At 37.4% G+C, this 57,671-nt stretch carries 56 protein-coding genes (1 of these 56 running past the window's edge); 23 read left to right on the top strand and 33 right to left on the bottom strand.

Translation table 11 applies throughout. The features are described from left to right. Positions 1-4, top strand: the end of a protein-coding gene (locus tag E2R67_RS07610) for a CPXCG motif-containing cysteine-rich protein (protein WP_134290332.1). Its footprint begins 191 nt before the window's first position; 4 of the gene's 195 nt are visible here — the last part of the coding sequence; the start codon falls outside the window, past its left edge; it ends in the stop codon at positions 2-4. 128 nt (positions 5-132) lie between these two features. On the opposite strand, the gene map is transcribed toward E2R67_RS07610, so the two are convergent. The 3 genes from map to E2R67_RS07595 all read right to left on the bottom strand — a co-directional run bounded on the left by map (position 133) and on the right by E2R67_RS07595 (position 2,071). Then, positions 133-909 carry a type I methionyl aminopeptidase gene (map, locus tag E2R67_RS07605; protein ID WP_134290331.1) on the bottom strand — a complete coding sequence of 259 codons (777 nt, stop codon included), beginning with the start codon at positions 907-909 and terminating at the stop codon, positions 133-135. Then, complete coding sequence (locus E2R67_RS07600; protein ID WP_134290330.1) at positions 902-1,108, bottom strand: ParD-like family protein; 207 nt, start codon at positions 1,106-1,108, stop codon at positions 902-904. Before E2R67_RS07600 ends, map begins: the two co-directional genes overlap by 8 nt. A 273-nt stretch (positions 1,109-1,381) precedes the next feature. Then, positions 1,382-2,071 carry a type 1 glutamine amidotransferase domain-containing protein gene (locus E2R67_RS07595; RefSeq protein WP_134290329.1) on the bottom strand — a complete coding sequence of 230 codons (690 nt, stop codon included), beginning with the start codon at positions 2,069-2,071 and terminating at the stop codon, positions 1,382-1,384. 162 nt (positions 2,072-2,233) lie between these two features. Between E2R67_RS07595 and E2R67_RS07590 the strand changes: the two genes are divergently transcribed. Together E2R67_RS07590 and E2R67_RS07585 are read left to right on the top strand one after the other, a co-directional pair. Further along, on the top strand, positions 2,234-3,142 hold the full coding sequence (locus tag E2R67_RS07590) for a LysR family transcriptional regulator (protein WP_134290328.1): 909 nt from the start codon (positions 2,234-2,236) through the stop codon (positions 3,140-3,142). 110 nt (positions 3,143-3,252) lie between these two features. Beyond that, on the top strand, positions 3,253-4,938 hold the full coding sequence (locus tag E2R67_RS07585; RefSeq protein WP_208379495.1) for an NAD-dependent malic enzyme: 1,686 nt from the start codon (positions 3,253-3,255) through the stop codon (positions 4,936-4,938). Positions 4,939-5,032: 94 nt separating this feature from the next. Here the strand turns inward: E2R67_RS07585 and E2R67_RS07580 are convergent, their stop codons facing one another. After that, positions 5,033-6,193: an FAD-dependent monooxygenase gene (locus E2R67_RS07580; RefSeq protein ID WP_134290325.1), complete on the bottom strand. Its 1,161-nt coding sequence runs from the start codon at positions 6,191-6,193 to the stop codon at positions 5,033-5,035. A 271-nt stretch (positions 6,194-6,464) separates the two neighbouring features. Here E2R67_RS07580 and miaB point away from each other — a divergent pair, with 271 nt between their 5' ends. The 5 genes from miaB to lnt all read left to right on the top strand — a co-directional run bounded on the left by miaB (position 6,465) and on the right by lnt (position 11,928). Beyond that, positions 6,465-7,886 (top strand): tRNA (N6-isopentenyl adenosine(37)-C2)-methylthiotransferase MiaB, encoded by a 1,422-nt coding sequence (gene miaB / locus E2R67_RS07575; protein ID WP_134290323.1) that lies wholly within the window; start codon positions 6,465-6,467, stop codon positions 7,884-7,886. A gap of 64 nt (positions 7,887-7,950) precedes the next feature. Then, positions 7,951-8,985: a PhoH family protein gene (locus E2R67_RS07570; protein WP_134290322.1), complete on the top strand. Its 1,035-nt coding sequence runs from the start codon at positions 7,951-7,953 to the stop codon at positions 8,983-8,985. Next, a complete protein-coding gene (gene ybeY / locus E2R67_RS07565) occupies positions 8,985-9,461 on the top strand; it encodes an rRNA maturation RNase YbeY (protein WP_134290321.1) in 477 nt (158 codons plus the stop codon). Before E2R67_RS07570 ends, ybeY begins: the two co-directional genes overlap by 1 nt. Positions 9,462-9,470: 9 nt before the next feature. Continuing rightward, complete coding sequence (gene corC / locus E2R67_RS07560; RefSeq protein WP_134290320.1) at positions 9,471-10,343, top strand: CNNM family magnesium/cobalt transport protein CorC; 873 nt, start codon at positions 9,471-9,473, stop codon at positions 10,341-10,343. 28 nt (positions 10,344-10,371) lie between these two features. Then, complete coding sequence (gene lnt / locus E2R67_RS07555; protein ID WP_134290389.1) at positions 10,372-11,928, top strand: apolipoprotein N-acyltransferase; 1,557 nt, start codon at positions 10,372-10,374, stop codon at positions 11,926-11,928. A 97-nt stretch (positions 11,929-12,025) separates the two neighbouring features. Here the strand turns inward: lnt and E2R67_RS07550 are convergent, their stop codons facing one another. The 9 genes from E2R67_RS07550 to zapE all read right to left on the bottom strand — a co-directional run bounded on the left by E2R67_RS07550 (position 12,026) and on the right by zapE (position 18,858). Further along, the gene (locus E2R67_RS07550) at positions 12,026-12,430 is read right to left on the bottom strand and encodes a ClpXP protease specificity-enhancing factor (RefSeq protein WP_208379494.1); all 405 of its coding nucleotides are present in this window, start codon (positions 12,428-12,430) and stop codon (positions 12,026-12,028) included. Between the two features lie 23 nt (positions 12,431-12,453). Beyond that, the gene (sspA, locus tag E2R67_RS07545; RefSeq protein ID WP_134290317.1) at positions 12,454-13,092 is read right to left on the bottom strand and encodes a stringent starvation protein SspA; all 639 of its coding nucleotides are present in this window, start codon (positions 13,090-13,092) and stop codon (positions 12,454-12,456) included. 104 nt (positions 13,093-13,196) lie between these two features. After that, entirely contained in the window at positions 13,197-13,934 is a 738-nt protein-coding gene (locus E2R67_RS07540) for a cytochrome c1 (RefSeq protein WP_134290316.1), read from the bottom strand. Further along, the gene (locus tag E2R67_RS07535; protein ID WP_208379489.1) at positions 13,934-15,211 is read right to left on the bottom strand and encodes a cytochrome b; all 1,278 of its coding nucleotides are present in this window, start codon (positions 15,209-15,211) and stop codon (positions 13,934-13,936) included. The genes E2R67_RS07540 and E2R67_RS07535 overlap by 1 nt, the downstream gene beginning before the upstream one ends. Further along, positions 15,211-15,801, bottom strand: coding sequence for a ubiquinol-cytochrome c reductase iron-sulfur subunit (petA, locus tag E2R67_RS07530; protein WP_134290315.1), 591 nt, complete (start codon positions 15,799-15,801; stop codon positions 15,211-15,213). The genes E2R67_RS07535 and petA overlap by 1 nt, the downstream gene beginning before the upstream one ends. 247 nt (positions 15,802-16,048) lie before the next feature. Further along, positions 16,049-16,573: a non-heme ferritin gene (gene ftnA, locus E2R67_RS07525; protein ID WP_134290314.1), complete on the bottom strand. Its 525-nt coding sequence runs from the start codon at positions 16,571-16,573 to the stop codon at positions 16,049-16,051. 114 nt (positions 16,574-16,687) lie between these two features. Then, positions 16,688-17,077, bottom strand: coding sequence for a 30S ribosomal protein S9 (rpsI, locus tag E2R67_RS07520; protein ID WP_134275642.1), 390 nt, complete (start codon positions 17,075-17,077; stop codon positions 16,688-16,690). A gap of 15 nt (positions 17,078-17,092) precedes the next feature. Further along, on the bottom strand, positions 17,093-17,521 hold the full coding sequence (rplM, locus tag E2R67_RS07515; protein WP_028867510.1) for a 50S ribosomal protein L13: 429 nt from the start codon (positions 17,519-17,521) through the stop codon (positions 17,093-17,095). A gap of 221 nt (positions 17,522-17,742) precedes the next feature. Further along, positions 17,743-18,858, bottom strand: coding sequence for a cell division protein ZapE (zapE, locus tag E2R67_RS07510; RefSeq protein WP_445177033.1), 1,116 nt, complete (start codon positions 18,856-18,858; stop codon positions 17,743-17,745). A gap of 279 nt (positions 18,859-19,137) precedes the next feature. Between zapE and E2R67_RS07505 the strand changes: the two genes are divergently transcribed. The 3 genes from E2R67_RS07505 to degS all read left to right on the top strand — a co-directional run bounded on the left by E2R67_RS07505 (position 19,138) and on the right by degS (position 23,244). Continuing rightward, entirely contained in the window at positions 19,138-20,430 is a 1,293-nt protein-coding gene (locus E2R67_RS07505) for a DegQ family serine endoprotease (protein WP_134290312.1), read from the top strand. Positions 20,431-20,604: 174 nt separating this feature from the next. Then, positions 20,605-22,014: a pyruvate kinase PykF gene (gene pykF / locus E2R67_RS07500; protein WP_134290310.1), complete on the top strand. Its 1,410-nt coding sequence runs from the start codon at positions 20,605-20,607 to the stop codon at positions 22,012-22,014. Positions 22,015-22,179: 165 nt separating this feature from the next. Further along, on the top strand, positions 22,180-23,244 hold the full coding sequence (degS, locus tag E2R67_RS07495) for an outer membrane-stress sensor serine endopeptidase DegS (protein WP_134290309.1): 1,065 nt from the start codon (positions 22,180-22,182) through the stop codon (positions 23,242-23,244). A 114-nt stretch (positions 23,245-23,358) separates the two neighbouring features. On the opposite strand, the gene murA is transcribed toward degS, so the two are convergent. Genes murA through E2R67_RS07460 form a run of 7 tightly spaced genes read right to left on the bottom strand, consistent with a single transcriptional unit; the run spans position 23,359 to position 27,826 of the window. After that, positions 23,359-24,618, bottom strand: a complete 1,260-nt coding sequence (gene murA / locus E2R67_RS07490; RefSeq protein ID WP_134290307.1) for a UDP-N-acetylglucosamine 1-carboxyvinyltransferase — start codon at positions 24,616-24,618, stop codon at positions 23,359-23,361. 19 nt (positions 24,619-24,637) lie between these two features. Further along, entirely contained in the window at positions 24,638-24,886 is a 249-nt protein-coding gene (locus E2R67_RS07485) for a BolA family protein (RefSeq protein ID WP_134290306.1), read from the bottom strand. Positions 24,887-24,888: 2 nt separating this feature from the next. Continuing rightward, on the bottom strand, positions 24,889-25,146 hold the full coding sequence (locus E2R67_RS07480) for an STAS domain-containing protein (protein ID WP_166739341.1): 258 nt from the start codon (positions 25,144-25,146) through the stop codon (positions 24,889-24,891). After that, positions 25,143-25,763 carry an MlaC/ttg2D family ABC transporter substrate-binding protein gene (locus E2R67_RS07475; protein ID WP_134290304.1) on the bottom strand — a complete coding sequence of 207 codons (621 nt, stop codon included), beginning with the start codon at positions 25,761-25,763 and terminating at the stop codon, positions 25,143-25,145. The genes E2R67_RS07480 and E2R67_RS07475 overlap by 4 nt, the downstream gene beginning before the upstream one ends. Then, positions 25,763-26,233: an outer membrane lipid asymmetry maintenance protein MlaD gene (gene mlaD, locus E2R67_RS07470; protein ID WP_134290303.1), complete on the bottom strand. Its 471-nt coding sequence runs from the start codon at positions 26,231-26,233 to the stop codon at positions 25,763-25,765. The genes E2R67_RS07475 and mlaD overlap by 1 nt, the downstream gene beginning before the upstream one ends. Before the next feature lies 1 nt (position 26,234). Further along, complete coding sequence (gene mlaE / locus E2R67_RS07465) at positions 26,235-27,020, bottom strand: lipid asymmetry maintenance ABC transporter permease subunit MlaE (RefSeq protein ID WP_134290302.1); 786 nt, start codon at positions 27,018-27,020, stop codon at positions 26,235-26,237. Further along, positions 27,020-27,826 (bottom strand): ATP-binding cassette domain-containing protein, encoded by an 807-nt coding sequence (locus tag E2R67_RS07460; protein ID WP_134290301.1) that lies wholly within the window; start codon positions 27,824-27,826, stop codon positions 27,020-27,022. The genes mlaE and E2R67_RS07460 overlap by 1 nt, the downstream gene beginning before the upstream one ends. 331 nt (positions 27,827-28,157) lie before the next feature. On the opposite strand from E2R67_RS07460, the gene kdsC reads away from it, so the two are divergent. The 9 genes from kdsC to mgtE all read left to right on the top strand — a co-directional run bounded on the left by kdsC (position 28,158) and on the right by mgtE (position 35,104). Beyond that, entirely contained in the window at positions 28,158-28,706 is a 549-nt protein-coding gene (kdsC, locus tag E2R67_RS07455; RefSeq protein WP_134290300.1) for a 3-deoxy-manno-octulosonate-8-phosphatase KdsC, read from the top strand. Next, entirely contained in the window at positions 28,707-29,270 is a 564-nt protein-coding gene (lptC, locus tag E2R67_RS07450) for an LPS export ABC transporter periplasmic protein LptC (protein WP_134290299.1), read from the top strand. Beyond that, complete coding sequence (lptA, locus tag E2R67_RS07445; RefSeq protein ID WP_134290298.1) at positions 29,257-29,832, top strand: lipopolysaccharide transport periplasmic protein LptA; 576 nt, start codon at positions 29,257-29,259, stop codon at positions 29,830-29,832. Before lptC ends, lptA begins: the two co-directional genes overlap by 14 nt. A gap of 2 nt (positions 29,833-29,834) precedes the next feature. Then, positions 29,835-30,560, top strand: a complete 726-nt coding sequence (gene lptB / locus E2R67_RS07440; RefSeq protein ID WP_134290297.1) for an LPS export ABC transporter ATP-binding protein — start codon at positions 29,835-29,837, stop codon at positions 30,558-30,560. A 53-nt stretch (positions 30,561-30,613) separates the two neighbouring features. Next, a complete protein-coding gene (locus E2R67_RS07435) occupies positions 30,614-32,059 on the top strand; it encodes an RNA polymerase factor sigma-54 (protein ID WP_134290296.1) in 1,446 nt (481 codons plus the stop codon). A gap of 94 nt (positions 32,060-32,153) precedes the next feature. After that, positions 32,154-32,597, top strand: a complete 444-nt coding sequence (ptsN, locus tag E2R67_RS07430; protein WP_134290295.1) for a PTS IIA-like nitrogen regulatory protein PtsN — start codon at positions 32,154-32,156, stop codon at positions 32,595-32,597. A 16-nt stretch (positions 32,598-32,613) separates the two neighbouring features. Further along, positions 32,614-33,456, top strand: coding sequence for an RNase adapter RapZ (gene rapZ / locus E2R67_RS07425; RefSeq protein ID WP_134290294.1), 843 nt, complete (start codon positions 32,614-32,616; stop codon positions 33,454-33,456). A gap of 5 nt (positions 33,457-33,461) precedes the next feature. Next, positions 33,462-33,737: an HPr family phosphocarrier protein gene (locus E2R67_RS07420; protein ID WP_134290293.1), complete on the top strand. Its 276-nt coding sequence runs from the start codon at positions 33,462-33,464 to the stop codon at positions 33,735-33,737. An 8-nt stretch (positions 33,738-33,745) separates the two neighbouring features. Next, positions 33,746-35,104 carry a magnesium transporter gene (mgtE, locus tag E2R67_RS07415; RefSeq protein ID WP_134290292.1) on the top strand — a complete coding sequence of 453 codons (1,359 nt, stop codon included), beginning with the start codon at positions 33,746-33,748 and terminating at the stop codon, positions 35,102-35,104. A gap of 47 nt (positions 35,105-35,151) precedes the next feature. Here mgtE and E2R67_RS07410 read toward each other — a convergent pair whose 3' ends face one another. Together E2R67_RS07410 and E2R67_RS07405 are read right to left on the bottom strand one after the other, a co-directional pair. Then, the gene (locus E2R67_RS07410) at positions 35,152-35,514 is read right to left on the bottom strand and encodes a YacL family protein (RefSeq protein WP_134290291.1); all 363 of its coding nucleotides are present in this window, start codon (positions 35,512-35,514) and stop codon (positions 35,152-35,154) included. Between the two features lie 160 nt (positions 35,515-35,674). Continuing rightward, entirely contained in the window at positions 35,675-36,508 is an 834-nt protein-coding gene (locus E2R67_RS07405) for a winged helix-turn-helix domain-containing protein (protein WP_134290290.1), read from the bottom strand. A gap of 1,106 nt (positions 36,509-37,614) precedes the next feature. On the opposite strand from E2R67_RS07405, the gene E2R67_RS07400 reads away from it, so the two are divergent. After that, positions 37,615-40,419, top strand: coding sequence for a bifunctional aconitate hydratase 2/2-methylisocitrate dehydratase (locus E2R67_RS07400; protein WP_134290289.1), 2,805 nt, complete (start codon positions 37,615-37,617; stop codon positions 40,417-40,419). 448 nt (positions 40,420-40,867) lie between these two features. On the opposite strand, the gene lpdA is transcribed toward E2R67_RS07400, so the two are convergent. The 4 genes from lpdA to pdhR form a co-directional block, all read right to left on the bottom strand. Continuing rightward, a complete protein-coding gene (gene lpdA, locus E2R67_RS07395; RefSeq protein WP_134290288.1) occupies positions 40,868-42,298 on the bottom strand; it encodes a dihydrolipoyl dehydrogenase in 1,431 nt (476 codons plus the stop codon). 104 nt (positions 42,299-42,402) lie between these two features. After that, positions 42,403-43,968, bottom strand: coding sequence for a dihydrolipoyllysine-residue acetyltransferase (gene aceF, locus E2R67_RS07390; RefSeq protein ID WP_134290287.1), 1,566 nt, complete (start codon positions 43,966-43,968; stop codon positions 42,403-42,405). 57 nt (positions 43,969-44,025) lie between these two features. Then, positions 44,026-46,686, bottom strand: coding sequence for a pyruvate dehydrogenase (acetyl-transferring), homodimeric type (gene aceE / locus E2R67_RS07385; protein WP_134290286.1), 2,661 nt, complete (start codon positions 46,684-46,686; stop codon positions 44,026-44,028). 196 nt (positions 46,687-46,882) lie between these two features. Further along, the gene (gene pdhR, locus E2R67_RS07380; protein ID WP_134290285.1) at positions 46,883-47,632 is read right to left on the bottom strand and encodes a pyruvate dehydrogenase complex transcriptional repressor PdhR; all 750 of its coding nucleotides are present in this window, start codon (positions 47,630-47,632) and stop codon (positions 46,883-46,885) included. Positions 47,633-47,989: 357 nt separating this feature from the next. On the opposite strand from pdhR, the gene E2R67_RS07375 reads away from it, so the two are divergent. Continuing rightward, positions 47,990-49,876 carry a methyl-accepting chemotaxis protein gene (locus tag E2R67_RS07375; protein WP_166739338.1) on the top strand — a complete coding sequence of 629 codons (1,887 nt, stop codon included), beginning with the start codon at positions 47,990-47,992 and terminating at the stop codon, positions 49,874-49,876. Between the two features lie 71 nt (positions 49,877-49,947). On the opposite strand, the gene ampD is transcribed toward E2R67_RS07375, so the two are convergent. The 3 genes from ampD to guaB all read right to left on the bottom strand — a co-directional run bounded on the left by ampD (position 49,948) and on the right by guaB (position 53,802). Further along, on the bottom strand, positions 49,948-50,490 hold the full coding sequence (gene ampD / locus E2R67_RS07370; RefSeq protein WP_134290283.1) for a 1,6-anhydro-N-acetylmuramyl-L-alanine amidase AmpD: 543 nt from the start codon (positions 50,488-50,490) through the stop codon (positions 49,948-49,950). A 94-nt stretch (positions 50,491-50,584) separates the two neighbouring features. Further along, the gene (gene guaA, locus E2R67_RS07365) at positions 50,585-52,165 is read right to left on the bottom strand and encodes a glutamine-hydrolyzing GMP synthase (RefSeq protein ID WP_134290282.1); all 1,581 of its coding nucleotides are present in this window, start codon (positions 52,163-52,165) and stop codon (positions 50,585-50,587) included. 170 nt (positions 52,166-52,335) lie between these two features. Next, the gene (guaB, locus tag E2R67_RS07360; RefSeq protein ID WP_134290281.1) at positions 52,336-53,802 is read right to left on the bottom strand and encodes an IMP dehydrogenase; all 1,467 of its coding nucleotides are present in this window, start codon (positions 53,800-53,802) and stop codon (positions 52,336-52,338) included. Positions 53,803-53,979: 177 nt separating this feature from the next. Between guaB and xseA the strand changes: the two genes are divergently transcribed. Further along, positions 53,980-55,308, top strand: coding sequence for an exodeoxyribonuclease VII large subunit (gene xseA, locus E2R67_RS07355; RefSeq protein WP_134290280.1), 1,329 nt, complete (start codon positions 53,980-53,982; stop codon positions 55,306-55,308). A gap of 35 nt (positions 55,309-55,343) precedes the next feature. Here xseA and E2R67_RS07350 read toward each other — a convergent pair whose 3' ends face one another. Genes E2R67_RS07350 through E2R67_RS07335 form a run of 4 tightly spaced genes read right to left on the bottom strand, consistent with a single transcriptional unit; the run spans position 55,344 to position 57,445 of the window. Continuing rightward, positions 55,344-55,808 carry a hypothetical protein gene (locus E2R67_RS07350; protein ID WP_134290279.1) on the bottom strand — a complete coding sequence of 155 codons (465 nt, stop codon included), beginning with the start codon at positions 55,806-55,808 and terminating at the stop codon, positions 55,344-55,346. Then, positions 55,774-56,487 carry a PulJ/GspJ family protein gene (locus E2R67_RS07345; RefSeq protein ID WP_134290278.1) on the bottom strand — a complete coding sequence of 238 codons (714 nt, stop codon included), beginning with the start codon at positions 56,485-56,487 and terminating at the stop codon, positions 55,774-55,776. The genes E2R67_RS07350 and E2R67_RS07345 overlap by 35 nt, the downstream gene beginning before the upstream one ends. Continuing rightward, positions 56,488-56,934: a type IV pilus modification PilV family protein gene (locus E2R67_RS07340; protein WP_134290277.1), complete on the bottom strand. Its 447-nt coding sequence runs from the start codon at positions 56,932-56,934 to the stop codon at positions 56,488-56,490. After that, positions 56,915-57,445, bottom strand: a complete 531-nt coding sequence (locus E2R67_RS07335; protein ID WP_134290276.1) for a pilus assembly FimT family protein — start codon at positions 57,443-57,445, stop codon at positions 56,915-56,917. Before E2R67_RS07335 ends, E2R67_RS07340 begins: the two co-directional genes overlap by 20 nt. Positions 57,446-57,671 lie beyond the last annotated feature (226 nt).

Genomic DNA, 57,671 nt, shown 5'->3' with positions numbered 1-57,671 from the left:
TTAACCATTATTAAAAGAGCAATGATTAAATAACAGCTATTAGATAACTGTCATTAAATGACTATGATTAAAAATCGCTACACATGCATAAAAAGAAGCATTAAAACTTAAGGAACGTAAACGCCCTACTCTTTAAGCTACCTTTTCTTCTTCACGAAGCGTTAACACTTCATAGCCGGTTTCGGTGACTAAAATAGTGTGCTCCCATTGAGCTGATAACTTTTTATCGCGCGTTACCACTGTCCAACCATCTTTTTTCGTCTTTATTTTCTTTGTACCTTGGTTGATCATCGGCTCGATGGTGAATGTCATCCCCTCTTCTAGCGTTAAACCTGAATGCGCTTTTCCGTAATGAAGGACTTCAGGTGCTTCGTGCATTTCTCTGCCAATACCATGCCCGCAATATTCACGCACGATGCTATAACCTGCTGATTCTGCATGTTTTTGGATTGCATTACCGACATCACCCAATGTTGCTTTAGGCTTAACGACTTTAATGCCTTCCCACATGGCTTCATAAGTGGTTTTAACTAAACGTTTTGCTTCCGCACTTGTGTTAGAAAAGGTATACATTTTACTTGAATCACTAATAAAACCATTTTTCTCTAAGGTGATATCAAGATTTAAAATGTCTTTTGCTTTTAGTTGGTACTTATCACTAGGGACGCCATGACAAACAACATCATTAACTGATGAATTAAGCGAATACTGATAACCATATTGCCCTTTGCTGGCAGGTCGTGCATTTAATTCATTAACAATAAAATCTTCTACTTTAGTGTCGATTTCTAATGTTGTTAGCCCTTCACAAACAAAGCCATCAAGCATTTTAAAAACTTGAGCTAACAGTTTGCCTGCTTCTCTCATGAATTCGATTTCATCTGCCGTTTTAATTGTTACTTTACTCATGCAAAATCTCCGCAATCGTTAGGTTTTCTTTTAATAATTGTTGTTTGATAATTTCATGAAAAGTCAGTGTTGGATTTAACTCAGCTAACATGCCCATTTTTATCCAAAATTCTGCCTGTGAATTAATTGATCTCGACATAACGTTACTCGATTTTCTTATTTCATCATGTAACTCGTCAGTTATTTTAACGATCCCCATTATATGCTCCGTATATGTTTAATATACGGATCGTATACTCATGAATTTAGATGTCAATTGAGAATGATAATAAAAAGAATACGACCATTAATTTCAAGTTAGCAGTGCGATAAATGTCATTGAGATAAACAATAAAAGGAACAAAAAAACAAAGAAAAAAGCCGTTATCAAGTTTAATCAATAACGGCCTTTAGTTTGTTAACTTGAGCGGGGGAGCCAAGCTAACAAATTTGATAAACGAAATACTAACCTAAAACTGTGCGCCTATTAAAACTATGCGCCTAAATGTGCAATTAGTTTTTCAGCCACCAGCTCAGAACTTGCTGGGTTTTGACCAGAAATAACCAAACCATCTTGTACGGCAAAGGCATTGAAATCATCTACTTTTTGGTAATCTGCACCGCGTTTGATTAACTCGTCTTCCACTAAGAAAGGGACGATATCAGTTAATTGTACGGCTGCTTCTTCACTGTTAGTGAAACCAGCTACCGCTTTACCTTTAATAACATATTCGCCGTTGCTATCTTTAATGTCTAATAATACTGCGCTTGCATGACATACTGCACCAACGGGTTTGTTAGCCGCTAAGAAGTTCTCAATTAATTTAATTGAATCGGCATTGTATGCAAGATCCCATAATGGGCCGTGACCACCTGGGTAGAAAACTGCATCGTAATCGCTTTCATTTACAGATGATAAAACAACTGTGTTAGCAAGTTCTGCTTTTACTGCATCATCTTGGTCGTAACGTTTAGTTGCGTCCGTTTCGAAATCTGCTAATTGGCTTGTTGGATCAACAGGAGGTTGGCCGCCTAGTGGCGATGCTAATGTGATATCAAAACCTGCATCTTTAAATACGTAATACGGTGCAGCAAACTCTTCAACCCAAAAACCTGTTTTATGGTCTGTATCACCTAATTTATCGTGTGAAGTTAAAACGATTAATACTTTTTTGTTGCTCATAGTGTGACCCTTATTTTGCAATTATTATTGTTAGTGTTATCTGTATTTAGATAATGAACAACAGTATAGGCTTAATATAATTTTGAACAATGCAGACTTTACTGACATCATTGTTATAATAATTGATACAAACTATCCCGATATAAACAAAAAGAGTCACTAATGGAACTTTCCTTTGAACAATTAAAAAGCATGGTGGTATTTGCACAGGTAATTGAGCAAGGCAGTTTAAGTGCAGCGGCCAAGCATGTTGGATTGTCGCGTGCAGTGGTGAGTTATCACATTAAAAAACTAGAAACACAATTAGGCATAAAATTACTTAACCGCTCGACTCGTAGCATTGCCCTCACAGAAGCAGGCAGTCAATATTATGAACGCTGTAAAGTGATTGTTGAGCAAGCTTTGGCGGCAAACCAACAAATCGAAAACCTTAAAAATGACCCAACTGGGGTCATTAAAATAAGTTGCCCCGTGAGTGTTGGGTTAAATATTATTGTGCCTGCGTTAAATGAATTTCGTCAGTTTTATCCTAATATTCAATTAGATGTGAACTTGAGTGATGAAGTGGTCAATATTATTAAAGAAGGGTTTGATGTCGCGATACGTGGCGCTGTTTTACCTGACTCTGGTTTACAAGCCGTGAAACTCTCAACCTTGCATACTTGTTTATGTGCTTCGCCCCACTATTTATTAAAACACGGTCGCCCTACGACGCCTGCGCAATTAAGCTCGCATCAATGGGTGCTTTATAAGTTATCGGCTAGTACCTTGGATATTCAAAAAGGCAACCGCTCTTATAAGGTTAAATTATCAGGTAATGTCAGTACCAATAACGCAGCTGCTCGAACTGCTTTTGTAGAAGGTGGACACGGTTTAGGGCGCATTCCAACCTATGATGCGTTACCTAAAATAAAGTCAGGGACGCTTACTCAGATTTTAACAGACTATCAACTGAACGATATTGAACTCTATGCGGTATTTCCTCCGGGGAGTGCAGACTCTAAAAAGTTACGTTTATTGCTCGATTATCTAAAAGATTATTTTAAAAAACATAAAATAGAACTCAGCTAACACACATTAGGTTGTAAATGGTTTAGCTATCATTTAGATTGGGCTATTGTTTATACACTATAATTAATTCAGGCATGATTTAAAGCATGCTTTACTCAATAAGAGATATGATTATGCCATCAAAACGCCCCTTATATATCCCCTTCGCTGGCCCTGCATTATTAGAAACGTCACTACTTAACAAAGGCAGTGCATTTTCATTAGAAGAGCGAGACAGTTTTAATTTAACTGGATTATTACCGCATACCATTGAAACCATTGAAGAACAGTCTTTACGTGCTTATCAGCAACTTTGTTCTTTTAATAGTGATTTGGATAAACATATCTACTTACGTAACATTCAAGATACTAACGAAACGCTTTATCACCATTTAATTGAAGATCATATTGAAGAAGTGATGCCGCTGATTTACACGCCAACGGTTGGCCAAGCCTGTGAAAAGTTTTCTAAAATATATCGTCGTAAGCGTGGATTATTTATTTCTTATCCTGAGCGTCATAAAATTGATGATATGTTACAGAATGCGACTAAGCAGAATGTAAAAGTTATAGTCGTAACAGATGGTGAGCGAATTTTAGGATTGGGCGACCAAGGTATCGGTGGCATGGGGATCCCAATTGGTAAGTTAGCTTTATATACTGCCTGTGGTGGTATCAGTCCTGCGCACTGTTTACCTATTTTATTAGATGTAGGTACTAACAATAGCCAATTATTAAATGATCCTATGTATATGGGATGGCGTAACCCACGTATTACTGGCGAAGAATACAATGAATTTGTCGATTTATTTATTCAAGCTGTTAAGCGTCGTTGGCCTGAAGTGTTATTACAATTTGAAGATTTTGCGCAAACTAATGCAACACCACTATTAAACAAGTATCGTGATCAACTTTGTTGTTTTAATGATGATATTCAAGGTACAGCAGCGGTCTCTGTTGGGACGCTAATTGCAGCTTGTTTAAATAAAGGGCAAAAACTAAGCGAACAGAATATTGCTTTCTTAGGTGCTGGCTCAGCAGGTTGTGGTATTGCTGAACATATTATTCGTCAAATGCAACGTGAAGGCTTAACTGAAGAGCAAGCACGTAAACAAGTGTTTATGGTAGATCGTTACGGTTTATTAACCGATAACATGCCAGATTTACAAGCTTTCCAATCGCCGTTAGCACAAAAATCAGCGGCAATAGAAAGCTGGGATCACAGCCAATCTCTAGGCTTAGAGCAAGTGGTTAAACAAGGTAAGATCACTGTATTGTTTGGCGTGAGTGGTCAAGCAGGTTTATTCACACAATCAGTGATTGAAACTTTATGTGAAAATACAGAACAACCTATTGTATTACCGCTTTCAAACCCAACATCACGTGTGGAAGCAACGCCACAAGACGTAACTAATTGGAGTAAAGGTAAAGCTATTATTGCAACAGGTAGCCCTTTCCCGAATACCCTTTACGAAGGTCAATCTTTTGAAGTTTCTCAATGTAATAATAGTTACATCTTCCCGGGGATTGGTTTAGGTGTGTTAGCAGCGCGTGCCACTGGGATCAGCGATAATATGTTAATGGCAGCAAGCCAAGCCTTAGCAGATGCATCAATGGACTATGAAAAAGCACCGGGTGCTTTATTACCACCATTAAAAGTGATTCAAGAAATCAGTGAAAAAATTGCTAATGCGGTTGCGCGACAAGCAATTGAAGATGGATTAGCGTTACCGGTTACCGATGAAAATATGAAGCGTCGCTTACATGCTAACTTCTGGTTACCTCGTTACCGTGATTATCGCCGAACGTCTTTCTAAGCGAATCACTTAACCTCGCCAATAAACAAATAAAAAGCCGCCACTTAAACTATTAAGTCGCGGCTTTTTTGTATTCATGAAATCACTTATATCTTTAATTTATTCCCATCGCATAACGCATGACACGATTTTTAATCTCACCGGATTGTTGTGCTAACCCTAAAAAGCTTTTTCGTAAAAAGCGTAGTGCAGTTGAATCTGATTTACTGACTTTATAAAAAACATCCATCCCCGTTTGCATTAATAAATTCGCTGGCTGACGTTGGCGTTGATAACGCTTTAATATTTCAGGTATTGATAAATCACTACACAAAGTAAGCAATTCAACTAAACATTGCACATCTTTAAATCCAAGGTTTACGCCCTGCCCTGCTAATGGATTAATGGTATGAGCCGCATCCCCTAATAATACAACACGCCCTTGGTAATAGTGTTTTGCATGACGTCGAGTAAGTGGGAATCCACCTTTACTTTGCACTTCAAAATCAAAATCTAAATGTGGAAATTCAGCTAAAATAGTTTGCTTCAATTGTTGATTGGTTAAGCTTTGTAATTGTTTTATTTTTTGTGGGCTGTGATACCACACTAAACTTCCGTTATGCCCAGCTAACGGTAAAAAAGCACAAGGACCTGTTTCTCTAAATTCTTGCCATGTAATGCTTTGTTGAGGGCAATCAGTTGTAATGTTAATTAGCAGACAATGTTGACGATAATCCCAACTTGTCACTGGCAGTTGTAAGTGATTACGTACCGCAGAGTTAGCACCATCGCAAGCAAGCAACAATTCAGCTTGTAACGTTTTTTGATTGGATAGTGTGACATTAACTTGCTGTTCGTTTTGCTCAATATTCAATACTTCAACGTTTTCATAGAAATGCACGTTCGATAATTGTTTGAGTTGTTGCCATAGCACAGCTTGGATCCAACGGTTTTCGGCAATATAACCTAATAATGCTTCTCCGATATCATCACTAGAAAATATTAATTTTTGGCTGCCAGCTTCCCATGTTTGTAAACCTTTATAAGCACAGACACGAGATTCAGGGATCATATCCCAGACACCAGCTTGCTCAAGTAAGGCTTTGCTTTGTGCACTAAAAGCAGACACGCGTAGGTCAAACTGATCATCAATTTGTGGCATGACTAATGGTGATTTTTCGATAAGGTGAATGGTATCGCCTTGTTTAGCAAGCAATGAAGCGGATAAAGCGCCAACCATTCCACCGCCAACAATAATAATTTCCCTATTTGCCATAACATCCTCAATATTTACCAAAGCGCTCTTTTGCTAGCGTTATTTAATGAACTTCATCAGAACGCTTGATTGTACGTAAATTACTGCCAATTGGGAAAAATTAAGCCATTTTTTTGAGTGTTTAAAACCCAGTTACCCGCTGAATTTTTAATAAACGTAAAGCTTGCAAACAAAAAGTAGCATGATTGCCTTGAAGTGCGTAAAATGCGACCTCTTTTGAAGAAACAAACAAATTAGTCTCAACTAATAGCAACAATGGTAGGCAGTCGATATGAGCATGAAATTACACGTTAAAACTTGGGGTTGTCAGATGAATGAGTACGATTCATCGAAAATGGCAGACCTTTTAAATGCAAGCAATGGATACGTTTCTGTTGATGAAGCAGAAGATGCAGATGTAATTTTATTGAATACCTGTTCTATTCGTGAAAAAGCACAGGAAAAAGTATTCCACCAACTAGGTCGTTGGAGAAAATTAAAAGAAAAAAATCCTAACATCATTATTGGTGTTGGCGGTTGTGTCGCTTCGCAAGAAGGTAAAGCGATTCGTCGTCGCGCACCTTATGTTGATATTGTTTTTGGTCCGCAAACATTACATCGTTTACCAAAAATGATTAAAGACGTGAAAGAAAATAAAGGCAATGTGGTTGATGTCAGTTTCCCTGAAATTGAAAAGTTTGACTCAATGCCAGAGCCAAGAGCAGAAGGTGCAACGGCCTTTGTTTCAATTATGGAAGGTTGTTCAAAATACTGTACTTTCTGTGTGGTACCTTACACGCGTGGTGAGGAAGTAAGCCGTCCGTTAGATGATATTTTATTAGAAGTTGCACAGCTTGCAGAACAAGGCGTACGTGAAATTAATTTATTAGGACAAAACGTAAACTCTTACATCAGCACAATGCACGATGGTGAAGAATGTAGTTTTGCTGAATTATTACGTTATGTGGCATCTATCGATGGTATTGATCGCTTACGTTACACTACAAGTAACCCGATTGATTTTACCGATGAAATTATTGATGTTTACCGTGACACACCTGAGCTAGTTGATTTTTTACATCTTCCTGTACAAGCCGGTGCGGATCGTATTTTAAACCTAATGAAACGTGGACATACTGTTGCGCAGTACAAAGAAAAGATTGCCGCATTAAAAGCAGTAAGACCAAATTTAACGATTAGTTCTGACTTTATTGTTGGCTTCCCGAATGAAACCGATGAAGACTTCCAACAAACGATGGATCTGATTAACTTTATTGGTTTTGATACAAGCTATAGTTTTATTTATAGCCAACGTCCAGGAACGCCTGCGGCAGATATGCCTGATGATGTTGATATGGAAACCAAAAAGAAACGCTTAGCCATCTTACAAGATCGCATTCACCAACATTCACAATTAATTGGTCGCCGTATGGTCGGTTCAGTACAACGTATTTTAGTAGAAGGTCCTTCGCGTAAGAATATTATGGAACTTTGCGGACGTACTGAAAATAACCGTATCGTAAACTTTGAAGGTGATCATCGTTCAATTGGCGGTTTTGTTGATGTTGAGATAACAGAAGTTCATACTAACTCTATCCGTGGTAAATTTATTCGCGGTGAATCAGAAATGAATTTACGTGAATCTATTCGTCCAAGTGATATTGTTAAGAAACAAAACAGTAAACTCGGTGTCGAAACCTTTGTGCCAGCTTAGGCTGTACTGAAAAGAATGAACAAGCATTAATAACTAAGAAAATATAAATAAGGGGCTTTGTAACTTGACCACAAAACTAACCACAGTACATCTTGATTTAGTACCTGCAGATAAAGACCGTTTAGCGGTGTTATGCGGATCATTTGACGATAACATTAAACAGATTGAACGCCGCTTAGGTGTTGAAATAATCTATAAAGATGAACATTTTCAAGTAGTGGGTGAACAACGTTACGCAGAAGCCTGCCGTGATTTACTCAATGATTTATACATTGAAACACAACCAATCAAAGGAAAAGCGCCACGCTTAACCAATGATGAAGTACATTTAGCGCTACAAAATTTAATCAGCGATCATCGTTTATTAGAAGTTAAAGCAGAATCTAATGAAGTAGGTTTTAAAAGCTTAACTATTAAAACTAAACGAGGCGTGATCAAGCCGCGTGGTGAAAACCAAACAAAATACGTTAGTAATATTTTACGTAACGATATTAGTTTTGGTATCGGCCCTGCAGGTACAGGTAAAACCTATTTAGCCGTAGCTTGTGCTGTTGAAGCATTAGAGCGTCAAGAAGTGCGCCGTATTCTATTAACGCGCCCTGCTGTTGAAGCTGGTGAAAAATTAGGTTTCTTACCGGGTGATTTATCGCAAAAAGTTGACCCTTATTTACGTCCTTTATATGACGCTTTATTTGAAATGTTAGGCTTTGAAAAAGTAGAAAAGCTGATTGAAAAAAACGTCATTGAAATTGCACCATTGGCGTATATGCGTGGACGTACTTTAAATGATGCCTTTGTTATTTTGGATGAAAGCCAGAATACAACAACAGAACAAATGAAGATGTTTTTGACTCGTATCGGTTTTAACTCAACGGCAGTGATCACTGGTGATATTACACAAATTGATTTGCCTCGCCACGTAAAATCAGGCTTACGACATGCGATTGAAGTGTTAGGTGAAGTCGATGATGGCATTAGCTTTAACTTCTTTTTAGCCGATGATGTTGTTCGTCATCCTGTTGTTGCACGTATTGTTAAAGCTTACGATGCCTTTGATAGAAAAACTGAAATTGCAGAAAGCGAAGCGAGAGACGCTTAATGGAATTGTATGTTGATTTACAGATTGCGAGTGAGAACGAGCAATCTTTACCTGAGTTAGCGCAAATAGAAACTTGGGTAAATGCAGCAATTATGGCGGCAAGCGATGACATTCGTGAAGAAGCTGAGCTGACAGTACGTATTGTTGATGCAGCAGAAAGCCAAGAGTTGAATAGCCAATATAGAGAAAAAGATAGACCAACGAATGTCTTATCTTTTCCTTTTCAAAACCCACCCGGGATCACGTTACCTTTGTTAGGGGATCTGATAATCTGTAAGAGTGTGGTTGAAAAAGAAGCAATTGAACAAAATAAGAGACTCATATCACATTGGGCACATATGTTAATTCATGGAACCTTGCATTTATTAGGTTATGACCATATTGATGAAGAAGAAGCAGAAACGATGGAACGTATTGAAACTAGCCTCATGATTGAGCTTGGTTACAATGACCCTTATTTAAGCGAAAAAGAGTAAATAAAATTAATGTCGGAAGATTATCATTCTAGCAACGAGCAGCCTAAAGAAGGTCTGCTCGATAAAATCAGCAATTTATTCCAAGGCGAACCAAAAAGCCAAGATGAATTATTAGATGTGATCGATAGCGCTAAGCAGCGTGAAGTGATCGATCAAAAAACCAAAGAAATGATAAAAGGAGTGCTCGACGTTTCTAAAATGCGAGTACGCGATATCATGATCCCTCGTTCACAAATGGTGACCTTAGGATTACATCAGTCCGTTGATGAGTTTTTACCTGAAATCATTAACTCAGCACATTCTCGTTTCCCAGTGATCACTGAAGATAAAGACCATATTGTGGGTTTATTGCTAGCAAAAGACCTTATTCAATACGGTTTTAGTTCAGATCCTGACGAATTCAAAATAGAAGAAATTCTACGAGAAGCAGTGGTGGTTCCTGAAAGTAAGCGTTTAGATACGTTATTAAAAGAGTTTCGTAGCCAACGTTACCACATGGCAATTGTTGTTGATGAGTATGGTGGTGTATCAGGCTTAGTGACAATCGAAGATATTTTAGAAGTAATTGTTGGTGAAATCGAAGATGAATTCGACAACGATGATGATGAAGAGATCCGTAAAATTGGTAAACGTAGTTATGCTGTAAGCGCTTTGACGACACTTGCTGATTTTAATGACTTCTTCAAAACCGATTATAACGTCGAAGATCAAGATACTATTGGTGGTTTGATCTTACATGAGTTAGGTCACTTACCTGGCCGTGGTGAAAAAATCACGATAGGCGAACATAAGTTTAAAGTCACTCACGCAGACAATCGACGTTTAGTACAATTACAAGTTCGTACTCCAAAAGAATTAAGAAAACAGCCACCACAAGAGTGAGCAATAGGTTAAGAAACTGATGAATAAAATGACTTCCTCCCTTTTAGGGCAGCTATTTATCGCCAGTTTGTTAGGTGCGATACAAGTTTTTGCTTTTGCACCGTTTCAACAATGGTGGGTGTTATATCCATCATTTGTTGGCTTATTTTTATTGCTTAAACAAGTCCACTTACAACAAAAGAAGCTATTTTTAGTTAGCTTTGTCTTCAATTTATCCATGTTTATTGCAACCATTCATTGGATCTATGTCAGCATGGATTTATTTGGTGGTATGCCAGCCTTTGTTAGTGTCGCACTCATTGTTGTCTTATGTGCTTATCTCGCACTCTTCCCAAGTTTAGCGTTATGGTTAACCTTCAAGATAAAAAGCAATTCAATGGCAGTTAAGTTACTACTTATTTTGCCTAGTGCTTGGTTAATTATGGACTTTTTGCGCGGATGGGTTTTAACAGGCTTTCCGTGGGCTTATCTAGGTTACAGCCATATTGACACCCCATTCGTTGGCTTTGCGCCTATTTTGGGTGTACAGGGCATGACCTTGGCAATTTTATTGACTTGCTCGGCCCTGACTTTATTAGTGCTTAAACAATCTAAATCTTTTGCCTTAGGATTAATTCTTTTCTTAACGGTTTCAGGGTTTGCTTTAAAGAAGTTAAGTTTTACCGAATTACAAGCGCCTATTAAAGTCGCTTTAGTTCAAGGTAATATCGATCAAGCTAAGAAATGGGAACCCAATCACCTCTCCCCTTCTTTACGTAAATATTTAGCACTTTCTGGTATTCAAAATGAATTACAAACGGATCCTGAATTGATTCATAAAAATGAGTTAATTATTTGGCCAGAGTCTGCAATCGCTGCACTTGAGCTGAATATGCAGCCTTTTTTACAATCGCTATCCAATGCTTTAAAAACCAATGAGCAATCCTTAATTACAGGCATCATTAGCTACAACAAAGAAAGTAATCAATATTTTAATAGCATTATTATGCTAGGTGACTTACCAGAAGGTGAAGGTTACTCAAATGTAAGCCCAAATCGCTATCAGAAGCATCATTTATTACCTATTGGTGAGTTTGTACCCTTTGAAGATTTATTACGCCCACTAGCGCCTTATTTTAATTTACCTATGTCGAGTTTTCATCGCGGTGGTGAAGTACAAAGGAATTTACAAGCACACGGTACGACATTGGCTTCTGCATTATGTTATGAAATAGCTTTTCCTGAGTTATTAAGAAAAAATATTCACCATGACACAGGTATGATATTAACCGTCAGTAATGACGCTTGGTTTGGCAGTTCAATTGGCCCAGACCAACATCTACAAATAGCGAGAATGCGTGCCATTGAATTCGGTCGTCCAGTTTTACGCAGCACCAACACAGGGATCACTGCGATCTACAATACAGTCGGTGAAGAAGTGGGCCGTTTACCTACTTTTGAAGATGCTGTATTAAGAGAAGAAGTACAACCTGCTTATGGTGAAACACCTTATCAACGAATGGGACAAACGCCTTTATTTATCTTTGTTCTATTTTCATTAATTGCCGCTTTTATCTTATCGAAAAAAGCGCCCTCTTCATTGTAAATCCGTAACCTCTAACTGGTAGCTGCGATGCAATAAAAAGCAGAGACAAAAAAACCGAGCAAGCTCGGTTTTTTATTTGTCGAAATTTATATCGAGACTATTTTACAACAGTTAATGTTGGCCTTTTAGGCTTATCATCATCAGATTTCTTACTATCACTAGCATCTGCCTGAGTTGTTGCAAGCTTGTAAGCAGGCTCTTCAGGGAAGATTGTACCTGCACCATTCTCACGAGCATAAATTCCTTCAATCGCATATAAAGGTACGTAAATTTGCATCGGCTGACCTGAAAAACGCGCGTTAAATGATAATGCATCATCATTTAACTCGAACGCTACAACAGACTCTGGCGCGATGTTTAATACAATTTTCCCATTCTCAACGAACTGCACTGGCACTTCAACATTCGGTAATGAAGCATCCACAATAATATGTGGAGTACATTCACTATCAACAATCCAGTTATAAAAAGCACGTAATAAATAAGGGCGTTGTACTAACATTTCCGACATTTTAAATACCTATCTTATTGACCGCCGATGCGAATTTCACGCTCAGTTTCAGTCATTGACGCTTGGAATGATTCACGCTCAAATACTTTAACCATGTAACTTTTAATGCCTGTTACATTTTCGTAGCCTAAATCGATTTTTAATTCTGGTAGACGCCATAATAAAGGAGCCATGTAACAATCAACAATCGTAAACTCTTCAGACATAAAGTATGAGAAGTGCTCGAATACTGGTGCAACTTCAAGAATTTTAGCGCGTAAAGTAGCACGAGCAGGTTCAACTTTCGCTTCGTCACCAGACATAATTGTTGCTACTAATGGAAACCATTCACCTTCAATACGCTCCATTAATAAACGGCTTTTAGCACGTTCAACAGGATATACAGGCATAAGTGGTGGATGAGGAAAACGCTCATCTAAGTATTCCATAATGATGCGAGAGTTGTATAACACTAACTCACGGTCTACTAATGTTGGTAGATCGCTATCAGGTGTTAATTCAGCTAGTTCCTCTGAAGGGTTTTCTTGGTCAACGAATGTAATATCAACATTGACGCCTTTTTCAGCCAATACGATACGTGTTTGGTGACTATATAAATCAGATGGTCCTGAGAACAACGTCATAACAGAACGCTTGTTTGCAGCTACGGCCATGGAATACCCCTAGTAATTAAAAAAATAAGTGTTTAAAAAACACAAACGGCAATGACGTCGAAAAAACACCATTGCCGAAAAGATAGTAGAAAAAATATTAGCGATTAATGAATATCGCGCCAGTATTCTTTCTTCAATAAGTAACTCAGTACAAATAAGATAATTAGGAAACCAATTACCCAGAAACCTAAGTTTTGACGCTCAAGTTTATTCGGCTCTCCTGAATAGACTAGGAAGTTTACCAGATCTAGTACCGCTTGGTCATACTCATCCGATGACATCTCGCCACCTTCGTTACTTTCAAGCGCGATAATTTCATGATGCTCTACACCATCAGCATCAACCGTTGTTTCAAAAACAGCAGTTGGGATGCCCTGTAGCTCTTCTAAAACATGCGGCATTGCCACGTCTTTGAAGACTGCATTATTTACACCAAATGGACGCGTTGGATCTTTATAGAAAGAACGTAAGTAAGTGTAGATCCAGTCTGCACCACGCACACGCGCTTCTAATGTTAAATCTAATGGCGTGTTACCGAACCATTTCGCAGCATCTTTTTTATCCATGCTGTTTTTCATTAACTCACCAATTTTACTGTCGGTGAAGATCAAGTTTTCTTTCATTAACTCATCTGGAATCCCTAAATCTGTCGCAACACGTTGGTAACGTTGATGCGCAGTAGAGTGACAAGCAGAACAGTAGTTCATGAATAATTTAGCACCATTTTGTAGAGATGCTTTATCCGTTAAGTCGTAGTTTGCTTTATCTAAATGCACTGCTGCACCTGATGCAAAAACTAAACTAGGAACGAATGCCACTAAGGCTATCAATAATTTTTTCATTAGTGTGTCAACCTCGTTGGTAGTGGCTTAGTTTTTTCGTTTTTGCTGTAAATAAACAGAGCAATAAAGAATCCAAAATACCCAACCGATGCAATCTGCGCAATGATTGTATAAAGCGGTGTTGCTGCTACGGCACCTAAATAACCTAATACAATAAAACAGATAGTAAACTGAGTAATGTTAATTTTATGCGCCAAACTACGGTAGCGAATAGATTTAACTTTACAACGATCTAACCAAGGCAATAGGAATAAAATCGCAATAGAACCACCGAAGAATACAACACCGATTAATTTATCTGGGATTGCACGTAAAATTGCATAGTAAGGTGTGTAATACCAAACTGGTGCAATATGCTCAGGTGTTTTCAAACCATTTGCCGCTTCAAAGTTTGGTGGCTCAAGGAAGAAACCGCCGCCTTCAGGAATAAAGAAGATCACTGCTGCAAAACAGATCAAGAAGAATGACACACCCATAATATCTTTTACTGTAAAGTAAGGATGGAACGGGACAGCATCCATAATGTCTTTTTTGCTGCTGTATTGTTTATGGAAAGTGAATTTGCCTTTCGCTTCTTCTGAAACAGTACCTTTCTTCTGTTTAATTTCAACACCATCTGGATTGTTTGAACCCACTTCGTGAAGCGCAACAATATGTAGGAATACCAATGCAACAAGTGCGAGTGGTAATGCAACAACATGTAATGCAAAGAAACGGTTAAGCGTTGCACCAGAGATAACGTAATCACCACGTATCCACAATGTTAAATCATCACCAATAAATGGAATGGCACCAAATAGTGAAATAATTACCTGTGCACCCCAGAAAGACATTTGTCCCCAAGGTAATAAGTAACCCATAAATGCTTCAGCCATTAACACTAAGAAGATCAACATACCGAAGATCCAAATAAGTTCACGTGGCTTTTGGTATGAACCGTAAATTAATCCACGGAACATATGTAAATAAATAACAACAAAGAATGCTGATGCACCCGTTGAATGCATATAACGTAATAACCAACCATAAGGAACATCACGCATGATGTACTCAATTGAAGCGAACGCGCCTTCAGCTGATGGGTTATAATGCATCGTTAACCAGATACCTGTTAATATTTGGTTAACAAGCACTAACATTGCTAATGAACCAAAGAAGTACCAAAAGTTGAAGTTTACTGGTGTCGGATATTGTGCAAGATGTTTATTCCACGTTTCCGTCATCGGAATACGCGCATCAATCCAATCAATTCCGCCCATGACTAATTTTTTAAGCATTAGGCATCTCCTTTGTCTAAGCCGATTAGGACTTGTGTATCTGAAACATAATAATGTGGAGGTATTACTAAGTTTAATGGCGCAGGTACGTTTTGGAATACACGTCCAGCCATATCAAATTTAGAACCATGACATGGGCAGAAGAAACCTGACTCAACACCTTCAACTTGCTCACCGAATGAATCTGGTAAATAAGTAGGAGAACAACCAAGATGCGTACAAATACCCACAGCGATTAATAGCTCAGGTTTAAGAGAACGACTTGGATTTGTCGCATATTCTGGTTGTTGAGGCTCAGCAGAATCAGGATCACGTAACTTATCGTTCAGTGTCGCCAGCTCATCAATTACTTTCTGTGTACGTGAAACAACCCAAACTGGTTTGCCACGCCATTCAACACGAACCAATTGACCTGGTTGGATTTTGCTAATATCAACACTTACTGGCGCACCAGCAGCTTTAGCTTTTTCACTTGGACTCCAAGATTTCACGAAAGGAACTGCCACTGCAGCTGCCCCTACTCCACCAACAACACCTGTTGTTAATGTTAGAAACTTGCGACGACCAGAATTAACAGGCTCATTGCTCATTTAACCATCTCCATTGTGAACTACTTAAAAATAGCTCAAAAAATACAAAACTGGGGGGTACACATCAATCCGTTGCAAAGTCATTGACGAATGTTGTATAAAAACTCGCTGAATTTTAAAGAAATAGGCCTCTATTTACAAGCCATTAACATTACTTTTGAGGGGGAAATACAAAAAAGCATGGCTTAATTGACCATGCTCTCATTAGAATTGCCCTGCTTTGTGAAAACAAACACAAATTTAATGCTTAAACAGCTGAATCCATTATTGACGTCGCACCTGTTTTTGCAATCTCAGCGAGGTCTTTATCAATCCAATATAACGCTTTACCGTCTTCGCCAACTAAATCGATTTTATCTAAAATACCTTTAAATAGTTTTTCTTCTTCGTGTTGCTCTGCAACATACCACTGTAAAAAGTTAAACGTTGAGTAATCATGCGTTGTAAATGCAACATGTGTTAATTCGTTAATTTGCTTGGTGATTAAACATTCATGCTCGTAAGTTTCTTGAAAGACTTCTTTTAACGATTTAAATCCGTAAGGAGGCGCATCAATAGAGCCTAAAATAGGTAATGCCCCTGTTTCGCTTACATAAGTAAATAAACGGTTCATGTGCTCCATTTCTTCTGCCGCGTGACTACGTAACATTTCTGCAGCACCTTCATAGCCTTTATCTTCACACCAAGCGCTCATTTGCAGATAGAGATTTGAAGAATAAAACTCTAGATTAATTTGTTCATTTAACTTTTCAACCATAGTTTCAGTTAACATGGCATTCTCCCTGTAATTATTTTAATGGGTTAACAATAGAGTGCTAACCTTTAAAAAACAAGCAAAAAAAAGCCCAGTAAAAACTGGGCTTTTTTGCAATTCGAAAAACGAAAATTAACGTTTAGAGAATTGTGGACGTTTACGTGCTTTATGTAAACCGACTTTCTTACGCTCAACTTTACGAGCATCACGAGTTACAAAGCCTGCGCCACGTAATTCAGAACGTAGAGATTCATCAAACTGCATTAATGCACGAGTGATGCCTAGACGGATTGCACCAGATTGACCAGTTGTACCACCACCTTTAACAGTGATGTTTAGGTCGAATTTCTCAGCAGAGTCTACTAACACTAATGGTTGACGAACAACCATACATGCAGTTTCACGACCGAAGTATTCATCTAAGTTACGTTTGTTGATAGTGATTTGACCACTACCTGCTTTCATAAACACACGAGCTGTAGAGCTTTTGCGACGACCTGTGCCGTAGTATTGATTTGCCATTGTTTTATATTCCTATTAGATGTCTAAAACTTGTGGTTGCTGTGCAGAATGTTGATGCTCAGAACCAGCATAAACTTTCAATTTACGATACATTGCGCGGCCTAAAGGACCACGTGGTAACATACCATTTACAGCTTTTTCAATAACACGCTCAGGAGCACGTACGATTAAGTCTTCAAAGCTAATTGCTTTAATGCCACCAATGAAACCAGTGTGGTGGTAGTAAATTTTACCTTTAGCTTTGTTACCAGTTACAGTAACTTTCTCAGCATTGATAACGATGATGTAATCGCCAGTATCAACGTGAGGTGTGTATTCAGCTTTGTGTTTACCACGTAAACGTAAAGCGATTTCAGTAGCTAAACGACCTAGTGTTTTTCCTTCAGCGTCAACTACGAACCAGTCGCGTTTTACTTCAGCTGGTTTTGCAACAAAAGTTTTCATTAAGTTATACCCAAATTAATGATTTAAAAAAAATATGACTACATAAATTGCAGCCAAAAATGTATTTTTCGCCTTTCCGTATCCCTTCGAATACGTCTAGCGTAAACAGATCCACCATAACAATTGGGGAGGTGGATAACGTGGGCGGCGAAATTATACAGAAGAATGACTCAGAGATCACCCCTTTATTGCAACTTTATGAACAACTTTATCAACAGCACTTATATATCGATATGATGAGCTTGACTTAAGTAGGCTTTACTTTGCATTTCTAATAAGCGAGAAACACAACGTTGAAACTCAAAGGCGAGCCTTTCACCTTCATACAAGGCAAGTACATCCACTTCAGCAGACATAATTAATACGACATTACGATCGTAAAATTCATCAACTAAAGCGATAAAACGTCTTGTTAAGTCATTATGTTGATCGGTCATTTTGGGGATATTAGCAATTAATACAGTGCGATATAAAATAGCGAGCTCAATATAATCATGCACACTACGAGGCCCATCGCATAAATCATTAAATTCGATGCTTAATGTATCGCAACTCGTTGCAACGGTATTAATGTCGCGATTATTAACCGTGATGATTTCACCGTATTGTTTATCACCAGTGGCTAATGTTTCAAAAGACTCTTTAATTTGAACAGAGGCATTATCATCCAGAGGGTAATGATAGATTTCAGCCTCAATCAATCGCCCTAGTCGATAATCCTTTCCTCCATCTAAATTAAACACTTCACAATGTTGGTTAATTAAATCGATGGCAGGTAAAAATCGCGCACGCTGTAAACCATTTTTATATAAATTATCAGGATGAATATTAGAGGTTGCGACTAATACCACACCTTCTTCAAATAAAGCTTCAAACATACCCGCGAGGATCATTGCGTCGGTAATATCTTCAACAAAAAATTCATCAAAACAAATAACATCAGTTTTTTCAGCAAATTGTTTTGCGATTACTTTTAAAGGATTCGCTTGTCCTTGCAATAAGGTTAGCTGTTGGTGAACTTGCAACATAAAGTGATGAAAATGCAATCTTTGTTTACGATCACTCTCAAGGCTATGAAAAAACAAATCAACAAGATAAGTTTTCCCTCGTCCTACTCCACCATAAAAATACAATCCCTGTGTGCTAGTTTTAGCTTTTTTATTACTACCGAATACACGCTGTAATAATGAACTTTTTTTAACCGATTGAGTCTTAGCATTTGATAAATCATCATACAGGCGTTGCAACATAGTGATCGCTTGTAATTGTGCGTCGTCTTCAAAAAAGTTAGGTTTTAATAAATCAGCTTGATATCGAGATAAAGGTGTCGTCACAATGTTGTCTTAATAAGTCAGTAAATTGACCTCTATTTAAGCATTAATACCCGTTATCATTCAAGATGCAAATGCAGTATCTAAAATGCAATTGAGTGTATTAATAAATTATGCATCTACATTTAAAATGTGTAATCTGTTTCACAAAATGAAAGTGGATGGATAATTGAAAATTAGATGAGATATCCCCATCGGATGTTCACGGCCATTTTATATAACGGATCTAGTTCGCTATTTTTTGGCTGGCTACATGATTTGAACTTAATATAGTAAGGAGCAAAAATGGCTATCATCACACGTCCTTTATTTTTTTTAATACTTATATTTACAAGTGTGTCTTCATTCGCAGCATTACCAACCGCCGTTAAAGGAGAGAAGCTGCCAAGCTTAGCGCCTTTAATTAAAGAAGTAAGCCCTGCGGTGGTGAATATTTCAGTATCAGGCGCAAGCTTAAACCAAGGAGCTCAGCGTTTTTCAGGGTTAGGCTCTGGTGTGATCATTGATGCTGATAAAGGTTATATCATTACCAATTATCATGTCATAGAAAAGGCGAATCAAATTACAATTAGCCTAGTATCTGGGCATCAATACAAAGCTAAAGTGATTGGACAAGATCCGCAAAGTGATATTGCCCTACTGCAAATACAGAGTGATCGCCCTTTAGTTGCGATTAAGTTCTCAGATTCAGATAAGTTACAAGTCGGTGATTTTACTATCGCCATTGGTAATCCTTTTGGTTTAGGTCAAACAGTTACTTCAGGAATCGTCAGCGCGCTAGGCAGAAGTGGGTTGAACTTGCAAAATTTAGAAAATTATATTCAAACGGATGCTGCTATTAATAGTGGTAATTCAGGTGGCGCATTACTTAATTTAAATGGTGAGTTGATCGGCATTAACACTGCCATCTTAGGCCCTAATGGTGGGAATATAGGGATTGCCTTCGCTATTCCTGCTAATATGGTTAAAAACCTCACTCAGCAATTATTAGAGTTTGGCGAAATACGCCGCGGAATATTAGGTATAAAAGGAGGAGAAGTCACTCCCGATCTTGCTAAGAGCTTTGATTTAGAAGTCACGCACGGTGCATTTATTTACCAAGTCACACCAAACTCCGCCGCAGATAAAGCAGGATTAAAAGCTGGCGACGTGATCACAGCAGTTAATGGAACACCAATAAAATCATTCTCTGCATTACGTGCTAAGATAGGCACCTTGAGCGCGGGTAAAGAAGTTTCTTTACAAGCTATTCAAGATAATAAGTCTAAAACTATTAAAGTGGTATTAGGCGGAAATACAACGGCATCAAACCATTCTGTTTTACCTGTTGTTTTTGAAGGGGCAACATTAAGCGATTCAGAAACCAATCAAAGGTTTGTTGGTGTGAATGTTGTCAAAGTGAGTCCAAACTCAATGGCAGATCGCATTGGTTTAATGCAAGGAGATGTCATTATTGCTATCAATCGCACTCGAATTAGCAATCAAGAGCAACTTATTACAGCATATAAAAACATTAAAAGTATGAGAGCGTTAAATATTATGCGTAATAATCGACCGATTTATCTCATGTTGGACTAAATTCCAAGTAAAAATGTAAAAAAATCACTTAAATATGCATTTAACTGAACTTTATTGATTATAAATCATTTTTTATTCCACAATTTCTTGTAAAATATGCGCCATTAAACATAAATGTAATTTTTTTAATTAAACTTGTAAGAAAATAGCACAATCACTATTGGAGAAAAGACGGTGAGAAAAACTAAAATTGTATGTACGATAGGTCCAAAATCAGAATCAAAAGAGATGTTAGCTAAATTAGTTGATAAAGGTATGAACGTTATGCGTCTTAACTTTTCACATGGCGACTTCGTTGAACATGGAACTCGTATTACACGTATCCGCGAAATTTGTGCAGAAACAGGTAAAAATGTAGCTGTTCTTCTAGACACTAAAGGTCCAGAAATCCGCACAGTAAAATTAGAAAATGGTGATGACGTATTATTAACAGCTGGTCAAGAATTTACACTTTCTACAGACCAATCTGTTGTGGGTAACAATACTATCGTTGCAGTAACTTACGAAGATTTAGGTAAAGATCTTGCGGTAGGTAACACTGTTTTATTAGACGATGGTCTAATTGAAATGACAGTTAAAAGCATCTCTGGTACTAACGTTGTTTGTGAAGTAATGAACACGGGTGAGCTAGGCGAAAACAAAGGTGTTAACCTTCCTGGCGTTAAAGTTCAATTACCAGCACTATCTCCAAAAGATAAAGGCGATTTAGTATTTGGTTGTGAACAACAAGTTGATTTCATTGCTGCTTCATTTATTCGTAAGAAAGAAGACGTATTAGAAATCCGTGAGCTATTAAAAGCAAACGGCGGCGAAAACATCCAAATCATCTCTAAAATCGAAAACCAAGAAGGCGTTGATAACTTCGACGAAATTCTAGAAGTTTCTGATGCAATCATGGTTGCTCGTGGTGACTTAGGTGTTGAAATTCCTGTTGAAGAAGTAATCTTCGCACAAAAAATGATGATCCAAAAAGCAAACGCTGCACGTAAACCTGTTATTACTGCAACACAAATGCTTGATTCAATGATCAAAAACCCTCGCCCAACTCGTGCTGAAGCGGGTGATGTTGCAAATGCAATCATCGATGGTACTGATGCGGTAATGCTTTCAGGTGAATCTGCTAAAGGTAAATACCCTGCAGAAGCAGTTGAAATCATGGCTTCTATCTGTGCACGTACTGATAAAACTATCAATGCTAAAACAGATGACAGAAAGTCAACTTTACGTATCACTGAAGCGGTATGTAGCGGTGCTGTTGATAACGCAGAACAACTTGATGCTAAATTAATCATTGTTGCTACTGGCGAAGGTAAGTCTGCACGTTCATTACGTAAATACTTCCCATCTGCTCCAATCTTAGCGCTAACAAGCAATGCTAAGACTCGTCAACAGTTAGCATTAACTAAAGGTGTTTCTGCTAAAGTGGTTGAGCAACAAGAAACAATGGAAGCTTTCTACAAACTAAGTATGGACTTCGCTAAAGAGCAAGGTCTAGTCGTTGCTGGTGACAAAGTAGTTATCGTTGCAGGTGCTTTAGTAAGCTCTGGTACAACAAACACTTCTTCTGTACATGTAATTGCTTAATACTTTAGATTGCTAATATAGCAATCTAGTAAAGCTGAATAAAAAAACATCGCTTTTAAGCGATGTTTTTTTTTGCTTAAACACTAACTTAATTAAAACTATCTTTCCTCCTCAGGTCACTTTTCTATATACTAGACTTCTTTTTTCTCACATTAATATATGAATATGAAGCTAAAGAACTATTTCAATTATTTAATGAAACCTATTTTGTGGGGGATACTTCTTGGCGCCATTTTTATTTTAACTCCAAAGATTTATAAGAGCGCAACCGATAAGACCTCTTATTTACCTGCAATTATAAGTTATTCAGAAGCAGTCAAAAAATCAGCTCCAGCAGTTGTAAACATTTACTCACAGCAATATATCGATTCAAGTGTAGGCACTAAACAACAGCTACAACCAACGGGGTTAGGATCAGGTATTATTTTAGATAAACGTGGATTTATACTTACCAATTACCATGTTATCTCTCAAGCAGATCAAATCTTAATTGCTTTACAAGATGGGCGTTTATTTACAGCCACTGTCGTGGGGAGCGATCAAATAACCGATCTTACAGTTTTACATATTGATGGTGAAGATCTTCCGGTTATTCCACAAAACCCTAATTACACACCTGAAGTCGGTGATGCTGTATTAGCAATCGGTAATCCTTACAATCTTGGCCAAACCATTACTCAAGGTATTATCAGTGCCACAGGGCGTGGTGGATTAAGCGCAACAGGTCGCCAAGACTTTATTCAAACCGATGCAGCTATTAATGAAGGAAACTCTGGTGGCGCGTTAATTAATAGTCGAGGTGAATTAGTAGGTATTAATACTTCTGAGTTCCATACTGGCGCCCAAAATGTGACTTATGGGATTAGTTTTGCTATCCCTTATCAATTAGCCAATCATGTTATGCAAAGCTTAATAAAATATGGCCGAGTGATTCGAGGCTCTTTAGGCATTCAAGCAGAGAACCTTGATCCTTTATTAGCCCGATTATGGGGACTAGAAGCGAAGAATAGCATTATTGTGAAAAGCATTTCTGATGGTGGACCTGCACAAAAAGCAGGTATGCGAAAAAACGATATTATCTTAAAAGTTGATGGGCAAGATGCGGTTAACTTAATTGTGACTATGGATAAAATCGCCAAGATCACACCAGGAACAAAAACTAAAATAACCGTTTTACGCTCAGGAAAAGAAAAAGAGCTAGAAGTCGTGATTGGCGAGTTTCAAGGTTAATAGTTTTAATAACAATCACGCTAAATAGCTTATCTACTTTACTTACTAGAACATCAGACATAAAAAAAGAAAGCTGTTGCTTTCTTTTTTTGTTTTAAGGCTTTCGAGTTTTAATTAAGACTCTACACGTCTCATTTTTGCACCTAATGGAATCAGTTTATCTTCAATCGCTTCGTAACCGCGATCGATATGATAAATTTCATCAACAATGGTTTCACCTTGTGCAATTAAACCAGCAATAACTAAACTTGCTGACGCACGTAAATCCGTTGCCATTACTGTTGCGCCACTTAATTTATCTGCATCGCCACAAATAGCTAAATTACCATCTAGTTCAATGTTAGCGCCCATACGAATTAATTCAGGCACATGCATAAAACGATTTTCAAAGATATTCTCTTTAATACGTCCTGTACCAGGTGCCACTGTGTTTAATAATGTAAATTGAGCTTGCATATCCGTTGGGAAAGCTGGATGTGGTGCCGTTGTAATATTAACTGACTTTAATGTTCGCCCTGTCATATCAACTTCAATCCAATCAGAGCCTGACGTAACTAATGCGCCTGCTTCTTCTAACTTAGACATAACAGCAGTTAGCAATGTAGGGTCTGTTTTCACGCAACGAACTTTACCACCACTTACAACACCAGCAACTAAGAAAGTACCTGTTTCAATACGGTCTGGTTGTACTTGGTAAGTACAATCACCTAACGTCTCAACACCTTCGATAGTGATAGTATCAGTACCTGCACCCGTGATTTTACCACCCATGCCATTAATGAAGTTAGCAAGATCAACAATTTCAGGCTCTTTAGCTGCATTTTCAATGGTAGTTACACCTTCAGCCAATGCCGCAGCCATCATCAAATTACCTGTACCAGTTACACTAACAAGGTCCATATAAAGGTGACAACCTTTTAAACGTCCATCGACACGTGCTTTGATAAAACCATCTTCAACTTTGATCACTGCACCCATTTGTTCTAGGCCGTGAATATGTAGATTAACTGGACGAGCACCAATAGCACAGCCACCAGGCAATGAAATATCTGCTTTACCAAAACGAGCAACTAAAGGACCTAACGCTAAGATAGAAGCACGCATACTTCTTACTAATTCGTAAGATGCAGTGTAGTTTTTAACAGCTTTAGCATTAATTTTTACAACATGCTGATCTTGACTTGCCGTTGCCCCCAACTCTTTTAATAATTCGATTGTGGTAGCAATATCTTTTAATAACGGCACATTGTTTAAGGTAATATCACCTTCAGACAATAAAGTAGCAAATAATATCGGTAATGCAGCGTTTTTAGCGCCTGAAATAGTTACCTCACCATTTAACTGGCAGCCACCTTGAATAATAAATTGACCCATGAAAATTCCTATTAACCTACTAAATAAAATGTTTTTGTTTTTGCCATTCATCCGGCGTTAATGCTTTAATTGTTAAAGCATGAATCGCGTTACTTGCAATCTCATCGGATAAATGTGCATAGATAGTCTGTTGTTTTTTAACGCGACTCATGTCAATAAACATTTCGCTAACAGCAATCACTTGAAAAGTACCACTTTCACCTTTAACAATACAAACATCTAATGCTAAAGCTTGTTCTAATTTTTCTTTAATTATTTCAGTATTCATAACTAACCATTATTGATAAAAATATGTTCTACGCCATATAACTCGGCTAAAACCCGTAATTTTGCAGAAGCATTGTTCAACAATAATTCAGGATATTGCATTTTAATTTGTACTAAATAAGCGACACCCGCTGAATCAATATTATTTAGCTGCGACAAATCAATACTTTTAATTGTTTCATATGATTTAATTGCTGGATGAATATGCTGACTAAAATCAGCTAGCATTAAATCTTGGCCGAATAGTATCTCATTACTCATGAAGAAAATTCACTATTCTTTTGTTTTAATAACTTGATCAACTCATCAATCCCTTGTCTTTGGATTAACGCACTAAATTCAGAACGTTTTGTATCTAACATACTCACGCCTTCAGCGATTACATCAAAAACTTTCCACTCGCCGGTTTTCGCATTTTTGCGTAATTTAAAACTAAGTTGAGTTATTTGCCCAGTATTTTCCTGCATTCTAACAGGAATACTAACAACTTTCTTACCCTTAAAATTATTATTACCCAGTATGGTTAATGTTTGTTGATTATAATTCAACAAAATATGTCCATAAGCATTGATTGAATACTCATAAAAAGCATCTACAAACTGACTACGCTGTTCTGATGTTGTCTTTTTTAAATTAGGTCCAAGTACACTATAAGCGGCGTATTTGTAATCAAAATAAGGAATAAGTTCCTCTTCAATGATCACTTTTATATATTCTGGCTCACTTTCCAACCTGTTTTTTTCTTTGTCTAAACGAGCGAAGGTATTTGATGACAATAATTCTAACGTTTGATTAGGGTCTGTCAGTTCATTATCGGCCGCGACCAATGGAAAAGATAATGAACATAAAAGAACAAAAAAAGCAGTAATATAGCGCATTAATCTTCCTTATTAATAGAGTAAATAAATTGTCCAATAAGATCTTCTAACACTAAAGCCGACTTAGTATCTTCAACAATGTCACCATCGCCTAGCATATCAATCCCTTCATCAATAAAACCTGGCGTTAAACCGATATATTGTTCACCTAACAAACCTGAGGTTAGGATCGCCATAGAAGACGTTTCTGGATAAAAACCTTGGCTTTCAAGCATCGACATTTTAACCACAGGCGTATAATTTTCTTTATCTAAATAAATAGAATCAACACGACCAACCACCACTCCGCCTAACTTGACAGGTGCTCTTGGTTTTAGACCGCCAATATTAGTGAAACTTGCTTCTAAATAATAATTATCGCCTTCACCTTTGAGAGATAAGCCTGACACGCTAAATGCCAACACAGCAAAAGAAACGATTGCTACGCTAACAAATAATCCAACCCAGATTTCTAATTTTCGTTGTGACACTTTAACCTCCAAACATAAAAACAGTCAGTAAAAAATCCATGCCTAACACAAGTAGAGAAGCAGTGACTACAGACTTTGTTGTTGCTCTACTGATCCCCTGTGGATTAGGCACCACATGAAAACCATTAAAAAGTGCAACCCAAGTAATAATAAAAGCAAATACAACACTTTTAATCATGCCATTCATTACATCAGCTGAAAAGCCAACGCTATTTTGCATAACAGACCAAAATGCCCCACCATCAACACCTAACCAACTCACACCAATGAGGTAACCACCCCAAATAGCAATAACATTAAATATTAGCGTTAATAAAGGTAGCGCTATAATACCTGCAATTAAGCGAGGCGCAATAATACGTTTAAATGGAGAAACAGCCATCATCTCCATACTAGAAATTTGTTCAGTACTTTGCATCAAGCCTATTTCAGCAGTTAGCGCAGATCCTGCTCGTCCTGTAAAAACAAGTGCAGCAACAACAGGCCCGAGTTCGCGCAATAACGAATGAGCAACTAAGCTACCTAAGCTTTCCTCCGCTGCGTAATCTACTAAAGCATAATAACCTTGTAAGCTTAATACCATGCCGATAAATAACCCAGAGGTCATAATGATAGGTAAAGACAAAATACCGATATGGTACATTTGGGCAATAAATAAATGAAATAGTTTCGGATGAGGTTTAGTCAACAGCGTTCTTTTCAACATTAACACTGCTAAACCTAAGCCTTGCATTTTTTGTAATGAATAGTGCCCAATCGATTGGAATGTATGCATCAATACTTGCATTATTTATTTACCTTTTTAAGGTCTGCTTGATAATCGTCAGCAGGCATATGAAATGGTATTGGACCTTGTACAGCACCCGCTAAAAATTGTTGTAATAAAGCATTATCTTTTTCTGCTAATACTTCTTCAACAGAGCCTTGTGCAATAATTTTATTTTCAGCGAGCACATAAACATTATCTGCAATCGACAGTACTTCGTTAACATCATGAGATACGATCACAGATGTGATCCCCAAGGTTTCATTTAATTGTTTTATTAATTTTAATAACACATTCATGGAAATGGGATCTTGCCCTGTAAAAGGCTCATCGTACAGTATCACTTCTGGATCTAAGGCAATAGCCCGAGCCAATGCAATACGTCTTGCCATTCCGCCTGAAAGTTGTGAGGGGTATAAATCTTTCGCTCCGCGTAACCCTACTGCCTGTAGTTTCATTAGCACTATTGTAGATAATAGCTTTTCATCTATTTTAGTATGTTCTCTTAAAGGGAAAGCGACATTTTCAAAAACATTGAGATCATTAAACAAGGCACCACTTTGAAAAAGCATTCCCATTTTTTTACGCGTTTCATAAAGTACTTTTTCAGAACATTCGTGAATTGAAACATCATTAAATATGACTTCACCTTGATCAACCGGTACTTGTCCACCAATCAATTTTAATAATGTCGTTTTACCGATCCCACTTGGTCCCAAAACAACAGTTATTTTTCCTCGTTCAAATTTCATATCCAGATTATCGAATATAAGATTCTGCTGACGAGAAAATTTAAGATTATTAATCGTAATGTGTGTTGTAGACATGAGTAAAACTCTCTAACAAAATGATAAGCCAGTTTAATAACTCAAACGAGAAAGGCAAATAGAATCTGAGCAAAGTGAATATTTCAGCGATTTAACTTGATACAGACTCTATAAGGATAAAATTACAGGTTAAAAGCTTATCTCACAAATGTTCTTTTGTAATTACTTTAACAATTATGAGCTTAATCGAGTTCTAAGTAATGTTTAACCTATTTAATCATCAATTGTCTTGTTATGATTAGAAATAAAATATTCAAACAACATTGGCATAATACGTGCTTTTTGATATTTTTACGGTTTAATAACGATTTACGATAAAAAGAGCGGATAAATGATCGATACCCCCTATGGAAAAGTGAGTTCAGACATCTTTGAACGAGCACAAAAAATAAAATTATTTGTGTGCGATGTTGATGGCGTGTTTTCCGATGGTCGTATTTATCTTGGTAATGACGGTGAAGAATTAAAGGCATTTCATACTAAAGATGGCTTTGGGCTTAAAGCGATTATGCAACAAGGCATTGACGTTGCCATTATCACTGGTCGCCAATCTAATATCGTTGAAAATCGAATGTCAGCCTTAGGCATCAAACATATTTTTCAAGGTAAAGATGACAAGCTAACTGTTTATCAATCTTTACTTGAAAAGTTAAATCTAACAGCAGATCAAACTGCTTATATTGGTGATGATGTTGTCGATTTACCCGTTATGGAAATCGCAGGATTAGGCATTGCGGTAAATGATGCTCATCCATTAGTAATTCAAGGAGCCGATTTAATTACAAATATTAAAGGCGGTTTTGGAGCAGTACGTGAAGTGTGTGATTTGTTTTTACAATGTCATGGTCAACTTTCTTTTAGACAAGGTAAAAGCGAATAAATGAATAAACGTCAAATTATTCCTTTTGTTGCTTTACTGGCGGCTTTTGTTATTTGGGTATACATCATCCCAAAAGTACAAGTTCCAAATTTTACAGAGCATCACCCAACTTATATAGCGAATGAAGTATTAAGCAATCATTATGACGCATCGGGTTTTAATGATTATCAAATCTTCGCAGATAAGATGATCAGTTATCCTGAAGATGACATTACATTATTTGAATTACCAAGAGTCGTTGTTCACACAAAAGATAAAGAGACTGGCAACGTCACTATTTGGCAACTAACCAGTACAAAAGGTACGTTAGAGAACAAAAACAAATTATTACTGTCTGAAGGTGTGATAATTGAAAATTTGACTAAAAATGAAATAGTACAAGAAATGAAAACAGACAAAGCAATTGTGCAACTTGATAAACAAGAAGTGACAACAGAATTGCAAGTCATTTGGACAGGGCCACAAATACGCCAAGAAGGTGTAGGTATGTGGGTGTCATTGGCGACCAAAGAAATGAAATTAAACTCGAATATAAAAGCGGTATACTTTAATGAACCTAAATAAATTAGCAGCCCTAATGGCCATCACCCTTATCTCCCCTTATGGTGCGGCGTTAGAATCAGATTTTAATCAGCCTATTCATGTTTCTTCAGTAAAACAACATGCAAAATTAAAAACGAATACGTTAACCTTTACTGATGAAGTGCTATTAACTCAAGGTTCAATTAAAATCACAGCGGATAAGTTGACTGTGATTCGAGGAACTGAGCCAAATCATGAGATAATGATTGCTGAAGGAAATGTTGCTTCTTTCCACCAAATTCAAGATGATGGAAAGCCACTTGATGCAGAAGCAAAAACTATTCGTTATGATGTAGCACAGGGTAAAATAACATTAACAGAAAATGCACAAGTAAAACAATTAGATAGTAAAATAACAGGTACTAAAATCATTTACTATATCGGAACAGAAGAGTTAAATGTAACCACAGATCAATCGAAACAAGAACGTGTTAAAACTGTTTTTTTACCATCGCAATTCGAAAAAGATAGCAGTAAAGAAGAAAGTAACGTAAAAGAAACTAACACAGAAGACACACCAAGCATTCCTGTAGGAAAAGAATAAATATGGCTGAGTTACGTGCGGCAGGATTAGTTAAAAGTTATAAAGGGCGCACTGTTGTAAATGGTGTTGGCTTAACAGTAAAAACAGGTGAAATTGTTGGTTTATTAGGCCCTAATGGAGCAGGTAAAACCACCTCTTTTTATATGGTTGTTGGGTTAGTAAAACAAGACCATGGCTCTATCGTCATTGATGATGAAGATATTTCTAACGACCCTATGCATATTCGCGCTCAAAAAGGGATTGGTTATTTACCTCAAGAAGCCTCTATTTTCCGTCGTTTAACGGTAACAGAAAATATAATGGGTATTTTACAAACACGGAAAGAATTGACACAAAAACAACGAGAAGAGAAACTAAATACCTTATTAGAAGAATTTCATATTACGCATATCCGTAATAGTAAAGGAATGAGTTTATCTGGTGGTGAACGTCGTCGTGTAGAAATCGCCCGTGCACTCGCTACTGAGCCTAAATTCATTTTACTCGATGAACCTTTTGCAGGGGTAGACCCTATCTCGGTAATCGATATTAAAAATATTATCCAGCATTTACGTGACCGTGGTTTAGGTGTTTTAATTACTGACCATAATGTTCGAGAAACGCTTGATGTGTGTGAACACTCTTATATAGTGAGTCACGGTGAAATAATAGCAATCGGAACCCAAGACGAAATATTAGCAAATGATCATGTAAAACGCGTTTACCTAGGTGAAGAATTTAAACTTTAGATTAACGTTGTTGTTTTAGTTAGTAAGACATCCTATTAGGAATATATGTTTTGATGAAACAAGGTTTACAATTGAAAATGGGTCAGCAATTAGCAATGACCCCTCAATTACAACAAGCAATAAAACTCTTGCAGCTTTCAACCTTAGATCTCCAACAAGAGATTCAAAACGCGCTAGACTCAAACCCGCTGTTAGAACAAGACGATCAAACGGGAACAGAAGAGTCAGTGAAGGAAGCTGACAGCAGCCAACTTGACACCTCTGATGCAATTTCTCAGCAAGAGTTTTCTGACGATTTACCTGCAGAAAAAGAGTGGGAAGAATCTTACACATCAACACCAATTACCGGTACAAGCTCAAATGCAGTCGCTTATGACGGCGAAGATACGGTTTATCAGGGCGAGTCATCAACGTCTTTACAAGACCATCTTTTATGGCAAATGCAACTCACTCCTTTCACTGAAACAGACCAAGTTATTGCCATGGCGATCATCGACTCTATTGATGACTCTGGCTATTTAACAACAGATTGCGAAAGCATTTTAGACAGTTTAAAAGTAGACTTGGAAGAATTAGAGCTTGATGAAGTTGAAGTCGTTCTTAAACGTATTCAGCATTTTGATCCACTTGGTGTGGCGGCTCGATCCACACAAGAATGTCTACAAATACAATTACGTCAACTTCCGGCAACGACGCCTTGGCGTGATGAAGCGATCTTAATACTTGAACAGTACATGGATTTATTAGGTAATCGCGATTACCGAACATTAGCGAGAAAAAGTAAATTTAAAGAAACGCAACTTGCAGAAATCATGCGTTTAATTCAAAGCCTAGAGCCGCGTCCAGGCAATGGAATAGAGACCAGCGAAGCGCAATATATTGTGCCTGATGTTTACGTTAAAAAGATTAATGGTCAATGGCGTGTTTCATTAAATCAAGATTGCGATCCTAACTTATCAATCAACAAACAATATGCTGATCTTTGTAAAGGCACTATCAGCAAAACTGACTCGCAATTTATTAAAGGCCACTTACAAGAAGCAAAATGGTTTATTAAAAGCTTAGAAAGTCGTAATGAAACCTTATTAAAAGTGTCTAATTGTATCGTGCAACAACAACAAGCTTTCTTTGAATATGGCGATGAAGCCATGAAACCTATGGTGTTAAACGATGTTGCTTTTGAAGTAGAAATGCATGAATCAACCATTTCACGCGTCACGACACAGAAATTTATGCATACTCCTAGAGGCATTTACGAGCTTAAATTCTTCTTTTCGAGTCATGTTGCGACAGATGGTGGTGGAGAATGTTCATCCACTGCGATCCGCGCTTTGATCAAAAAATTAGTTGCTGCGGAGTTAACAACTAAACCGTTAAGTGATAATAAAATTACACAACTGCTTGAAGAACAAGGAATTCAAGTAGCGCGAAGAACGATTGCGAAATACAGAGAATCCCTCGGAATTCCGCCTTCAAATCAACGTAAACAACTGTTGTAAAGATTGACTCATATTAAGAAAGTTGAGATTAGCTATAGCCATTTAGTAGTAACCTGCTAAACTCGCGCCTTCATTAAATACAGTAATAAATATTATGAAAATCTCAACATTATTAGACAAAGAATCAGTATTAAGCCAAGTCCCTTGTAGTAGTAAGAAAGGTGTATTGGAAAAAATCAGTCAAATTGCAGCTGAGAAATTAGGTTTAGATAATCAAGAACTATTTGAAAGCTTAATTGCACGCGAAAAAATTGGCTCTACTGGTGTCGGATCTGGCATTGCCCTTCCACATGTTAAAATATCCAGTGAGTTACCTGCTACAGCTGTATTTTTACAATGTGAATGTGGAATTGATTTCGATTCATACGATGGTAACAAAGTAGACATATTATTTGCTATTTTTGTTCCTGAAGATTTATGCGACAAATACCTGGCAGCTTTATCTGAAATAAGCCAAAAATTGTTAGATAAACAATTCCTACGTCAATTACGTAGCGCTCAAAGTAATGAACAACTATTCGAATTATTAACTATGTAAAATAATAGGAGTTAACATGAAATTAATTGTTATAAGTGGTCGCTCTGGCTCAGGAAAAACAATTGCCCTTCATGTACTCGAAGACTTAGGTTATGACTGCATCGACGGCGTACCTTACCGCTTATTAGAACAAGTAGTAGAAACACTCGATCCTGAGCATAACAAAGTCGCTATTACCTTAGATATTCGCAACATGCCTACGGCAGTTGATGAAATTAAAAACTTAGTTGACTCCCTACAAAAAAAAGTCGAACTAGAGATAATTTATATTGATGCTTTATCAAGTGAATTAATCCGACGTTATAGTGAAACACGTCGTTTACATCCCCTCTCCAAACAAAAATTATCATTATCTCAAGCATTAGAGTTAGAAAGCGAATTGCTTGCTCCATTAAAAGATCTTGCTTCCTTTTCGATTGATACAACAGCTTTATCTGTACATAACTTAAATGAGCACCTTAAAATATACTTAAAAGGTTCAAGTAAAAGTGAGCTGTTAATTATCTTCCAATCCTTTGGATTTAAATACTCACATCCAGAAGATGCTGATTATATTTTTGACGTTAGGTTTCTACCAAACCCGCACTGGGAAGAAGCTTTAAAACCTTATACAGGCCAAGATAAAGTTATTCAAGATTACCTCAATGGATTCCCGTTAGTTAAAGAAACCATTACTAATATTGAAAATTTATTTTTAACTTGGTTACCTCATTTAGAACAAAATAACCGTAATTATGTCACCATCGCCATTGGTTGTACGGGTGGAAAACATCGCTCAGTTTATGTCACAGAACAAATTGCAGCCCGCTTTAAACATAAATATAAAGTACAAATTGAACACAAATGCTTAAAAGGGTAAGACCTGTGGAAACAATTAAACAAACGATTACAATAAAAAACAAACTTGGTTTACACACTCGTGCAACCATCAAATTAGTCGAATTAGTCAATGCATTTGATGCTCAAATAACCATTACTCATAATAATAAACAAGCAGATGCTGGCAGCGTATTGGGTTTATTAGTGCTAGAAACTTGTTTTGGACAAGAGATTGAAATTGAAGCGAAAGGTGTAGAAGCTCAACAAGCCATGCTTGCCGTGACAGAGTTAATAGAAAATAAATTCCTAGAAGAAGAGTAAGGTTGAGTATGGATAATAATGAAATCGATAGTACACAACTAAGACTCAAAGAAGTTAATAAAGCCCTAGATTGCGGGATGTTTGTACTAGCTCGTAGTATTCTAGATAAAATGCCTGCCTGCGATGTCGCTTTCTTATTAGAATCCTCTCCTCCAGCAAACCGTAAAGTTCTGTGGAATTTAACAGATCATGATCAACATGGTGAAATTCTAGAAGAGCTCAACGAAGATGCAAAAGACGGCATCATTAATTTAATGGGCACTGAGAACCTTGTCGCTGCAACAGAGGGCATGGAAACAGATGGCCTTGCCTATGTATTACGAGGTATCCCAGATAACGTCTATCAAGCTGTTCTAGAGCAGATGGACGCACAAGATAGACAACGAGTTGAGCTTGCACTTGCGTTCCCTGAGGACACTGCGGGTTCGATGATGAACACCGATACCATTACACTTCGTCCCGATGTTACCATTGAAGTCGTATTGCGCTATTTACGCTTAAAAGGCTCTTTACCCGATACCACTGATACTTTATATGTCGTAGATGAAAATAATATTTTAATTGGTGATGTGCCCTTATCGACTTTATTAACCGTTGACCCCAATTCTTTGGTCAGTGAAGTAATGGATGATAAAACAGAAGCATTAAAAGTGTTAATGGAAGAATCTGAAATTGTAAAACTGTTTGAACGACACGATTGGATCTCAGCACCTGTTATCAATGATCAAAAGGAATTATTAGGTCGTATCACCATCGATGATGTTGTTGATATCATTCGAGAAAATGCGGAACACTCAATGATGGGTATGGCTGGTATGGATGATGATGAAGATACATTCGCTCCTATCTTGCCCAGTGCAAAGCGTAGAACAGTTTGGTTATCAATTAATTTAATTGCAGCATTTATTGCCGCGTCAGTTTCAAATATGTTCGAAGCCACATTAGAGCAAATGGCGACATTGGCCGTGTTAATGACAATTGTCCCAAGTATGGGTGGTATCGCAGGGAATCAAACTTTAGCACTTGTTATACGCGGGATCGCTGTCGGTCATATAAGCAGTAGTAATACTCGATGGTTGATTGGTAAAGAAGCCGCGATTGGTGTCCTTAATGGCATGATTTGGGCTATTTTAGTTGCCACCGCAGTAGTACTTTGGAAGGGAGATATTCAAGTTGGATTTATTATTGCCGGCGCTATGTTTATCAACTTATCAATAGCAGGTATTGCAGGTGTTTCAATCCCGCTCTTGATGCATAAGTATAAAATCGATCCGGCATTAGCAGGCGGAATGGCACTGACAACGGTCACCGATGTGATTGGTTTGTTCTCGTTCCTAGGAATGGCGACTTTAGTACTGCAACGCTAAAAACGTTAAGAAAAATATAAGTAATCATTATGATGCATTAATGTGGTTTAGATAAACGCTAACCAAGATTCAAGTAAGTTTAAGAAATCTTCTAATCCACATTCAGCTTGAATTTCTTGATCGTAAAAACTCAACTCATTTGCATCTTCTAAACTATCATCTGATTCATGTAAACTATGGTTACTAATTTTAGCTTCTTCAATGGTCAAATATAAATTGAATTCACTTCCAGCTAATTTGTACTCAGTTATTTTACGTTGTTGAAGTTGACCGATCACCACAAGTAGATCTTCAACCCATTTTTTACTTTGACCTTCTTGCTCTAGCCAAGTCCCAAAAGCCTCATGCCCCATTGATAATTTAACCGTTGCTTTGTCACTAAAATAATCTTTTTTAAAATCAAATTCCATTTCACACCTCCATTGAATCTGTTAGCTGAGTATAAACAGCTTTCAAGTAACCTGCTTAGATATTTGGACAAATCACTGTAAAGACTTTCTAATGATCTTAAAATTTGAGCAAAAAAAAGCCTTTGCTAAAAGCAAAGGCTTATCAAAAAACAGCGACGAATTAAGAATTAGCAGCTAATTTTTGCTCTACTGCAGCCATCACGTTAGTTGGTACTAACTCGTATGCAGCTTGTGGTTTTAATAAAACATTAGATTTACTAGCAACCATTAACATTTGTTTCAAACGGCTAGATTCAAATGGTTTTAATAATAAACCTTGAACGTCTAATAGGCTGTTTAAACCTAGTAGTTCACGTTGAACATCATGATGAGTGTTCAAAATACTAATATCTGCTGATGCAGAAGTTTGACCAGTACGAACAGATTTAATAAATTCGATACCTGAAGCATCAGGTAATAATGCATCAACAATCACTAAATCGAAATCTTGAAGTGCAACTGAACGCTCAGCTTCGATTGTTGTAGCAACACCTTCAACATATGAAACGTTTAATGCTTCTAGTTGCTCGATTAATTGAATGCGATCTTCTGAACCACTTTCAACCACTAATACTTTCATATTAGTAATTGCATTGGTTGTAGTTTCACCTTGAGATAAAGGAGACATAGTATTTTCAGAAACACCTAAACCTTCCATACGAGCGATGTAACCACGTTTAGGAATAGTAGAAATGTTCAAACCATGAATACTTAACGTACCTACGCTTTTACGTAACTGTGAGATATGCTGGTTGATAGTATGGTCTGTCACTAAACGTCCCCATACATGTTGAGCAAGATCTTCACGAGTCACTACTGTATTCACATTTTTACATAAGAAATGTAAAAGTGATGTACGAAGAGGACCTAAGTAGACTTTACGACTACCGTGAATTAAACTGTTTTGACTTGTATCTATGTGGAATTCACCCACAACTAAGCTTTTTTCTAACATAATAGCACCCATTTTATTTAATATAGATGACAACCCAAAAGTAGATTGCCAATTCTTATCATAATTTCCGGGCTGCTTCGGCAACCTCTTTTTTTTATTGAATAAAGCACTTTATCAAATTAAGATAAAAACACAAAGTAATTTCATATATGTCATTAATATGTCATATGCTTTATTAGACTAAGATTATAGTCCAAAATGAAAAACTCGCACTTAGATAACAAATTAGTTATCTGCACATGACTTTTAAGACGTAAAAAACCAATGCTTTTTCTTAAATAAAGTGATTATATTTTGTTAATTAATGTTAATTTTATTCTCTTTAACATTGAGATAATAATGTCAGTTATTAAAAATTCAATCCCATAAAAGAGAAAATTAATAATATAATTCAATAACTAACATTTTCCATTTAATAGCAAAATAATACCAAACTAAAATAGTTTCTAACACTACGACAAGCCTGAATTAAAGAAGTTTCATTTAGATATAAAAAAATCTTTATATTAACTAAAAAATGTATTCAACTTACTCGCGCAGAAACCCCCATCACAAATAGATTATAATTTTTTATTATCAAAACACTAAAAAAACAATATTCACTTTGACTTAAAAATTATTTTTACAGTGTTTTATTAATTTCACGCGCTCATATTTACGTATAACTAATTCACTAACATACGTAACACTTAATATGTAAGATCAAAAAGATTAAAAGCCATTTAGTTAATAAAACAACAAACAGTATGCTTTTTAAATAAAGCAGCCCTTACACTATCAGGTAAATTTGATAATGACTTACTACGCGTTTACAAATATATAGACCCTATGGGTCTTCAAAAAATTTCAAAAAATTCTAATAAAGTCATTAACAAGCCAAAAATTAACAATATAAACTTTAAGCAAGTATTTCTAAAGCAGCTTAAAAAATAATATATTCAATATAACGATCACTTCTATCGAACATAAATCACATGATTTGTGTTAATATAATGTTAAATTAAGCAAATCATTAGTAGAGCCTAAAAAATAAGGTAAACTAGGTTTAAATTTCCCCCTTGTTAATAACATTGTTATTAGCACATTAGAGCTAGAGAGAGTTTTAAATGAGTCTATATTTAGAGTACATCAAAGAAATTGAAAATCGTAAGAGTCAACTAGGATTGGCCCCTTTGCCAATTGATAGTGCTGAATTATTATCTGAAATTATTGCTCAAATTAAAGATGTAAAGAATGAGTATCGCGAAGATTCGCTTAATTTTTTCATTTATAACACACTACCAGGTACAACAAGCGCAGCAAGTGCAAAATCTGCATTTTTAAAAGAAATCATTTTAGGTGAATCTGTTGTTGCAGAGATCACGCCAACATTTGCTTTTGAATTGTTATCTCATATGAAAGGTGGCTCATCAATTGCTGCCCTACTTGATCTCGCATTATCTGATGATGCATCAGTTGCAGCTCCAGCAGCTAAAGTATTAAAAACACAAGTATTTTTATATGACGCAGATACAAGCCGTCTTGAAGCCGCCTACAAAGCAGGTAATGCTATCGCTAAAGAGCTTCTTGAAAGCTACGCTGAAGCAGAGTTCTTCACTAAATTACCAGACGTTCCAGCAAAAATCGAAGTAGTCACTTATATTGCTGGTGAAGGTGATATATCAACCGATTTACTTTCTCCAGGTCACCAAGCACATTCACGTGCAGACCGTGAGTTACATGGCCAATGTATGATTACGCCAGAAGCTCAAAATGAAATTAAAGCCTTACAAGCGAAACATCCTGAAGCAAAAGTAATGCTTATTGCTGAAAAAGGTACGATGGGCGTTGGTTCTTCACGTATGTCAGGAGTTAACAACGTTGCGCTTTGGGCAGGTAAACAAGCAAGTCCATATGTTCCTTTTATTAACATAGCGCCTGTTGTTGCAGGTACTAACGGTATTTCACCAATTTTCTTAACAACGGTTGATGTAACTGGCGGTATTGGTCTTGATCTTAAAAACTGGGTTAAGAAAGTAGATGCTAACGGTAACACCATTGTTGATGAAAATGGCGATGCAGTCTTAGAAGAAGCTTATTCAGTAGCAACGGGTACGGTATTAACTATCGATACAGTCGCGAAAAAATTGTTAAATGGCAATGAAGAGCTAGTTGATGTTTCTTCAGCATTTACACCACAAAAAATGGAATTCATGAAAGCCGGTGGTTCTTACGCGGTAACATTCGGTAAGAAATTACAAACATTTGCGGCAGAGACGCTAGGCGTACCAACAAAACTTGTATATGCACCTTCAAAAGAAATTTCACATGAAGGCCAAGGCCTTACTGCTGTTGAAAAAATATTTAACAATAACGCTGTTGGCGTGTTGTCAGACGCACCATTACACGCAGGTTCTGATGTTCGTGTTAAAGTAAATATTGTTGGTTCTCAAGATACAACGGGGCCTATGACGTGTCAGGAACTTGAAGCAATGGCTGCTTCAACTATCTCTCCTTTAGTTGATGGAGCTTACCAGTCAGGTTGTCATACAGCATCGGTTTGGGATAGCAAAGCGAAGGCTAACATTCCTAAACTAATGAGCTTTATGAACAAATTTGGTCTTATCACCGCTCGTGACCCTAAAGGTCAATATCCAGCGATGACAGACGTTATTCATAAAGTATTAAATGATATTACTGTTGATGACCGTGCAATTATCATTGGTGGTGACTCCCATACTCGTATGTCTAAAGGTGTCGCATTCGGTGCTGACTCAGGTACAGTAGCTGTCGCATTAGCAACAGGTGAAGCAGCAATGCCAATTCCTGACTCGGTTAAAGTTACTTTTAAAGGTAAAATGCAAGCTCACATGGATTTCCGCGATGTTGTACATGCAACTCAAGCGCAAATGCTTAAACAATTCGACGGTGAGAATGTATTCCAAGGCCGTATCATTGAAGTACACATCGGAACTTTATTAGCCGACCAAGCATTTACATTCACTGACTGGTCTGCAGAAATGAAAGCTAAAGCTTCAATCTGTATTTCTAACGATGAAACATTAATTGAATCGCTTGAGCTTGCTAAGAGCCGTATCCAAATAATGATCAACAAGGGTATGGAAAACCAAGCAAAAACACTTAACGGTTTAATCGCTCTAGCAGACAAACGCATTAACGATATTAAATCAGGTGCTAATCCAGCACTTTCTCCTGATGATAATGCTAAATATTATGCAGAAGTTGTGATTGATTTAGACGTTATCGACCAACCAATGATTGCCGATCCAGATGTAAACAATGAAGATGCTTCTAAGCGTTACACGCACGATGTGATCCGCCCTGTTTCATACTACGATGGTAAATCAGTAGACCTAGCCTTTGTTGGTTCTTGTATGGTACATAAAGGTGATATGCAAATCATCGCTCAAATGTTACGTAACATTGAAAAACAAAATGGAAAAGTAGAGTTTAAAGCGCCATTAGTCGTTGCTCCACCAACTTATAACATTGTTGATGAACTTAAAGCAGAAGGCGACTGGGACATATTACGCAAGTACTCTGGTTTCGAATTTGATGATGCAAACCCTAAAGGTGCTGCACGTACTAAATACGAAAACATCATGTACCTTGAACGCCCTGGTTGTAACTTATGTATGGGTAACCAAGAAAAAGCTGAACCAGGTGATACAGTATTAGCAACATCAACACGCTTATTCCAAGGCCGTGTTGTAGCAGATACTGCAGAGAAGAAAGGTGAATCACTACTAGGTTCAACACCTCTAGTTGTTCTTTCATCTGTACTTGGTCGCTTCCCTACTATCGCTGAATATAAAGCAGCCGTAGAAGGTATCGACTTAACGCGATTTACTCCACCTACAGAAGAAATGAGCACTAAGTTTGTAGCCTCTGTACCCGTTAAAATGGTATAGACATTTATAGGCTAATACGGTTTATTAGTCTATAAACATAGCTTCTCAAATATGAGGTTATCATTTTCAGCATAGTAAGCACTTTTACTAATACCTGAAACTGATAACCTTTTTTTCGTTTAAAATTAAGTGATTAAAAATCGTCAACCCCCCTTCTGTTTTAAACTCTTACCTGACACCAAACTATCTACAAATAAACCAATTTAAAACCATTCAGCTTAATAACTTGAACATTCTTACTCGTTAAAAACGTGTTTTTCTACGCTGCACTCAATCGCAATAGCTAAGGAATGGTATTACACCTAAAAGTTTTAAAACATTCATAGAATGAAGAAAATGGCGGTCTTAGCGGCAGGTAAATAACAGTCTTTACTAAATTTCAGGTATAAAAAAAGCTTGTTACCTTAACAGTAACAAGCTTTTTTATATGCAGTGTGAAAAACGTTTATTATTTACGTTTAACAGCTTTTGCATTTGGAAGGTCAGTAATAGAACCTTCGTAAACTTCAGCAGCTAAACCAACAGATTCATGCAATGTTGGGTGAGCATGGATAGTTAATGCGATATCTTCTGCATCACAACCCATTTCAATTGCTAGGCCGATTTCGCCCAGTAATTCACCAGCGTTAGTACCCACAACAGAGCCACCAATAATACGGTGAGTATCTTTATCAAAGATAAGCTTAGTCATACCATCTGAACAATCAGATGCGATTGCACGACCAGAAGCTGCCCAAGGGAATACTGATTTTTCGTAGTTTAGGCCTTTTTCTTTTGCTTCTTTCTCAGTTACACCAACCCATGCCATCTCTGGCTCTGTGTAAGCAATTGATGGGATAGTTTTAGGGTCAAAGAAGTGTTTCTTACCAGCAATAACTTCAGCTGCAACATGCGCTTCATGCACACCTTTATGAGCAAGCATAGGTTGACCAACAATATCACCAACAGCGTGAATATGCGGTACGTTAGTATGCATTTGCTTATCAACTTCAATGAAACCACGTTCAGTAACAGAGATGCCTGCTTTTTCTGCATCAACAGAAAAACCATTTGGTACACGACCAACAGCCACTAAAACTGCATCGTAAGGTTTAGTACCTTCAGGTGCGTTTTTACCTTCAAAAGCAACGTATAATGCGTCGTCTTTTGCTTCAACAGCAGTTACTTTAGTCTCAAGCATAATGTTGAATTTGTCTTTTACTTTCTTAGTGTAAACTTGCACGATATCTTTATCGGCAGCAGGCACTAATTGATCAGCAAATTCAACAACATCTACATCTGAACCTAGTGATTTGTATACTGTACCCATTTCTAGACCGATGATACCACCGCCTAAAATAAGTAAACGCTTAGGTACTGATTTAAGTTCTAATGCATCCGTTGAATCCCAAACACGTGGGTCATCATGTGGAATAAATGGAAGTTTAACTGGGCGAGAGCCTGCAGCGATAATCGCATTATCAAAAGTAACCGTTGTAATTTCACCGTCACGATCTGTTGCTTCGATTGTATTTGGACCAGTAAAACGTCCCCAACCTGTTACCGTTTTCACTTTACGCATTTTAGCCATGCCTTGAAGGCCGCCAGTTAGCTGTGATACAACTTTTTCTTTCCAGATACGAATTTTATCAATATCAGTAGACGGTTCACCAAATAATACACCGTGCTCTGATAATGCTTTTGCTTCTTCAATTACTTTAGATACATGTAGTAGTGCTTTAGAAGGGATACAACCTACATTTAAACATACACCACCAAGCGTTTCATATTTTTCAATTAATACTGTTTCTAGACCTAAATCTGCTGCGCGGAATGCTGCTGAATATCCAGCAGGACCAGAGCCTAATACAACAACCTGTGCTTTAATTTCTTTACTCATGTTGACCTCAATAAAAATGAACGCTTATATAGAAGGTTCATTTTAAGCAAATGTTAAATAAATGCAAAATAAATGGTCGGCAAATGCCGACCTGTTAACAAAAATTATAAGATCAACGTACGTAAATCAGATAAGTAGTTGTTGATTGCAGTGATAAAGCGTGCACCGTCAGCACCATCAATTACACGATGGTCGTAAGAAAGAGCAAGAGGAACCATTAAGCGTGGCTCAAACTCTTTACCATTCCATTGTGGTTTCATTGCTGATTTAGACACACCTAAGATAGCAACTTCAGGAGCATTAACGATTGGTGTAAATTGTGTACCACCGATACCGCCAAGACTAGAAATTGTCATACTTCCGCCTTGCATATCTTTCGCTGTTAATTTACCTGCACGTGCTTTCTTAGAAATCTCAGCAATTTCACGACAAATATCAAAAATACCTTTGTTTAATACGTCTTTAACAACCGGTACAACTAGGCCGTTTGGCGTATCAACAGCGATACCAACATTGAAGTATTTCTTAAGGATCAAGCTTTGGCCATCTTCAGAAAGTGAAGAGTTAAAGTTAGGGTATTGCTCTAATGCTTTAGCAACCGCTTTGATCATAAATACTAATGGGCTAATTTTAACACCAAGGTCTTGTTTAGCAGCAATTGCATTTTGCTCTTTACGGAACGCTTCTAGCTCAGTGATATCTGCTTCGTCAAATTGTGTAACGTGTGGGATAGTTACCCAGTTACGGTGAAGAGCAGGACCAGAGATTTTTTGGATACGAGAAAGTTCTTTAACTTCTACTTCACCAAATTTAGCAAAATCAACTTTAGGCGAAGCTGCAACAGCTAAGCCGCCAGCACCACCAGATTTAGCCATTTGTAGTTGTGCTTTAACAAATTTCTGTACGTCTTCTTTTGTTGTACGGCCTTTAGGACCAGTAGCAGCAATCACGTTTAAATCTAAATCGAATTCACGAGCGATACGACGAACAGAAGGCGATGCTTTAATTGAACCATTTACAACAACTTCAGCTTTTGCTGGAGCAGCAACTGGCGCTGGAGCAGGTGCAGCGGCTTTAGGAGCTTCTATTGCAGGAGCAGCTGGTGCAGCAGGAGCAGCGCCTTCAGCTTCAACGATTAGAATTAAAGTACCTTCAGATACTTTATCTCCCGTTGCAATTTTAATCTCTTTTACTACGCCAGCAAATGGAGCTGGTACGTCCATTGACGCTTTATCACCTTCAACTGTAATAATATCTTGGTCTTCAGCAATCGTATCGCCAACAGCAACTAAGATGTCAGTCACTTCAACTTCATCACCACCGATATCAGGAACACAAACTTCTTTAACTGCAGTCGCTGTAGCAGGTGCTGCTTCTACTGCAGGAGCAGCTTCTGCAACTGGTGCCGCTGGTGCTTCTGCAGCTGCTGAGCCGGCAGCTTCGATGATAAAGATAAGTTGGCCTTCAGCTACGCTATCACCAACATTTACTTTAATTTCTTTAACCACACCAGCAACTGATGAAGGTACGTCCATCGCAGCTTTATCGCCTTCGATAGTTAATACATCTTGGTCTTCTGCAATCGTATCGCCAACAGACACTAAGATCTCAGTAATATCAGCCGCATCAGCACCAATATCAGGTAGTAAAAATTCTTTTAATTCAGACATAATAATTTTCCTAATCAATAAAAGTCGGCATTAGTTCTTACTAATGCCGAGACTGATTTACGCAAATAAAGGGTTAGTTTTGTTAACGTCAATATTAAACTTAGCAATCGCTTCAGTTACAACAGACGTTTTAATATCACCGCGTTTAGCAAGTTCGCTTAGTGCAGCAACAACAACATAACTAGCATCTACTTCAAAATGATGACGTAGATTTGCGCGACTATCTGAACGACCAAAGCCGTCTGTACCTAATACTTTGTAAGTATCAGATGGGATAAATGCACGTACTTGCTCTGCATAGTTTTTCATGTAATCCGTCGCAGCAATTGTTGGTTCATTACCTAAAACATCAGTAATGTACGCAGTTTTTTGCTCTGCTTCAGGGTTAAGCATGTTGTAACGTTCAACATCTTGACCGTCACGAGTTAATTCATTGAATGAAGTAACAGAGAACACATCAGATGCTACACCGTATTCTTCACTTAGAATCTCAGCAGCTTTACGTACTTCATTCATGATAGTACCAGAGCTCAATAGTTGAACTTTGTTTTTACCTTTATGAGATTGAAGTTTGTAAATACCTTTACGAATGCCTTCTTCAGCGCCTTCTGGCATTGCAGGCATTGCATAGTTTTCATTCATTACAGTTAAGTAATAGAAAACGCTTTCTGGATTGTCGCCATACATGCGCTCAATACCATCTTGTACAATAACCGCTAGCTCGTAAGCAAATGTAGGGTCATAAGAAATACAGTTTGGAATTGTATTTGCTTGAATATGGCTGTGACCATCTTCGTGCTGTAGACCTTCACCATTTAGTGTAGTACGACCAGCAGTTGCACCTAATAAGAAACCACGTGCTTGTTGGTCACCTGCTAACCATGCCATGTCACCGATACGTTGGAAACCAAACATAGAGTAGTAGATGTAGAATGGAATCATTGGTAAATCATTGGTGCTATAAGATGTTGCTGCAGCTACCCATGACGCCATAGAGCCTAGCTCATTGATACCTTCTTGTAATACTTGACCTGATGATGCTTCTTTGTAGTAAGAAACAACGCCGCGATCTTCTGGTGTGTATTCTTGACCATCTGGGTTGTAAATACCCACTTGACGGAACAGACCTTCCATACCAAATGTACGTGCTTCATCACAGATAATTGGAACGATATTTTTACCGATACCTTTATCTTTTAATAATACGTTTAAGATACGAACGTAAGCCATCGTTGTAGAGATTTCACGTTTTTGCTCTTGTAAAAGAGGCGCAAACTTATCCAATGCAGGAACAGGTAGTTTCTCAGTGAAATTTGGTAAACGTTTTGGCGTGTAACCGTGTAATTCTTTACGACGAGCATGTAGGTAATCGTATTCTGGAGTACCCGCATCAATCGTTAAGTAAGGTAATTCAGCTGCTTTATCATTACTGATTAGATCTTGTAAACCTAAACGATCACGTAAACTTTGAATGTGTTCTTCATTCATTTTCTTCACGCCGTGAGCAATATTTTTACCCTCAGCGGCAGCACCCATGCCGTAACCTTTAACTGTTTTAGCAAGGATTACTGTTGGTTTACCCATTGTATCTTCAGCATTTTTAAATGCAGCATACAATTTAGATGAATCATGACCACCACGTTTCAGTGCGAAGATTTCTTCGTCAGTCATATCAGCTACTAATGCAGCTGTTTCCGGGTATTTACCAAAGAAATGTTCACGTACGTAAGCACCATCTTTTGATTTAAATGCTTGGTAATCACCATCAACAGTTTCTTCCATTAATTGCAATAATTTACCTGAAGTATCTTTTGCAATTAATGCATCCCAGTTACCACCCCAGATAACTTTAACAACATTCCAACCAGCACCTGTAAATAGGCCTTCTAGTTCTTGAATGATGCTACCGTTACCAACAACAGGACCATCTAGACGTTGTAAGTTACAGTTAACTAGGAAACATAAGTTATCTAGTTTTTCACGTGCTGCAAATGATAAAGAACCACGAGATTCTGGCTCATCCATTTCGCCATCACCTAAGAAAGCGTAAACACGTTGTGCTGTTGTATCTTTTAATCCACGGCCCGCTAAGTATTTTAAGAAACGTGCTTGGTAAATAGAAGTAATTGGACCAAGACCCATTGATACTGTTGGGAACTGCCAGAATTCAGGCAATAATTTTGGATGTGGGTATGAAGGTAAACCTTTACCAGCAACTTCTTGACGGAAGTTATCTAGTTGTTCAGCCGTTAAACGACCTTCAACAAATGCACGAGCATAAATACCAGGAGAGATATGACCTTGGTAATAAACTAAATCACCACCATCAGTCTCATTTGAAGCACGGAAGAAGTGGTTAAAACAAACTTCGTAGAATGCAGCAGCAGATTGGTATGAAGCCATATGGCCACCAAGATCTAAATCTTTCTTAGAAGCACGCATAACAATCATGATCGCATTCCAGCGAATGATTGAACGGATACGTTGCTCAAGCTTTAAATCACCTGGGTAAGCAGGTTGCTGGCTTGTTGGGATAGTATTTACATAGTTAGTGTTAATGCCTGTAGGCATGTTAACACCTTCTACACGTGCTTTCTCCATCACTTTTTCAAGGATAAATTGAGCGCGTTCAGAGCCCTCATCTTCAAGAATGGTTGTTAATGCATCAATCCATTCCGAAGTTTCTTGTGCATCAATATCATTTAGGATGTCAGTCATGACACTTTCCTTCTATATCACTAGATAATCTTAACCCGAAGGTTAAGCATGGTTGTTATAACTATTTAAATTAACCACTACCTGCTTCGCAGCACGTTTGTTATGCCATTGCGGCAATAAGTAATCTAAATAGTTATTTATTTAAGTATGTTCGACAGTAAATTCACTGCACCCGCCATACTATAAAACGGTTTTTTTAAAAGCGCCCTAAATCGCGCGTAAAGGCACTTTCTTCACGTAACATTACCAAACGAGTTTCTTCAATATAATTAAGATGTTGATCTGAAGCTTCTTTGGCCTTCATTGGCTGTTTTGACAAAATAGCATCGATCAATTGTAAACGATGTAGATGTATTTTTTTAGCCACTTCAGGATACAAGTATAATTGCTTAACGTTATCCGAAATATTCTTCTGTAGTAGCGGTTTAATACCACGAGCAAGGTGTAAAAACACCACATTGTGGGATGCTTCAATCACTGCTAAATAAAATTCTACGACAGATTCAATTTCGAGTTCAATGTTACCAGTTTTATTCGCGGCATCAATAGCTTCGCAACTTGTTTTAATTTTTTTAAAATCTTCAGATGTACCACGTAATGCAGCATAATAAGCAGAGAATCCTTCGATAGCATGACGAAACTCTAATAAGTCATATTTAGATTCAGGATGAGAGTTTAATAATTCGAATAAAGGGTCAGTTAATTGTTCACGTAATTCTTCTTTTACGTAAGTTCCCCCACCTTGACGGCGAGTTAGTAAACCTTTTGATTCCAAGCGTTGAATCGCTTCTCGTAAAGAAGGACGTGACACATCAAACTGTTTTGCCAACTCACGCTCTGGTAATAGCTTTTCACCCAGCTCTAAACTCCCCTCTAAAATCATGCTTTCAATCTGTGATTCAATCACATCAGCAAGCTTAGGTTGTTTGATTTTTGCGTAAGTCATGACAGTCTTTAATCCGTTAAACGTTCTGCTCTATCCATACATTTTAAATGAAACAAATGTAAAGTGGTATTACCAATTAATAATTGCGCATAGAAATTAACAAAATTAACAATTCATGTCTAGAATTTTATGATCTAAATCAACCTAAAATAGGCGAATAAAGTATTTATTGTAAAATCTAACAAAACCTAAATAATTGGTATTACCATTTATTTAGGTTTTGTTAATAAGAGGTAAAAAGAAAAGTTCACAAATATGTAAGATGAAATAAAAAAATATCGATATAATATGGACAAGCATTATGCTTTCACTAGTTTACTAAATTCAAAGAATAAAAATAATAATCAAGGAATTTATATGTCTAAATTAGGTTTTTCACAAAAAATTATACTTTCATCTAGTTCCATTATCGCTCTCTCATTAATTGTTCTTTCGTTTATCAATTACCAATCAATGAAAACGACCCTTAACCAACAAGTACGTCAAAATTTACAGGAAACATCAGAAGCAGCTTCCCACAACATGACAGAGTGGCTTAATGCACAATTAAACATTATTAAAATTGCAGCTAAATCTGCTGATGTCATTTCCCCTAACATGGACCGCTCGACATTAGCTCTACTAAGCTCAGCAAGTGAATTTAGTACCGTTTATGTAGCAAACGAGCAAGGGGTTATGGTAATGGATGATCCAAGTATTCAATTACCTTCAGACTATGATCCTCGAAAACGTCCTTGGTATCAAAAAACAAAATCTACAAATTCAGTCTCTTTTACCTCTCCTTATATCGATGCAACAAGTGGAGCCCTACTTATTTCAACAACAGCTCCCATTACTAAATCCAATAAATTTATTGGCGTTGCTGCTGGAGACTTAACACTGACTTATATCGCGAATATATTAAAAAGTATCGACTTTTCAGGCATAGGTAATGCTTATTTAGTTGATAGTGCAGGCAATATACTTGCCCATACAAATCCAGAGCTTAATGAAAAAAATATTAGTGACATCTACAATAACAATGATATCCAACTTAAAAAGGAGCTAAGCAAAGTTAAAGTGGGCGAGCAGACTAAACTATTAGGTTTTTACCCAATAGAAGGTGTGCAATCTATTAACTGGAGTTTGGCTGTTGAGATAGATGAAGGACTTGCTTTTGCCGCTCTTAACAAAATGAAAAGAGATTCTATATTATGTACATTAGTAGGACTCATCGCCTCTATAATATTAATAATGATACAGTTAAAAATATTGATGCGCCCTCTTCATTTATTACGTATCGCTTTATCTGACCTGTCTCAAGGAAATGGTGACTTAACACATCGTTTAACTGTTAATGGTAATGATGAGATTAATCAACCAGCTAAACATGTTAATACTTTCATACAACATATCCATGAAATGATGACAAAGTTTAAACAACAATCCACTGAAATGAACGATATTGCTGAGCAAATTAATGACAGCTCTCATGAAAGCAGTCAACAAATGGAGAAACAGCGAAATGAAACAGATCAGGTCGCAACAGCCGTTGCTGAAATGTCTTCAGCAGCAAATGAAATAGCAAGTAATGCGCAAAATGCATCCAATGCAGCACAAGAAGCAGATAGTGAAGGCGCCGTCGTCACAGAAGTTGTAAATGTTGCGATTAAATCAATTCAAGGACTGGCAAGCAAACTTCAAGATGCAGAAGAAGTCATTGTCGAGCTCGAAACTGAAGTTGATGGTATTAGTTCAGTGCTAGCAGAAATTATAAGCATTGCAGACCAAACAAATCTACTGGCCTTAAATGCCGCCATTGAAGCAGCAAGAGCAGGAGAGCAAGGCCGTGGATTTGCCGTTGTTGCAGATGAAGTACGTAATTTAGCAGGCAAAACTCAAGAAAGCACAGAAGTTATTAATGCTAAAATAGCGAGTCTTCAATCTGGTGCTAAACGTGCTGTGAATGCAATGATTGAAAGTAAAAACACCAGTGAAGATAGTGTTGAAAAAGCAGCTGAAGCCGGTCAATCCTTAACGCGTATATCACAAGCTATAACACGTATATCGGATATGAATCTACAAATAGCCACAGCTTCAGAGGAGCAGACAAATGTAACAGAAGAAATTACTCGCAATATAATAAATATTTCAGATGCTACCGATGAAACCTCTAATACAGCTAGCCAAACCGCTATTAATAGTGAAAAGCTAACGACAATAGGACGAGCGATAGACAAACAAGTTAAACAATTTGTTATTTAATTTGAAGCCATAAAGCGCTATAAACTTATCCCTCTGCAACAAGGAGGGATAAGTAAAATGATTCACTTCCATTAAGCTAATTTCGAAAAATACCTTTCCCAATCAAATCCACTACCAGGGTCAGTTTTTCTTCCCGGAGCAATATCACTATGCCCAACAATGCGAGGCAAAGTAATAGAGGGGTAGTTAACTTGTATTTGTTGTGTTGTATTAACTAATGCTTGATATTGAAGGTCCGTATATTCACTGCAATCAGTACCTTCCAATTCAATACCAATAGAAAAGTCATTACACCCTTCACGACCTTCAAAAGAAGACACGCCAGCATGCCATGCACGTTCGTGAAAGGGAACATATTGTTCGACAATACCATCTCTTCGAATCACACAATGAGCAGAAACTTCCAATCCTTGTAAACAAGCGAAACTAGGGTCAGCACAACAATCTAACTTTCCTGTAAACAGGTTTTGAATATGCTCAGTCCCAAACTGCCCTTCAGGCAAACTAATGCAATGAATAACTAATAGGTTAATCTCAGTACCTTGGGGTCTTTGATTATAGAAAGGACTTTCGATATAAATAGCGCTATCTAATATTCCATCGGAGTTGATCACAAGACTTCCTTAATAGTGTTATTTGTATTTATAAAGCCTATAAAAAAGGTGGCTAAAAAGCCACCTTAGATGTTTAACAATTAAATGTTAATGTTTATTCCCATTCGATAGTAGCAGGTGGTTTACCTGATACATCGTAAACAACACGAGAAATTCCATCAATTTCATTAATGATTCGATTTGAAACATGTCCAATTAAATCATATGGAAGATGCGACCAACGTGCTGTCATAAAGTCGATTGTTTCAACGCAACGCAGTGACACAACCCAGTCATATTTACGGCAGTCACCCATTACGCCTACAGAGCGAACCGGTAAGAACACAACAAATGCTTGGCTTACTTTATGGTATAGATCCGCTTTATGTAATTCTTCAATAAAGATCGCATCAGCACGGCGCAATAAATCACAGTATTCTTTTTTCACTTCACCTAAAACACGTACGCCTAAACCTGGACCAGGGAAAGGATGACGATAAAGCATATCGTAAGGAAGACCTAATTCTAAACCAATTTTACGTACTTCATCTTTAAATAACTCACGTAAAGGCTCAACTAATCCCATTGCCATATCATCAGGTAAACCACCTACGTTATGGTGAGATTTAATCACATGCGCTTTACCGTTTTTAGAAGCGGCAGATTCAATAACATCAGGATAAATAGTTCCCTGTGCTAACCATTTTGCATTTGCTAATTTCTTAGATTCCTCATCAAAAATCTCAACAAATACACGGCCAATGATTTTACGTTTAGTTTCTGGATCACTTTCTCCAGCCATTTGCTCAAGGAAACGATGCTCAGCATTCACATGGATAATGTTTAACCCAAATTTCTCACCAAACATTTCCATCACTTGTGCACCTTCGTTTAAACGTAACAAACCGTTATCAACAAATACACAAGTTAATTTATTACCAATCGCGCGTTGTAATAGCATCGCAACAACAGAAGAGTCAACACCACCAGAAAGCCCTAAGATAACTTCATCATCACCGACTTGTTCTTTCATACGAGCAACAGCATCATCGATAATTGATGCAGGAGTCCATAATGTTTCACAGCCACAAATATCAACAACGAAGTTACGTAACATAGCTTCACCTTGGTGAGTATGTGTTACTTCAGGATGGAACTGCACACCATAAAAACGCTTTTCTTCATTAGCAATAGCAGCAAACTGACAAGTCGCAGTATTAGCAACAGTCACAAAATCAGCAGGAATAGCAGACACTTTATCACCGTGACTCATCCAAACATCTAACAGTGGCTTGCCTTGATCTGATACAGCATCTTGAATAGATTTGAAAAAAGCAGATTCAGCTTGCACTTCAACTTGTGCATAACCAAATTCACCTTCACCTTCACCTTTAATAACCGCGCCACCTAATTGGTGAGACATAGTTTGCATTCCGTAACAAATACCTAAAACAGGAATACCTGCAGTAAACACATATTCAGGAGCGCGCGGAGAGCCTTCAGCAATAACACTTTCAGGTCCACCAGCTAAAATGATACCGTTAGGATTAAATTCTTTAATGTCTTCTTCATTAACATCCCAGCTCCATAGCTCACAATAAACACCTATTTCACGAATTCGACGTGCAATTAACTGAGTGTATTGAGAGCCAAAATCCAATATTAGAATACGCTGTTCATGAATGTTCTTACTCATTATTCTATCCTTTAACTTTCTTTTATTATTTTGTCTAAAAAAGAATAAAAGACGATCTAAATCGTCTTTTATTTTATATTTTATAAAGCTTAATTTAAGTGTTATTTATTAGGGAGTTACGGTATTAAATAAAATAATAAAGTAAATCACTTTTAAAATAACCTAATTAATTAACCGCCACTACGGTAATTTGGCGCTTCTTTAGTGATAGCAACATCATGTACATGACTCTCACCCATACCCGCACTAGTAATTTTGACGAACATGGCTTTTGTATTCATTTCTTTAATCGTTGCACAACCTGTTAAACCCATAGAAGAACGAACACCACCCATTTGTTGATGGATAATTTCTTTCACTTTACCTTTATAAGCAACACGACCTTCAATACCTTCAGGTACTAATTTGTCTGCCGCGTTATCTGATTGGAAATAACGATCAGATGAGCCTTGAGACATAGCACCTAGAGAGCCCATACCACGGTATGATTTATAAGAACGCCCTTGGAATAAAATAATTTCACCCGGAGATTCTTCAGTTCCAGCAAACATACTCCCCATCATGACACATGATGCGCCAGCTGCTAACGCTTTAGCAATATCGCCAGAGAAACGAATACCGCCGTCAGCGATAACCGGAATGCCAGTCCCTTCTAATGCATCAACAGCATCAGAAATTGCGGTAATTTGTGGAACACCTACGCCCGTAACAATACGCGTAGTACAAATTGAACCAGGGCCAATACCCACTTTAACCGCGCTACAACCTGCAGCAACTAATGCCTTAGCACCGTCGCCAGTAGCAACGTTTCCGCCAATAATATCTAGATTAGGGTAAGCTGCACGTGTCGCTTTAATACGATCTAAAACACCTTGAGAGTGGCCATGTGATGAGTCAATTAATAATACATCAAGTCCAGCTTCAACTAAGGCATCGATACGTTCTTCATTTCCTGCACTTGCACCAACAGCGGCACCAACACGTAAGCGACCTAGTTCATCTTTACATGCGTTAGGTTTACGCTCTGCTTTACGGAAATCTTTAACAGTGATCATCCCTTTAAGCTTAAAGTTATCATCAGTTAACAATACTTTTTCAATGCGGTGTTTATGCATTAATGCTTCAATTTCATCACGAGGCGTATTTGATTTTGCAGTCACAAGATCTGCTTTGCCAGTCATTACAGTAGATACAGGTTTAGTCATATCCGTTTCGAATAACACATCACGACCAGTAATAATACCAACTAACTCACCTGAAGCTTCAACAACAGGATAACCAGCAAAACCATGCTTGATAGTCAATTCTTTGATTTGACCTAAGGTCGTTGTAGGAGAAACAGTTACTGGCGTTGCAACTACACCACTTTCATGAATTTTTACTAAACGAACTTGTTCAGCTTGCACTTCAATAGACATGTTTTTATGGATAAAACCGATGCCGCCTTCTTGAGCCAAAGCAATAGCAAAACGCGCTTCTGTTACTGTATCCATCGCAGCAGATACCACAGGGATATTCAACGAAATATTTTTTGTTAATTGGGTTTTTAGATCAGCAGTATTAGGTAGTACAGTCGAATGAGCTGGTACTAATAAAACGTCGTCAAATGTTAACGCATCTTTTGCGATTCTTAGCATTGCAATATCTCACTTATAGTTGGGAGTATTTTGAATATACCCAAAATAGCTTGGGTATGATATTGCGGTGGGATTTTAATCGTTCTGGAGGATAAGTACAATACAATTTATGTTTTTATACTGAGTTTTTACTGTGTTAATATTTAGTTCCTCATTTAATTGGTAAAAACTGCAGCTATGGCGAGTCAAAATAAAAATATATACAGTGTAAGTTCACTTAATCGAGCTGCAAAATCCTTATTAGAAACGAGTTTAGGTGTGATTTGGTTATCCGGTGAAATATCCAACTTAACCATCGCGGTTTCTGGCCATTGGTACTTCACTTTAAAAGACCATAGTGCACAAATAAAATGTGCCATGTTTCGTGGCAATAACAGCCGAGCAGGTTTCACACCGAAACATGGCCAACAAGTATTAGTGCGCGGAAAATTAAGTTTATATGAAGCGCGTGGCGATTATCAGTTGATTGTTGAAACCATGGCACCAGAAGGTGATGGTTTATTAAAGCAACAATTTGAAGCGTTAAAGTGCCAACTTGCAGCTGAAGGATTATTTTCTGAAGCGCTTAAAAAACCACTTCCTGAAATTATTAAACGTGTTGGTGTGATCACCTCTTCAACAGGTGCCGCATTACATGACATGCTCAGTGTGCTACAACGGCGTGATCCTCGTTTACAAGTCATTATTTACCCAAGCCAAGTACAAGGCAAGGGCAGCGCACTTTCAGTGGCATCACAAATAGCGTTAGCCAATGCGAGAAATGAATGTGACGTATTGATTGTAGGTCGTGGTGGCGGCTCGTTAGAAGATCTATGGTGCTTTAATGAAGTTGAAGTGGCTTACGCTATTTATCACAGCCAATTGCCCGTGATCAGTGCTGTCGGTCATGAGATAGATGTCACCATCAGTGATTTTGTTGCAGACTTAAGAGCTGCAACACCTTCTGCCGCTGCAGAATTAGTTAGCCAACACAAAACCTTTGTATCGACGCAATTAACTACTTTAGTGACACGTTTAAAACAAGCAATGTTGAGCACATTGCAGCATAAGGCTCATCGTCAAAGTGTATTGAAACAAACACTCTTGCAACACGATCCAAAGCATAAATTGCAGCAACAAACCCAGCACCTTGATGAAATAAGTTTGCGCTTACAACATGCAATGCATCAAAAACTTCAACAGCAACAAAGCTTAACTAATCAATTAAGTAATAGATTGGCGCAAGCCAGCCCTGCTCATAAAATTGACATTGAAAGGCAAAAGCAACAACAATTAAAATATCGTTTAACGCAAGCAATGTTAGCAAGTCTGAATCACTCAGAACAAAGCCTGCAACATCAAATACAACAACTCAATGCTTTTAGCCCATTAGCGACGTTAGCCCGTGGTTACGCCATTGTGAAAGATGAAAAAGGAAAAGTAAGCACTAACGCAGCAGAATTAACAGTAGGAGAAACCGTTGAAGTGACCTTAGAAAAAGGCCAATTTAATGCAACAGTTATCTAATAGAGAAAGTTACCCAACAATAAATGGTGATGTTTTTAGCGCATCACCTTAGTTGTCACCTCTCGATAAATCTTCATTTCTTTATCCGCACAAAACGCAGCACTAACAAGCGTGTAAACATGACCTACTTTTGAATCCGTCAGTTGGCAAGTGTAGTAAGCCTGACAGTTTGCAAAGCCAGATATTTTTTGTGGTAAGACAACGGGTACCTTTTCCATTTCGCCTAAACAAATAGACGCCTCTTCGGTATTTTTTTTATTCTTAAATACAGTAAGCATTGCAACTTCATTTGCAGAATAAGCCGCAAAAGAAGCACGTGTTGCGTAAACATCATAAATCCCCTGCTTGGCAGAAGTCTGTTGAAGGTTAAGCATGCTAGCGGCCAATAAAGAGAGCACAACAATAATAAAAATAGCAATGATTAACACGCCGCCAGTTTGTTTATTAGGTGATAACAACCTTTGCTTATGGTTTATTGTTGATACGTAATACTTGCTCAACAAACACCTCCTGTTCATCAATTTCCATATTGAAAGTCACTTGCAACACATTTGAAGTTGTTTCTTTATTAACAAATTTTCCAGTTATATTTTCAGCCATTAAAATATTTTCATTATTGTTAGTGCGTTTATATAGTTTTGAATCATTGAAACAATAGCTGATGTTATCTTTAATAAAATAAATGCGCTTAATCATTGATGGCGCTGGAAAGCTTACGCTGTTGTTAAAAGTAAGCTCCCCAGAATTTAAATCATAATGGCTTACTGTTTGAATTTTATTGCTCTCAGTTAATAACTCTTCTAGCGTTAATAAATTGATAACGGCTTTGGTGCCTTTAAGTTCTTGGTTAATAGGAGCAATAAAACCATGGTCAGCAACTTGAGGGTAAATTGGAAAATGATCATCATAGAATGAAGAGTTAATAACAGGTGTGAAAGTTAAGCAGTTATTTTTAAGGACTAAGCTATTGGGCAATGCATTGCTGACTTCTCTGCGTAGTCGTTCCATTACAAAGCGAACGCTACTTATCGACTTATCAAGATTAACCTTATGAGTATAGAGTTCGACACCAGTTTTAATATAACTGCTTGTCATGATACCAAGTACAGATAAAATCATGATCACGATAACTAATTCAATTAGGCTAAAACCTTTATTCAAAGTATCCCTCAACTTCATTTAATAACGGCCTTTCAATGCTGAGAATACAATTTTGTCATCACCAGGTGTTTTTATAGTGACATCGATACGTTTCATTTTTTGTTGAATATCTGTATTTAAGAATTCAAGTACAGCAATATTTACTTGATAGTTGTCATATTGTTTAGGTAAGCCCTCTCCTAAAATATTTTCATAATTAAAAATAGGTTCAAAATCATTTGTTATAAAATCTTCAATATCATTAAAGGTTTGTTGATCATTATTTATTTTATCGTAAGAGGAAGAAAGGGCTTGTTGTAAAATAGCCTCTGCAAATTGAGCGGCGCGTAATTGATGTAAAGGAGTTAAGCTCTGTTTACTTTGTGAAACAAACATAACGCTCATTAGCATCATCGCAATGGCTAACACAGCCATTCCAACAACTAATTCAATTAAAGTAAATCCTTTATTGCTCAACGCTGCCATGGATATACCCCTCCGACTCAATGTTGATACTTAGCTTATTCTGCCCATTGATATTAATAGATGTAGACCCATAAATGTTATGAATTAAACCATCATTATCGAAACGATACTCAGCAGTATCCAAAAGTCCTTCTGTAAAAGAAACTTGATTGTATTGGTTGTATTCATTATTAACACAAACATTGGTTGCTTGAGGGAGGTTACACTTTCCGTTTATTTGTGCTGTGCTTTCATTATAAAAACAATCCGGTTTTACCACTAACCAATGACACATATTATTGCTTTCTGCTGCATTGTCAAAAGGGGGAGTATTCATGGCTTGTAATTGCACCAATTTTAACCGCGAAATTAATTGGTCTTGGATAGTGAAATCTTCGAAACTGGATTGGTCAGTGAGTTTAGGTATCGCAATCACCATCAATACACCAAGAATAACGAGAATCGCCACTAATTCAATTAATGTGAAGCCATTCTTTTGAATTATTAACTGCTTTTCGAAAAATTGTCCCATCACTATTCCAATGTAATAAGTATTTATTTATAGAAAGCATCATATCACTTTACTCGACAAGCAAAGTGAGCTTATTTTTTAATTAAAAAAAATCCCACTGAAAGCGTAATGCCGTTCACTTAAGGTGAACGGCATATTTACTTTTCGCCACTGGATATCGATTTTTAGACGCTTTTAAACACCTCGGATAACTTCGCTCACGTTTTCCCTCCAACTTAAATTGTGC

The organism is Psychromonas algicola, from assembly GCF_004378355.1.
Taxonomy (GTDB): Bacteria; Pseudomonadota; Gammaproteobacteria; order Enterobacterales; family Psychromonadaceae; genus Psychromonas.
The sequence above is the reverse complement of the archived record's forward strand: the minus strand, read 5'-3'. Positions and strand labels throughout refer to the sequence as shown.

Bases quoted from the DNA above. Each gene is read 5' to 3' on its own strand.
- E2R67_RS07480 (WP_166739341.1), bottom strand. From the start codon at position 25,146: ATGAGTAATGAGATACTATTCGGCCAAGATTTAATGCTAGCTGATTTT.
- E2R67_RS07435 (WP_134290296.1), top strand. From the start codon at position 30,614: ATGAAACAAGGTTTACAATTGAAAATGGGTCAGCAATTAGCAATGACC.
- lptA (WP_134290298.1), top strand. From the start codon at position 29,257: ATGAACCTAAATAAATTAGCAGCCCTAATGGCCATCACCCTTATCTCC.
- degS (WP_134290309.1), top strand. From the start codon at position 22,180: ATGAAGCTAAAGAACTATTTCAATTATTTAATGAAACCTATTTTGTGG.
- lptC (WP_134290299.1), top strand. From the start codon at position 28,707: ATGAATAAACGTCAAATTATTCCTTTTGTTGCTTTACTGGCGGCTTTT.
- E2R67_RS07375 (WP_166739338.1), top strand. From the start codon at position 47,990: ATGTCTAAATTAGGTTTTTCACAAAAAATTATACTTTCATCTAGTTCC.
- E2R67_RS07485 (WP_134290306.1), bottom strand. From the start codon at position 24,886: ATGAATACTGAAATAATTAAAGAAAAATTAGAACAAGCTTTAGCATTA.
- E2R67_RS07580 (WP_134290325.1), bottom strand. From the start codon at position 6,193: ATGGCAAATAGGGAAATTATTATTGTTGGCGGTGGAATGGTTGGCGCT.
- E2R67_RS07600 (WP_134290330.1), bottom strand. From the start codon at position 1,108: ATGGGGATCGTTAAAATAACTGACGAGTTACATGATGAAATAAGAAAA.
- E2R67_RS07590 (WP_134290328.1), top strand. From the start codon at position 2,234: ATGGAACTTTCCTTTGAACAATTAAAAAGCATGGTGGTATTTGCACAG.
- murA (WP_134290307.1), bottom strand. From the start codon at position 24,618: ATGGGTCAATTTATTATTCAAGGTGGCTGCCAGTTAAATGGTGAGGTA.
- petA (WP_134290315.1), bottom strand. From the start codon at position 15,801: ATGAGCAATGAGCCTGTTAATTCTGGTCGTCGCAAGTTTCTAACATTA.
- lnt (WP_134290389.1), top strand. From the start codon at position 10,372: ATGACTTCCTCCCTTTTAGGGCAGCTATTTATCGCCAGTTTGTTAGGT.
- E2R67_RS07410 (WP_134290291.1), bottom strand. From the start codon at position 35,514: ATGGAATTTGATTTTAAAAAAGATTATTTTAGTGACAAAGCAACGGTT.
- E2R67_RS07595 (WP_134290329.1), bottom strand. From the start codon at position 2,071: ATGAGCAACAAAAAAGTATTAATCGTTTTAACTTCACACGATAAATTA.
- rapZ (WP_134290294.1), top strand. From the start codon at position 32,614: ATGAAATTAATTGTTATAAGTGGTCGCTCTGGCTCAGGAAAAACAATT.
- guaA (WP_134290282.1), bottom strand. From the start codon at position 52,165: ATGAGTAAGAACATTCATGAACAGCGTATTCTAATATTGGATTTTGGC.
- E2R67_RS07405 (WP_134290290.1), bottom strand. From the start codon at position 36,508: ATGTTAGAAAAAAGCTTAGTTGTGGGTGAATTCCACATAGATACAAGT.
- miaB (WP_134290323.1), top strand. From the start codon at position 6,465: ATGAGCATGAAATTACACGTTAAAACTTGGGGTTGTCAGATGAATGAG.
- E2R67_RS07345 (WP_134290278.1), bottom strand. From the start codon at position 56,487: ATGAAGTTGAGGGATACTTTGAATAAAGGTTTTAGCCTAATTGAATTA.
- rplM (WP_028867510.1), bottom strand. From the start codon at position 17,521: ATGAAAACTTTTGTTGCAAAACCAGCTGAAGTAAAACGCGACTGGTTC.
- xseA (WP_134290280.1), top strand. From the start codon at position 53,980: ATGGCGAGTCAAAATAAAAATATATACAGTGTAAGTTCACTTAATCGA.
- sspA (WP_134290317.1), bottom strand. From the start codon at position 13,092: ATGGCCGTAGCTGCAAACAAGCGTTCTGTTATGACGTTGTTCTCAGGA.
- E2R67_RS07340 (WP_134290277.1), bottom strand. From the start codon at position 56,934: ATGGCAGCGTTGAGCAATAAAGGATTTACTTTAATTGAATTAGTTGTT.
- aceE (WP_134290286.1), bottom strand. From the start codon at position 46,686: ATGACTGACATCCTAAATGATATTGATGCACAAGAAACTTCGGAATGG.
- kdsC (WP_134290300.1), top strand. From the start codon at position 28,158: ATGATCGATACCCCCTATGGAAAAGTGAGTTCAGACATCTTTGAACGA.
- E2R67_RS07335 (WP_134290276.1), bottom strand. From the start codon at position 57,445: ATGGGACAATTTTTCGAAAAGCAGTTAATAATTCAAAAGAATGGCTTC.
- E2R67_RS07550 (WP_208379494.1), bottom strand. From the start codon at position 12,430: ATGTTAGTACAACGCCCTTATTTATTACGTGCTTTTTATAACTGGATT.
- aceF (WP_134290287.1), bottom strand. From the start codon at position 43,968: ATGTCTGAATTAAAAGAATTTTTACTACCTGATATTGGTGCTGATGCG.
- ptsN (WP_134290295.1), top strand. From the start codon at position 32,154: ATGAAAATCTCAACATTATTAGACAAAGAATCAGTATTAAGCCAAGTC.
- lpdA (WP_134290288.1), bottom strand. From the start codon at position 42,298: ATGAGTAAAGAAATTAAAGCACAGGTTGTTGTATTAGGCTCTGGTCCT.
- rpsI (WP_134275642.1), bottom strand. From the start codon at position 17,077: ATGGCAAATCAATACTACGGCACAGGTCGTCGCAAAAGCTCTACAGCT.
- E2R67_RS07475 (WP_134290304.1), bottom strand. From the start codon at position 25,763: ATGCGCTATATTACTGCTTTTTTTGTTCTTTTATGTTCATTATCTTTT.
- mgtE (WP_134290292.1), top strand. From the start codon at position 33,746: ATGGATAATAATGAAATCGATAGTACACAACTAAGACTCAAAGAAGTT.
- E2R67_RS07460 (WP_134290301.1), bottom strand. From the start codon at position 27,826: ATGTCTACAACACACATTACGATTAATAATCTTAAATTTTCTCGTCAG.
- guaB (WP_134290281.1), bottom strand. From the start codon at position 53,802: ATGCTAAGAATCGCAAAAGATGCGTTAACATTTGACGACGTTTTATTA.
- E2R67_RS07540 (WP_134290316.1), bottom strand. From the start codon at position 13,934: ATGAAAAAATTATTGATAGCCTTAGTGGCATTCGTTCCTAGTTTAGTT.
- pdhR (WP_134290285.1), bottom strand. From the start codon at position 47,632: ATGACTTACGCAAAAATCAAACAACCTAAGCTTGCTGATGTGATTGAA.
- E2R67_RS07535 (WP_208379489.1), bottom strand. From the start codon at position 15,211: ATGCTTAAAAAATTAGTCATGGGCGGAATTGATTGGATTGATGCGCGT.
- ftnA (WP_134290314.1), bottom strand. From the start codon at position 16,573: ATGTTAACTGAAACTATGGTTGAAAAGTTAAATGAACAAATTAATCTA.
- mlaE (WP_134290302.1), bottom strand. From the start codon at position 27,020: ATGCAAGTATTGATGCATACATTCCAATCGATTGGGCACTATTCATTA.
- corC (WP_134290320.1), top strand. From the start codon at position 9,471: ATGTCGGAAGATTATCATTCTAGCAACGAGCAGCCTAAAGAAGGTCTG.
- E2R67_RS07400 (WP_134290289.1), top strand. From the start codon at position 37,615: ATGAGTCTATATTTAGAGTACATCAAAGAAATTGAAAATCGTAAGAGT.
- ybeY (WP_134290321.1), top strand. From the start codon at position 8,985: ATGGAATTGTATGTTGATTTACAGATTGCGAGTGAGAACGAGCAATCT.
- E2R67_RS07505 (WP_134290312.1), top strand. From the start codon at position 19,138: ATGGCTATCATCACACGTCCTTTATTTTTTTTAATACTTATATTTACA.
- lptB (WP_134290297.1), top strand. From the start codon at position 29,835: ATGGCTGAGTTACGTGCGGCAGGATTAGTTAAAAGTTATAAAGGGCGC.
- map (WP_134290331.1), bottom strand. From the start codon at position 909: ATGAGTAAAGTAACAATTAAAACGGCAGATGAAATCGAATTCATGAGA.